The organism is Paraburkholderia graminis C4D1M (assembly GCF_000172415.1).
In the GTDB taxonomy this organism is placed as follows: Bacteria; Pseudomonadota; Gammaproteobacteria; order Burkholderiales; family Burkholderiaceae; genus Paraburkholderia; species Paraburkholderia graminis.
The window spans coordinates 511,238-566,028 of the sequence record NZ_ABLD01000002.1 but is presented as its reverse complement, the minus strand read 5'-3'; the positions used below and the strand labels follow the sequence as shown (position 1 = coordinate 566,028).

The following is a 54,791-nucleotide window of genomic DNA, read 5'->3' as shown; positions in this document are numbered from 1 at the left end:
CACGATCAGCAGTTCCCCTTCTTCGCCTGTCCCGGCGGGCAGAAACCATTGCCCGGACCGCCCTGAGGATGGCCTTGCGGCACGACGACCACGCCCGGCGAATCGGGCACATAAAGCGCACAGCCGCTCAACAGCGCGGCGCTTGCGGCAAGCAGGTAAATGATTTTTTTCATGAGGTTCCCCGACGAAGGGCTTGCGCGACAAGCGGAAATTCAAGCACGCACGTCGGCGTTTTAAACACGGTTTTCATTGGCGATTCCTCCATCATCGTTGTTGTGCCCTGAAGGATATGGAAACTCTACGTAAAAGAGATCGGCCAATTTGAAACGGACGGTAACTTCGGCCGATTTGACATTCTTTGTCATAACGGGCGAGACTGGGACTCGCGGCTCGCATATCATGCTTTCTGAGTGAGCTAAAACGTAGCATCCGCGCTTTAGCGGCGTGGTTAATAGCCGATCGAATTGGTTATTTGCCGCATTTGGACTAAGGTTTAGTAGCTCTTGGTTACACAACAAGAACGAACGTTGCGAGGTGAGGCATGCACACGCTAATCGACCTGGAGATCGCGCATCTTGCGCGAGTCATGAGTGCATCAATGGCCGGAGATCTCGCGGGGCCCATTCTTCCGGCCGCCTACTGGCGCGAGCGGCTTCATCAACTGCTCGATTCCCAGCACCTGACCAATGCGCAATTGCGTTCTATCGACGTCCTTCTGCTCCAACTGGACGAACTTGAAGCGCAAAGCTCGAATAGCCACGCTCACGGCGTTGCAATCAGCACGAGCTAATAATCCACAATACGCCACAATAAAGCGCGCAAGTTTTCCAAAGGAATTGTGGGCGCGCGGCATTGTCCGTATCGCGGATGCCAACGCGGTGGTTCCGGCGCTTCGTTAACCCGTCGTTAGCCTTTAGCAAACGTTTTCACAGGAACGAACTAATGAACAAATCCCGTCTATTGCTCGTGTCGATGATGGCCGCGGGTATGCTCGCATCGCCGCTCGCGCTTGCACAGCCGCCGCACGACAACCCCGGCCACGGCGGAGATCACGGGCAGGGACCGAAGCACGGCAAGGGACCGAAGGGTCACGATAGCTACGACAGCCACGGCCATAAGCCGATGCCGCCGGGACACCGCCCCGAGGGTCCTGGCAACTCGGCGAACGCGCCCGGACATTGGCGCAAGGGTGATCGGCTGCCTCCCGAATACCGCGACCGTCAGTATGTTATCGACGACTGGCGCGGGTATCGGCTCGCGCCGCCGCCGCGCGGTTATTCGTGGGTCGGCATCGGCGGCGACTATCTGATGGTGCAGTTGTCCACCGGCGTGGTTCTGCGAGTCGGACCGTAAGCGGCAACATCGCACGGCGGCCGCCGCATGCGACCGTTCAACATCCCCTTGAGCGTGGCGATGAAACATCGCCCGCTCGTCACATTTCGGCGGCAGGCCCGACGCGGTTTAACGCAAACCGAAGCGTCGCAGTGACTGCTCAAACGCTCTCGCCTCGTACCTCGGCCACGCAAGCGGCTATCTTTGCGCAATTCCGTCCAGCTCCTAAAGAATCCTCGCCGCGCCGCCGTTATATCCGTCATGCATACAAGCCACGTTGGCGCGCTTGCAGCGAGCCGCTGTAACTCGCCCGATATGCATAGTTTCAGCTCGCGATCGAACACGCGCGGCATCGCTGCAGTGTCTTCGCGCGGCGCTTTGCGTCAGCGCCGCAAGACGTTGGGACGACACGCGCAAGTCCACCGGCACAAGGATTAATTTCGAAAGACAACATCGACAGCAAGCCGTCATACTCTGTCTCTCCTTGGGGCGGAACATTCCGACAGCGGAATCGGAAGTTTCGCCAGACACCAGATCGATGCATGACCGCCGTCGCTTGACGGCACTCTCCGCGTAGCGCCGCACGCGGATCATGTGGAGCGTACTTGTTAAATGAGTTATAGCCCTGTCGTTCCGTTCGCTCACGACAAAGCCGCATCCGGCTCCTTCGTGGGCGGCGCGCCGGCGTTTCGCCAACTGGTTCGAATGATCGATCGCGTCGCGCCCACCGATCATCCGCTGCTGATTTTCGGGCCGACCGGTTCCGGCAAGGAACTCGTGGCACGCCGTGTTCACGCGCACAGCCAGCGCCAGGATCAACCCTTCGTCGACGTCAATTGCGGCGCGATTCCCGAGCATCTCGTCGAAGCCGAACTATTCGGGCACGTCAAAGGCGCGTTCACCGGCGCGGGCGAAAATCGCCAGGGGCTGTTGCAGCAGGTCGGCAAAGGCACGCTGCTGCTCGATGAAATCGGCGAGTTGCCGCTCGCGCTCCAACCGAAACTGCTGCGCGTGCTGGAGACGCGCACTTTCCGTCCGCTTGGATCGACCACCAACCTTCACTTCGGCGGACGCGTGGTGGCCGCAACGCATCGCGACCTGCGCGAGCTCGCACGCGAGGGACTCTTTCGCGAGGATCTGTTCTACCGGCTCGCGGTGTTCGTCCTCGCAGTGCCCGGACTGGAACAGCGCGTCGAAGACATTCCCGCGCTCGTCAACCACTTCGCTTCACAGCACACGCGCCGCCTCGAGTTTTCTCCGACCGCGCTGCGGCGTCTTTCGCAACATCCGTGGCCGGGCCATATCCGGCAATTGCGCAATCTGATCAGTCAGTTGAGCGTGCTTGCCGAGACCACGCAGATCGACGTGGATACGCTCGAGCCGTTTCTCGCCAACGAGGCGAGCGGGCCGGTGTCGCGCGCGAGTCTCGCGGACATGCTGTTGCAACTCGAAGGCCGCGACAAGCTCGGCGCCGCTGAAGATTTGCTGATCGACCGCGCGCTCGAACGCACGAGCGGCAACAAGAGCGCGGCGGCGACATTGCTCGGCGTGGGCCGCAAGACCATCGAACGGCGTCTGAAGTCGCGCGAAGAACATCACCGCGAAGCGCGCAAATGCCTCGAACATGCGAGAGCGCTGATCGAGGAATCGAAATTCGCCGAAGCGATTCCACCGCTGCGCCGCTGCCTCGATGTGCTGCAGACACCGAATGAACAGGGCGCCGTGCGCCGCTTGCAGTTCGACGCATATCGCCTGCTTGGGATGAGTTTGCGCAGCGTGCACGGCTGGCTGTATGCGGAAGCCACCGCCTGCTACGCCGCGGCGCTCGCGATCGGCGAAGGCGTTTGCACGCCCGCGGAAATCGCCGCGATCCAGTTCGGCATCTGGACCACGCAGTTGACCACGCTCGAACTGAAGCAGGCGCGCGCGACCGCGCAGAACATGCTGGAGCGCGCGCAAAACGGCGGCGACCGCGTCTCGCTCGACGAAGCGCACGTCGCGATGACCAACACGCTGTTCTGGCTCGGCGACAGCGAGGAAGCGCTTGCCTGTCTCGCGCGCGGCAATCTGCTCGGCGTGGGACGCAACGACGTGCGCACCGGCTCGCAAGGCATCGACCTCGCGAGTCTGGCGCTGACTTTCGAAGGACTCGCCGCGTATCAGATCGGCGCCTTCGCGCAGGCACGCCGCGCGATGGAGATGCTGATTCTGCGCGCGTCGGAGCCCGGCGTGCACGCGCTCGCTCACGTCGTCAATCTGCAGGGCGCCGCGTGGCTCGCCGCGCTGTTCGACGACGTCGAGCGGCTCGGCCGGCTTGCGAGCGAACTGGAATCGGTGTCGATCGCGTACGGCTTTGCGTTCTATCGCGGCGTCGGCCAGGTGCTGCGTGCCTGTCATCTGAGCGCGCTCGGTCAAACCGACGAAGCGGAAACGATCATGCTCGACGGCTACGATAATCACGTCGTCTGCAATGGCGGCGCGCTGTTCTATTCGTTCAAGGCGTGGCATCACGGGGAATTGCTGCTGCGCGCTGGACGTGCAAAGGAATCCGAAGCAATGCTCGCAGCCGCGATCGATGAAACGCTCGCCCGTCAGGAGCGCGTCTATCTCGGCAAGCTGCTGGTCACGCGCGCACGCGCGCAGTGGGCGCTCGGCGATGTGAACGCGGCGGAACTGGGCCTGCGCACCGCGCTATCGACCGCGCTCGCGTTCGGCTCGGTGCCCGCGCGCGTGGACGCGGCGCACTACCTCGCGGATCTGCTGCGCTCGACTGATCGCGTGCCGGAAGCGATCGAGACGCTTGAGCGCGGCTTGCGTTCGTTGCCCGCGGACGCCACGCCGCGCGTCACGGGCGCGGCCAAACTGCTTGCCGAACTTCAGCAACAGAGTTCTTTCGATAACTACACTAAAGGAATCGTCAATGGCATTTGACCTACGCCGGGAAGATCTGGAGCCGCTGCTATTGGGCGCGGCTTTTTTCGGGAGTGGCGGGGGCGGCACGATCGAATCCGCGCGGCATCTGGCCGCGCATTTCGTCGCCGGCGACTACTACCCGAGCGACACAGTGAAGGTCGTGTCCGTTGAAGAAGCCACCGAGGGCGCGGCCGTCATGGTCGCCTATCTCGGCGCGCCCGAAGCGATCAATTCGGCGACCTATCCGCTGGGTCCGGTGACGGCCGTGCAGAATGTGCAGGCACGGCTTGGGTCGCAATCGACGAAACTCGCCTACGTCATGCCGCCGGAAAGCGGCGCGCTCGGCTTCACGGTCGCCGCGCTGGTGGCGGCAAAGCTCGGCCTCGCGGTGATCGACGCCGACGGCGCCGGCCGCGCGGTGCCTTCTTTGCCGATGCTCACTTTCGCCGCCGCGGAGATCGACCCGCGCCCGGCGTTCCTCGTGAGCCAGGGCGGCCTGTGCGTCGAACTCGACGTGACGCCGCGCAGCGGCAATGCGGGTGCGCCGACTCATCAGCGCGACGTGTCGGCGATTGTCGAGCAGATGATGCGCCCTGTTGTCGCCGATCCGGAATTCGGGCAGTTCGGCGGACTCGCAATGTGGGTCATGCAGCCGGCCGACATCGGCCGCGCGACGCCGATCCGCGGCACGCTGACACGCGCGCTCACACTCGGGCGCGCGTTGCACGCGGGACGAATCGGCAGTGCGCGGCAAATGACCGACTATCTCGTCGAATATTGCGGCCTTGCGGCGCGCGCTGTGTCGGAGCCGGGTGAACTGGTTTCCGCGGAAGTGGACACGAGCGGCGGCTTCGACGTCGGCAAGATCCGCATTCAGGCCGGGCAGCGTACCTACACGGTGATGTATCAGAACGAGTCGCTGCTCGTATGGGACAGCGAACGTCCGCAGCCGATCGTGCTCGCGCCCGATAGCGTCGCGTATTACGTCGGCGGGGAAGGTCAATCTGTGTTCAGCAATGGCGATCTCGTGAACGCCGACGGCTCGCTGAATCCGGCGATCGGCAAGCGTCCCGTGACGTTGATCGCCTGGCGCGCCGAAGCCGAACTGCGCAAGCCGGGGCTGATTCTCGACAGCTTCATGCAGTTGCTGAACTCGCTCAACTACCTCGGCCCGTATGTGCCGCTTGAAGCACTGCAGTCGCTGCAATCCGCGCGCAAGGGGGAGGCATCTTGAACTCGCCCATTCGCATCTGCGTGCTCGTGCCGGTCGCCACGTCGCAATACAACGAGCGCATCATGAAGGCCATCGCGCCGGTCGTGCCGCCGGACGTGCATGTCGAGATTCGCAACATCGCCGAAGGGCATCCCGACATCGAGAACCGCACTAACTGGCTGCAAAACGGCATGCCCGTGGTCGAGCTCGCGCAAGCCATCGCCAACGACGGCTTCGACGGCATCTGGCTGACCGACTTCGACATGTGCGGCGTGGAAGCCGCGCGTGAGGTGATCGACATTCCGATCATCGGCGGCTTTCCGGCTTCGGCGTTCACGGCGCTCGCGCTCAGCCAGCGCTTCTCGATCGTCACGATCCTGCAAAGCACGCTGGCGATGCAGCGCGCTCATCCGCAGACCTATGGCATCGAGGATACGTTCGCGTCGATCCGCGCGATCAATTGCCCGGTCGCGCAACTGGAGGATATCGACGTCGTCATCATCCGCACCTTCGAAGCCGCGCTGAAGGCGATCAAGGAGGACGGCGCGCAATCCATTCTGCTCGGCTGCACCGGTTTCGTGGACGTCGCGAGCCGCGTCTCACGAATGTTGAGCGACGAAATGGGCGGCTTCGTGCCGGTCATCGATCCGAATCAGGCGGGCTTCAGCTTCCTCGTCTCGCTGGTGCGCATGCAGTTGCGCCCGAGCCGGCTGACTTACAGCAAGGTCAGCCTGCAGTCGTAGGTCTCGCGTCTGCTTATTCCAGTTCTTTCCAGTTCGTTTCAGTTGGTCCGGCGCGGCGCTTCGTCGCCCCGCCGGATGTCCCCGCCGTGGCCGCTTTGTGGCCGCGTTCTGGCCGTTTTCGGCTTCGCTTTGCGTCCATCGCGCCCTCGCCTTTCGATCCTAACGGACGAAATCGCCGCTCCACGCCCCTTGCATGGCCACCTGGACGAAAACGTCCACTTTTAGGGCTGTACCTGGACGGGTTTGACCAGAATCATCGAGCGAATTTCGCCGATGCCCTACGCACAGCGGTATCGGCGAATGGCACGGTCATTGCTTATACAAATGCTCGTGGCCTTGAGCCCAAAGAAATGCCAACGAATTCGTCCGAAATGCAGGGCGCCTGAGAGACCAGACAAGATTGCGTCGCGCCGCCGCTAACCGAGCGATCGCCGCACATGATCGCGATGATTCGGTTAGTTATACGAACGAGTGTGATGCGCCAATTCCGCCGATAGCAAAAGGTTGTCGGCATCAGATTGAGAGAGGGCTGTGCTGTAGCAGTGACAGTGTCGAAACATCGCGAGGGCATGCTTCCACAGAGAAGCAGCTCGAGTTGCAACGCACTGAATGGCGGAAAATCTTTTGGCTATGTACCAGACGATCCGCTGCGGGGTTGGTCTGGCCGCCGTTGCCTGCGCCTGCGGGAGCAGCAACGGCGGCTCGTCCTTTGCAGTAGTCGCAAAGAGCAAGCTGCACGAGCAGTCCACGCAGCGTCAGACCGTTAGCGACGCCGCGAATAGACCAAGGCTGGCCACCCACGGGGGTTCACAATGCATCACCACATTCTGGAAAACGAGCTCCTTCACCTGGAGCGCGTGATCGCATGGGCATCGCAAAAGCCTTTTCCGCCGACCTATTGGCGTGACCGCATCGAACATCTGAAGAGCTCTCCCCAGGCGCCGATGTACCACAAGCGCCTCGATCGTCTGTCGCGTCTCGTCGCTGAGCTGAGCGAATAACCCGGCCTTCAGGCAAGCGTTCTTATCAGCATGTTGCCGGCGACGAAATGCGGCGCACTCTCGCCACTCACTCCTGGCACTGCACGTCCTTGCTCGGCACGACGATCAGCACAGGATACGTGCCGTGATCCAGGTCGACGCGCGCAACCACGGAGGTCAACGAGCTGTCGATCTGGTCGTACACGCTCACCTGTTCGCGGCGAAGCGTCGTAATGCCGGTACACGCGGACGCGCGGCCTTCGTCGGAGATCCGGCATTGAATCGGATGATCGGCGAGGTAGCGATACTGATCGCGCCCGGGCGTCGCAAGGTATTCGCGCACGCTCTGCTCCGAGCCGCCGACGCCTGTCACTTTTCCGATCGCACATTGCAGCGCGCCCGTCTCGCCGCTCGCGGGCGTTTGCGCGTTAGCGGCCGCACTCGCTGCGACGGCCGTCGCAAAGGTGAATGCCAAGGTCAATGCAAAGTGGTATCTCATCGCGCATGTTCGTCTGTCGGATTGAAGTGCTGAATTGTAAAGGCGCCGCGCGCATTGCGTTGCCGGCGTGGAATTTACAAGCCGTTGTAATAACTGAGAAAGCGCGATGCGCGGACGATGTCCGCGCGCTCGGCGGGCCGGTTGGCCGAGCGTCGGCATAGCCGATGCTGCGCATACGACAGCCTCACTTCAATCGCAGCACTGCAAGGAGCCACCGATGAGCGAAACACCCGCGCCCAACAAGCCCGATCCCCAGCAGTCCGAAGTCAGTCGCGGTACGCCGCCTGCCCGCACGCCCGAGTCGCTCCCGGAAACGGATCTCGAGCCGGACCAGCAGCCCGTGCGCGATATACCCGGCGTGGGTACGCCCGGCAGCCAGTCGCCTGCTCCGTGAGGCCGGTCTACATGGTCTATTGGTCGGAGACCATAGACGACGGCATCGTGCCGCGCTGCGCGTCGTTTCCCGCCGATGCGATGGCGGACGCGTTGGCGTTCACCGAAACGTTGCGACGCCGTCAGTCGCGCGGCGAGTCCGTGTCTTTCGTCACGCTGTGCTCGGAGAATCCGAATTCGGTGGGACGGCCGGGCGTCGCCGATCCGCCACCGGACTACGCGTGGAAAAAGCGCCGCGTTTGATCGAATCGACGCGCGGCTCAGAACCTCGTGCGCAGTCCGACCATCACGCTTCGGCCGCCCTCGGGCGCAATGTCCCGGACCACCGAGCTTGCATAGCGGATGTCCTGGTTCGTCAGGTTATCGCCGCGAAGATAGGCGAGCCAGTCCGTCGCGCCGACGTGGAACTTGTAGGTGACGAGCAAGCCGAGCTTCGTATAGCTGGCTGTCGGCAGATCGTTTTCGGGCACGCGGTGCTGTCCCCATGCGTGCTGCAGTTCGGCACGCGCGCCGAACGGCCCATAGCCGTAGTCGACCGCGAGCGTCGCGCGCAACGGCGAAATGCGCGGCAGCGGCTGATCGTTGTCCATGTTGCGCGCATGCGTGTAGTCGCCGGTGAGTTCCACGTCCACCTGATGCGCGCCCTTCTGAAACACGCGCCACTTGCCGTCGAGTTCGATGCCGTAGAACTCCGCCCGAACGCCGCGATAGACGGCTTCGTTCAACGCATCGTCGGTGCCGGGTGCGACGACCTGGTCGGAGTCGTCCACGAGGCGCCCTGTGTTGAACTCGGTCAGATAGTTCTTGAAGCGGCTGTAAAACACGCCGACGCTGCCCTTGTTCGGACCGCTCGCAAAACGCAGCGACAGGTCGGTCGACACGGCCTTTTCTTTCTGCGCATCCGGGTTGCCGATCAGATACTGACCGGTCGCGTCGTGCGGACCGTTTGCATACAGCTCATAGAGCGCCGGCGCGCGCTCGGTATAGGCGACATTGCCCGCCACGGACCAGAGCGACGTCAGCTTGTAGAGCGCGCCGAGCGACGCACTGACCGCATTGAAATCCCGGTCGTGAGCGCTTGCGAACTTGTCGTTGCCGGCTGCCGTCGGCTGCTGTTTGACGTGCTCGTAACGCGCGCCCGCGCTCAGCTTGAACGCGTCGGTCACGTTCCACTCTTCGAGGCCAAAGAGCGCGACGTTGGTTGTTTGCGTCGTCGGAACGAGCGCCTCGTCGCCTAACGCGGAAAACGTGTTCTGGCTGAGCTGAACGCCGATCGCGCCTTCGAACGGACCGATCTTGCGATGACGCGCCTCGATCCGCGCCTCGTAGCCGTGATTGCGGAACGTGGTGCTGGTCTCGCCGTTGTCGATCTCCTTGTGCTCGTAGTCCGTGTAGCCGAAATCGAACTTGAGCTGCGAGAACGGCCCGCGCAGATTGCGCACTTCCGACGCAAACGCGACGTGGTCCTGGTGCATGCGCAAACGCACGTCGTCTTCGGCGACCGAGCCGTAGTTCGCCTCGAAGCCGTTGTACGACAGGCCCGCGTAACCGTCGGCCCACGTATAGGCGCCGCCGAGCGCGCCGCCGTGCCAGCGGCCGTCGCTGTTGGGCAGGCTGCCGTAGGCCTCGTTGGCATCGGGACCGTCGAGCGCGCGCTGGCGGTCCGAGTGCGCGAAGCCGGGAATGCGCTCCTTGCTGGTCTCGCGATCGAACGCGTCGACGTGAAACGCGAAGCGCCCGTTGCCGCCTTCGACCTGGGCCGCGCCGGCGCGCGCATCGTTTGCGCCGCCGTAGCTGGCATCGACGCCGCCCGTCAGTCCGTTGATCGGCTCGCGCGGAATGCGGTTGTCGATCGTGTTCACCACGCCGCCGATCGCATTGCCGCCATACAGCAGCGCTGCCGGTCCGCGGACGATCTCGACGCGCTCGATCGTCAACGGCTCCTGCGGCACCGCGTGATCGTAGGACAGCGACGACGCATCCCACGCGGCCACGCCGTTTTGCAGAATGCGGATGCGGTCGCCATCCATGCCGCGGATGATGGGGCGCCCCACCATCGGTCCATACGTCGTGGTCGAGACGCCTGGCAAGCCGTTGAGCGTCTCGCCGAGCGAGTTCGTCTGTCGACGCGTCAGCGCGTCGCCGTACAGCGCGGTGGCCGGAGCGATCAGGTCGGTTTCGCCCAACGGATTCGCGGTGACGAAGACAGGCGCCAGCGAGCCGCCAGGCGCTTGCGTCGAATTCTGCGTGGGATTGACGTTGCCGGACTGCGCATGAGCCAACGCGGCGAGGAGCCCAAAGGAAAGCGGCGACAGCCGAAGCGCGCGCACGGAAGCGCGTGGAGGTTTTTTGTTCACGGTCTTTTCGAGAATTGTCTTTTTATGTCGGCCGTGCGTTTCCGTGAAATGTTATAACGTTTCACTAGAAAGACGCATTTCCGCCGGGCTCACACTGGGCGACCCGAACTATCGCCGATGCCGACAGGCCATCGCCCGACCGCGCCCAATGTCGGCGGAATGATATAACGTAACATTTATTACGTAAAGTGACGGAAGCTGCATGCACGCCGAACGAGCGTCGCCGGGACCGCTCAGCGACGCCTCATCAAAACGCGGCAAACCTCACTTCACAGCACACTCAGCCCGCGACCTCGCCAGCGCAACGGCCCGCTCGCAGGCAGCCTGCCGCGCCGCATGATCGACCTCGGGCCCCAACAGCGTCTTCTCGACGACGATAGATTCGACGTCCGTCACGCCCACCGAGCGCAACCAGGCTTCCATGAACGGCCGTTGATAATCGAACGAATGCGCGGGCGTGATGGAGTCGATCGAATAGTCGAGGCCGCGCGCGTAAATCACCACCGCGTTCTTGTCTTTGAGCAGCCCGTTGAGCCCTCGCTCGTCGAAAGAAAACAGCACGTTTCGTTGCGACACGACGTCGATAAAGTGCTTCAGCTTGTAGGGAATCGAGAAATTCCAGAGCGGCACCGAGAACAGCAGCGTGTCCGCGTCGTGCAACCGCTGCGCGAGTTGGCGGATCTGCGACCACGCTTTCTGCTGGCCGTCGGTGAACGGCGTGCCGCTGAGATCGGCATATTTGGCGTCGAGGGCATCGCCGTCGAATTCCGGCAGTTCGGTCGACCACAAATCGAGCACGTCGATTCGCGCGTCCCGATGAACCTCCCAGTAAGTGTCCAGATAAACGCGCGCCACTTCGAGCGACGCGGATCGCTTTTTACGCGGCGACGCTTCGACATGCAGCAGAGTCGGCATGAGATTGCTCCACACGGGTTAAGGTGCAGCCATCTCAACATAGTTCGACGCGAAATTTAAACGAAGTATAGTGAGCCGATTCAGTCGCAATCGCACTGAATCCCTGAACCGAGGAGTACGCGCCGTGTTCGATACCGTTTTGTTGCGTTCATTCGTGGCCGTCGTCAAGGAAGGCGGCTTCACGCACGCCGCCGCCCGCCTGAATCTGACGCAGTCCGCGGTGAGCGCGCACGTGCGGCGCCTCGAGAATCAGATCGGCCGCGAACTGCTCGCGCGCACCACACGCTCGGTCGCGCTCACCGCCGACGGCGAATTGCTGCTCGGCTACGCGCGCGCCATCCTCGCGCTCAATCAGGACGCGCAGGCGCAACTGTCGCGTGCGCCGAGCGAAGGCGAAGTCCGCGTCGGCCTGTCGGAAGACCTGTCGAACGTGCGGCTGATGAACGTCATGCAGGCGTTCGCCGTGCGCTACCCGCGCATCGCGTTCAGTGTGCGCGTCGGCATTCCCGCCGATCTGCTGGTCGCGATGGATCACGGCGAACTCGACGTCGTAATCGGCGGACGCTGCGACGGCGGCCGCCCAGGGCAAGTGCTGTGGCGCGAGCCGCTCGTGTGGGCGGGAGCGGAATGGTCTTCGCTGACGCACGGCGCGCCGGTGCCGCTCGCGCTGTTCCCCGAACCGTGCCCTTATCGCGAGGCCGCGCTCGCTGCGCTTGCGCGCGGCGGCGTCGAGTATCGGATCGCGCTCGTGGGCTCGAGCGTCGCAGGTCTGCGTGCCGCGGCGCAGGCCGGCTTCGCGGTGACGCCGATAGTTCACACGCAACTGGTGAACGGCTTGCGCGTGATGCCGCCGGATGCCGGTTTGCCCGCGCTGCCGGATGTCGAGTTCACGATGTTCGCGTCGGGGGCTTCCTCGCCAAAGATCGCCGACGAACTCGCCGGCGCGATCGTGGAGGCGTTCGCGCACAAAGCGGAGGCGATAGAAGCGCGGCGCCCGCGGGCCGCGACGTCTGCGGCCACGATTAGCGAATAGCCAGAGCCCAAGCAAAGCGCCGAACCCTCACGTAATCGACGCCCCCAACGCAAACGCCTTCTGAAGAAAATTCGCCGTCTTTGCCGGCGCGGCCTCCATCCGCGAAGCCAGCGACAGCCGGATCGAAATGGCGTTGCCGAGCACGTCGGTATAAGCGACGCCTTCCACGCGTATCTGACAGACGGAAGCCGGCACCAGCGACACCCCGAACTCCGCCGCCACCAGATTCACCACGGACGAAAGCTGCGGCGCCTGTTGCCCGGCGATCGGCTCGAATCCCGCCTCCCGGCACGCTCCGACGATGACGTCGTGCAGCGTCGGACTCGCCTCCCGCGGCAGCATCACGAACGGGTCGTCGGCCAGGGCGGACAGCGGGATTCTGCGTTTCTTCGCGAGACGATGCGTTGCCGGCAAGACAACCTTCATCGGCTCGATGGCGATGTGATGGAACTGCACGCCCGCCGGCGACTGGCTGCCAAGGCGCACGAAGGCGACATCCACGCGGCCGTCGCCGAGATAGGCAAGCAGTTGCGCGGTGTTGCCCTCGGCAAGCGTGAGCGTGACGTTCGGATAATCCTGCCGATAAGCGCGAATCAGCTTCGAGACGACCGGGTTGAACGCGGCGGAGCCCGTAAAGCCGATGTTGAATTGCCCGATTTCTCCGCGCCCCGCGCTCTGCGCCTTTTCGACCGCAAGACGCGTGTCGTGCAGGATGCGCTGTGCGTCGGCGGCGAAGGCCTCGCCCGCCTCGGTCAACACGACGCCGTGGCCGGTGCGGCGAAACAGCCGCACGCCGATTTCGTCTTCGAGCGCATGAATCTGCTGGCTGAGCGGCGGCTGGCCGATGCCCAGTCTTTCGGCCGCGCGCGTGACGTTGCGCTCCTCGGCGACCGCGAGAAAGTAGCGGATGTGACGCAGCTCCATGCGATATCTGTAAAAGCTATTTCAGTAAGACGCGATAGATATTGGACAGTATATCAGCGGTGCGACAAAATATCGCCATCGCGCAGTCCGCGTCCTATAAGTCTGTCCCGCAATACATGGGCTTTTATCTTCGACGATGAAGGCAGGACGAGCCGCTCTTCAGGGAGCGCGCGGCGGTATGCGCCGTTGTGTTTATCTAATGAAGCGAAGGGGTCTACTGTGGCTGACACATTAAAAAAACCGAGGCCGGAGTTCCGGAACATCGGTATCGGGCAGATATTGACGGCGTATCGCCTGCCTCTCGCGGGGCGCGTGTCGATTCTGCATCGACTGAGCGGCGGCCTGCTGTTCGTCGCGTTGCCGTTCCTGCTGTACCTCTTCGACCAGAGCCTGACTTCCGAGCTGAGCTTCGAAGTCTTCAAGGGCTTTCTCTCCAATATCATCGTCAAGCTCATCACGCTGGTGCTCGCGTGGGCCTACCTGTTCCATTTCTGCGCCGGCGTTCGCCACCTGCTGATGGACACCAACCATGAAGCCGTCACCAAAGAGAAAGGCAAGCAGACCTCGATCGTGGTGTTCGTGGTGTCGTCGCTGCTGACCATCGTGTTCGCGCTCAAACTCTTCGGAGCATTCTAAACATGGCAGCCAATAACCGAATCGGCTCGAAGCGTCTGGTCGTCGGCGCCCACTACGGTCTGCGCGACTGGCTCGCGCAACGCATCACCGCCTGCGTGATGGCGCTTTACACGGTGATCCTGCTCGCGTGGTTCTTCGGCGCGCGCGACTTCTCCTACGAAGGCTGGGCGTCGATCTTCGCGACGCAATGGATGAAGCTCGCGACCTTCGTCACGCTGCTCTCGCTCTTCTATCACGCGTGGGTCGGCATCCGCGACATCTGGATGGACTATGTGAAGCCCGTGGGCGTGCGTCTGCTGCTGCAGGCGCTGACGATCGTCTGGCTGCTCGCGTGTGCGGGCTACGCCGCGCAGATTCTCTGGAGAGTGTAAAAGCATGGCTGCAATCAAGAATGCCCTGCCGCGTCGCAAGTTCGACGTGGTTATCGTCGGCGCGGGCGGCTCGGGAATGCGCGCGTCGCTGCAACTGGCGCGCGCGGGTCTGTCGGTGTGCGTGCTCTCGAAAGTGTTCCCCACGCGCTCGCATACGGTCGCCGCGCAAGGCGGCATCGGCGCGTCGCTCGGCAACATGAGCGAGGACAACTGGCACTACCACTTCTACGACACGATCAAGGGCTCCGACTGGCTCGGCGACCAGGACGCGATCGAGTTCATGTGCCGCGAAGCACCGAACGCCGTGTACGAACTCGAACACTTCGGCATGCCGTTCGACCGCAACGCCGACGGTACGATCTACCAGCGTCCATTCGGCGGCCACACCGCAAACTATGGCGAGAAGCCCGTGCAGCGCGCGTGCGCCGCGGCTGACCGCACCGGTCACGCGCTGCTGCATACGCTGTATCAGCAGAACGTTGCAGCGAAGACGCAGTTCTTCGTCGAATGGATGGCGCTCGATCTGATCCGCGACGCCGACGGCGACGTGCTCGGCGTGACCGCGCTCGAAATGGAAACGGGCGACGTCTACATCCTCGAAGGCAAGACCACGCTGTTCGCCACGGGCGGCGCGGGCCGCATCTTCGCGGCATCGACGAATGCGTTCATCAATACCGGCGACGGCCTCGGCATGGCCGCGCGCTCGGGCATCGCGCTGCAGGACATGGAGTTCTGGCAGTTCCACCCGACGGGTGTGGCGGGCGCGGGCGTGCTGATCACCGAAGGCGTGCGCGGCGAAGGCGGCATTCTGCGTAACTCGGACGGCGAGCGCTTCATGGAGCGTTACGCGCCGACGCTGAAGGATCTCGCGCCGCGCGACTTCGTTTCGCGCTCGATGGACCAGGAAATCAAGGAAGGCCGCGGCGTCGGTCCGAACAAGGACCACGTGCTGCTGGACCTGTCGCACATCGGCGCGGAGACGATCATGAAGCGTCTGCCGTCGATCCGCGAAATCGCGCTGAAGTTCGCCAACGTCGACTGCATCAAGGAACCGATCCCCGTTGTGCCGACCATTCACTACCAGATGGGCGGCATTCCGACGAACATCCACGGTCAGGTGGTCGGCACGGCGCGCGGTCACGAGGAGCCGGTGAACGGCTTCTACGCGGTCGGCGAATGCTCGTGCGTGTCGGTGCACGGCGCGAACCGCCTGGGCACGAACTCGCTGCTCGACCTGGTGGTGTTTGGCCGCGCGGCGGGCAATCACATCGTCAAGCATGTGAAGGAAATCAAGGACCACAAGCCGCTGCCGGCGGACGCTGCTGACTTCGCGCTGTCGCGTCTGGCGAAGCTGGAGAGCTCGTCGTCGGGCGAGTATGCGCAGTCGGTGGCGAACGACATCCGCGGCACGATGCAGAAACATGCGGGCGTGTTCCGCACGTCGGCGCTGCTGTCCGAAGGCGTCGAGGCGATCCGCGAAGTGGCGGCGCGTGTGGAGAATATCCACCTGAAGGACAAGTCGAAGGTGTTCAACACCGCGCGCGTCGAGGCGCTGGAAGTGGCGAACCTGATCGAAGTCGCGCGCGCGACGATGGTCTCGGCCGAGGCACGCAAGGAAAGCCGCGGCGCGCATGCGCAGAACGACTTCGAGCATCGCGACGACGAAAACTGGCTGCGCCATACGTTGTGGTTCAGCGAGGGCGACCGCCTCGACTACAAGCCGGTGCACATGCAGCCGCTGACGGTTGAATCGGTGCCGCCCAAGGCGCGGACCTTCTAAGGCACACGCACAAGTCAAAGGACCCACAATATGGCCAAGCGTACATTTGAAATCTACCGCTACGATCCGGACAGGGACGCGGCGCCGCGCATGCAGACGTACGAGATCGAGATCGACTCGCACGAGCGCATGCTGCTCGACGCGCTGGTGAAACTGAAGGCGCTCGACGAAACGCTGTCGTTCCGCCGTTCGTGCCGCGAAGGCGTGTGCGGCTCGGACGCGATGAACATCAACGGCAAGAACGGTCTGGCGTGTCTGACGAACCTGAACGATCTGCCGCAGAAGATCGTGCTGCGTCCGCTGCCGGGACTGCCGGTGGTGCGCGACCTGATCTGCGACTTCACGCAGTTCTTCAACCAGTATCACTCGATCAAGCCGTACCTGATCAACGACACGCCGCCGCCGGAGAAGGAGCGTCTGCAGTCGCCGGAAGAGCGCGACGAGCTGGATGGTCTGTATGAGTGCATTCTGTGCGCGAGCTGCTCGACGTCGTGCCCGAGCTTCTGGTGGAATCCGGACAAGTTCGTGGGTCCCGCGGGTCTGTTGCAGGCTTATCGGTTTATCGCGGATAGCCGTGATGAGGCGACGGGCGAGCGTTTGGATAACCTCGAAGATCCGTACCGTCTGTTCCGTTGCCACACGATCATGAACTGCGTCGACGTCTGCCCGAAGGGGCTCAACCCGACGAAGGCGATTGGCAAGATCAAGGAATTGATGGTTCGCCGCACTGTCTGACACGCACACATCGACGCACGCATCGCTGCGTTGGCTGGAGTCCTGTTCCGGGACTCCAGCATCTTCATTCTTCCCTATGACGTCGCTCGATTGCGCTTACAGATAGCTGCAAACGTAGTCGAGCGTCTCGACCACGTCGATGTCGAAACGGCTTTTGCCCGGCACCGAAAACGACTCCCCCGCGCTATAGGTTTTCCACTCGTCGCTGCCTTCGAGGCGGATGCGGCATTGGCCCGCCTGCACTTCCATCAGTTCCGGCGCGTCGGTGCCGAAGTTCAGCGTGCCGGGCAGGATCACGCCGAGCGTCTTGCGCGAGCCGTCGGCGAACAGAACGGTGTGCGACACGCATTTGCCGTCGAAGTAGACGTTGGCGCGTTTGATAACGGAAACCTGATCGAATTGAGTAGCGGCCGTCATGGCGGTGTTCCTGTGAGTCGTCGTGAAAGAATGCGCGTGCGCCGCGTGGCGGCAGCGCTGCTGTATGCATTTTGCGCCGACCATCGACGCAAGCGTGCGGTCGAATGCAAGCCCGCCATGATACAGGCGAGCGCGGCCGTGCAACGACATGCGCATCGCGCTGCGGATCAGTCGGCCCGGCGCCAGCGGCCAGACTCCGCGCATACCACTACCGGTTCGCCGTCCAGCAACACTTGCTCTGTGTCTGGATGCGAGGCGGGCAATGCGGCAACGTCGAAGTCGATGTGGAGCGCGCGTGCCACATGCGCGTCTTCGATGGGAAGCTCCCACGTCAGGAACATCTGCACGCAATGCTGATCCAGCGTGAAGTCGCTCGCACTAAAACCGCTGCTGTCGCGACGGATCACGCCATGAGGCTGGCCGGTGTCGAATATCAGCGCCGTGCCGCGCGTCAACGGAATACGCTGACCTGTGGCCGCGAAATGCACGTCGAAGCCCTGGTCTTCGGTGAGGAAGAGATTGCAGAACGCCGCGCCGCCATACTGCTCGGCGTCGTGGTGATACCTCGCGCCGCGGCACGCCATCAACGCGACGTCGCTCGAGGCCAGCACGCCGGGTAATCCGAGTGAGTGCGTCCAGTCCGACATCGCCTGCACGCAACGCGGGTAGTCCGGCCAACGCACGCGCGTTCGCGCGAAAGGCATCGCCTCGACGTCGCCGGGTTCCAGGTTCATGCGCGACGACGTTTCTCTTTCCCAATCCATTAGCACACGCTGCGGGGGCACGGGTATATCGACGACGCTTGACAGCACGACGTCGCTCACGCGCCGACTGCGGATAGCATCGCCGCTGGAGAAATAGGAGATCAGCATATCTCGCGCGTTAAACTGTTCGGATGACGAATCATCTATGTATCGTAACCATTAGAATCGATGTTTGCGTCCGACTCAAAGCCAGCGCCAGATGCCTGCCGCGAAGCCCGAAAGCGGAATATGCGCCCACGTAGCGGCAAGCCACACAACCAGGCCGCCGAGCAACGTGTGCGCGCGAAGCGACTACCCACGAAGGCAAGCGCGGCTGCGATGACTGTGATGCTGGTTTCCATTGAATAGCTCCTGAAGGAGATTCGAAACGCGGCCGCATTGCCGCTACCCGGAAACCAGATGAAGAACAACGCAATTCGCCGCGTGCTTCGTATTGTGCCTGAGTGCCTGTGCACACCATGCAAGGGATCAAATGGCAAGCCTCGCATTGGCTCTCGGCAGATTACTCGTGATCCTTTAAAGTAAGCGCTGAAGTTCACGGCGAAGACGAGTTCAACGAGGATTTTTCTTCCGCTCAACAGTCGCGCTTTGCTACACCTTCTTCGCCCGTCACGGAGATCGCCAAATTGCTCATTCGCCAACTTGTTCCATCCGACGCGCTGTCCTTTCAAGCCCTGCGTCTTTCAGGACTGAAGGAGACGCCCACATCGTTCGCGTCGAGCTATGAAGAAGAAGTGCATCGTTCATCCGATGACATCGAAAGGCAGTTAACGAAGCAGGACGACCGCGGAGTTTTTGGCGCGTTCCACGACACGCAGCTAATAGGCATTGCAGGACTCGGACGCGAGAACCACACCAAGTTGCGCCACAAGGCGTTCGTGTGGGGCGTCTACGTCGCACCGGAACAAAGAGGCCGCGGTGTGAGCAGAGTCCTCGTCAGCGAGGCGATCCGTTTTGCGCAGTCCGTGCCTGGCATTACGCAAGTCAACATCACGGCCAACGCATGCAACGATGTCGCTATCCGGCTTTATTCATCGCTCGGATTTAAACAGTTCGGACTCGAGTCCGGCTCGATGATTGTCGAAGGAAAGCGGTACGACGAAGTGCATATGTCGTTGCACTTCGAACCACGCTGAGATCTACAACCGCCCATAGGGTTGCGACAAGGCCTTCGCCGATCTGATCAGATCTTCAAGCATCGTCGCGCGCTTCTCGGGATCGGTATCGCGGCTCGTCATGAAGCACAGCGCCGCGACGGGAAGACCCGTGCGGTCGCGTATCGGCGCGGCCATGCAGAGCCGGAAAGTGTGAGACAAGCCTTCCGTGCAGCAATATCCCTGTTCGGCGGCGCGCTGCACGTCATGAACGAAATCGTCGAAGTCAATGCGTCTGCCGTTGTCGAGCACGAAGTCATCGTCTGGAATCAGGCTGCGAATTTCGTCGGCACGCAAATGAGCGAGCAACAGGCGTCCGGACGCCGTCCACGGAATCGGCACCTTCACGCCAATGTCGGAACTGATATTGAACGGCCGCGAGCTGTTCTCCGACAGCACTACCGTGTACTTGTTGCCTTCGAGCATGCACAACTGCGCGGTCTCGTCGTGGGTTCGCACGAGTCCGAGAATCGCCTGGTGCGCGCGGCTGATCAGGTCATTGTGAACCGCATAGTCGGCGCCGTAGTAATGCATCTCGCGGCCGAAGAACACGCTTCCGTCGGGCGTTGTCTCGAGCCAGCCCGCTTCCGTGAGCATGGTCACCAGTTCGTAGATGCTCGAGCGCGGCGCGCCCGTCGCTTCGATCAGCTCGCGCATCGTCATCGGGCGTCGCGCAATATGCAACTGCTTCAGAATGCCGATCACGCGATCGACTCCCCTGGCCCTGGTTGATTCCGGTGCAGACATTCATTCAACTCCGTCAGCGATAGGGTTCGCACTGTATCTGTTATGTGACGCGAGTCTGGCATGCGGCGGGCGATGCGCCGTGCGGCGCCTCAATGGTCGAGCACGCGATGCAGGAACTGCCGCGTGCGTTCGTTCTGCGGATTGACGAAGATCTGCTCAGGCGCACCTTGCTCCGCGATCACGCCTTTATCCATGAACACGACACGGTCGGCCGTTTTGCGCGCGAAACCCATTTCATGTGTGACGACGACCATCGTCATCCCGTCGCGCGCGAGTCCGCGCATGACTTCCGTTACTTCGCCGACGAGTTCCGGGTCGAGCGCGGACGTGGCTTCGTCGAAGAACATGATGCCCGGTTCGACGGCCAGCGCTCTTGCAATGGCCACACGTTGTTGCTGGCCGCCGGAGAGCTGGCTCGGATAGTGTTCGGCGCGGTCCGCGAGACCTACTCTGTCGAGCGCCTCCATGCCGCGCTTGCGCGCGTCGGCCGCATTCATCTTGCGCGCCTTGATGAGCGCCAGCGTCACGTTGCCGAGCGCGGTCTTATGCGGAAACAGATTGAACTGCTGGAACACCATGCCGACGTGCCCGCGAATTTCCTTCGCGCGACGTGCATCGTGAAGCGGCACGTCGTTCACCCAGACTTCGCCCGCATCGGCTGTTTCAAGGCCGCTCATGATGCGCAGCACCGTGCTCTTGCCGGAACCCGATGCGCCGATCAGCACGAGTACTTCGCCCGGCCGCACGTCGAGATCGATTTCCTTCAGGACCTGCGTGGCGCCGAACGATTTGCCGACGCCCGTGAGTTTGATAATCGGCTTCGACGTAGTGACTGTGGTCATGACAGCAGGCTCCTTCTTCGGTCATGGTGGCGCACCCACTGCGATAGTGGAAAGCACACGATGAAATAAAGCACGGCAACGAGTCCATAAATCTCAACCGGCTTGCCGATCCGGTCGACGATGGCCTGCCCGCCATGCATCAATTCCGACATGCCGATCATGCTCACAATCGACGTGTCCTTGATGAGCGATAAGTACTGGCCGATGAGCGGCGGCATCACGATCTTTCCCGTCTGCGGCAAGATCACCGAGAAGAACGCCTGCGTCTTGCTGAGCCCGAGAATCTGCGCGACTTCCCATTGGCCTTTCGGCACAGCTTCGATGCCCGAGCGGAACACCTCGGCAATGTAGGCGCCCTGATAAACGCTCAAGCCGACGACGCCCGCGGCAAAGACATCGATCGCGTAGCCGAAGTAGGACACGCCGAAGTAGATGAACATCAGCGTGATGAGCACCGGCGTGCCGCGAAACAGTTCGGTATAGAGCCGTGCGACGGTCGGCGTGCCCCACGGCCCGAACGAACGCAGCACGGCTGCGAGCAGGCCGATCAACGTTCCGCCGACAATCGCCGCCGCGGACAACAGCAGTGTCGCGAGCAATCCCTGAAAAAGGATGGCGAGGCTCGTCATTAACAATTCGCTCGACATGTTCGGTCTCCGGTTTCAGCGATCAGGTGCGATCGGCCTGTCGTGCGACAAGAAAGAGTCGCCGCGTGCGTTTCTTCACTTCGAGCGGCGGATGAAAAACGCGCACGCCGATTTGGCCCGCGACCCACGACAGCACATTGCTAAGGAACAGATACGCAATCAGCGTGATCGTGAACGTCTGGATATAGAGCAGCGTGCGAGCATTGATGACAGTCGCCGTGCCGCTCAATTCAGGCAGCGCAATTGCCGACAGAAGCGACGTGCCCAGCAGCAACTGAATCAGGTTGTTGACGATCGCCGGATAAACCGCGCGCGCCGCCTGCGGCAACACAACCTCCATGAAAATTTGCGAGCGTTCGAGCCCGAGAATCGACGCGGCCTCGAGTTGTCCGCGCGGCACCGACTGGATGCCCGCGCGAAACACCTCGGCGAGATAGGCGCCGACGTTCACACCCAATGCGATTACGCCGGCCGTATAAGCGTTGAGCGTGATGCCGAGCGACGGCAACCCGAAGAACACGATGAAGATCTGTAATAGCACGGGCGTATTGCGGATCGCCTCGATATAAACGCTCGCAATACCTCTCAGCAGCCGCACGCGCGACGCGCTCGCCAGCGCGGTCAGCAAGCCGAGCACCATCGACAGAACGAAGGCCAGCAGCGTGACCTGGAGCGTCAGCCACGACGCGCGAACGAAATCGTTCAAATAACCCGCGAGGGTTATCCATTCATAGCTCATGGTTCCTCCGTCCGTCGAACAACAACTTGCATGCGCGCATTCAGTACTGCGGATTCAGCGGAAAACGCGGCTCTGTTCCGAACCACTTCTTGTAGAGCTGCGCATTCTGCTTGGACGCATTGATGTTGAAGAGGAACAGGTTCAGGTAATTGAGCCACACCTGATCGCCCGCCTTCACGCCGAACGCGTTGTACTCCAGCGGCACAAGCGCTTCGTTCGTGACCGTCAGATTCGAATCGAGCGATGCCTGATAGGCCAGAAAGTTGTTGTCCTCGATCATGGCGTCTGCCTGCCCCTGCTTCACCGCGAGAATCGCGGCCTGCGAGCTGTCGAATTCCTGGATCTTGACCTGCATGTTCAGCGAGCGCACTTCGTCGCCGTTCGTCGAACCCTTGACTGTCGCAATCGTGCGATTGGCCATATCGTTGATCGACTTGATGCCGCTGCTTTTCTTGACCAGCAGCGCCTCGCTCGCCACCACATACGGATTCGTGAAGGCGATTTCCTTCGCACGTTCCAGGTTGCGCGTGAAGTTGCAGAACACCACGTCGACCTTGCTCGTTTGCAGGTTCGGAATGCGGTTCGCGCTCGTCGTGTTGACGACCTCGAGCTTGACGCCCATCTGCTTCGCCAGTTCTTTCGCGAGGTCGACGTCGTAGCCGTCGGGTTGGCCGTCCTTGTTGTAGAAGCCGAACGGCGCGAAGGTCAGGCAATCGCCGACTCGCAGCGTGCCGCGCTGCAAGACCTGCTTGAGCGTCGAATCGGCTCCGGCGCTTTGTTCCGGCGGCGCGACCTTGGTACAGCCCACGAGCGTGAGCAACGCGGCCACGGCAAACAAAGAGGCAAGTCGTGCGCTTTCCCTGACAAATCTCATTTTCGATCCCGGTCTGGTGTTGAAGCTTCGTGCGTGGAAGAAACGGCGATCAGCATGGTCTTCGCGGCATGTCCGCTATCGGCGGAACAGAAGTGATCGCGCGGTTAAAGTTGATCGTCTGGTATATCGGAATTGTGTCCGGTACAGCAGATAGACGCAGTGTTTCATGCGAAAAAAATGCTGGCAATGGGGTATACACCGTCGAGCGCGGTGGCTTTTCGGCGATGGCGTGGGAAGGTGACGATGGCCGACGGGGCGCGAAAGCGCCCGTCCGTTTGCTGCTAGGCGAGGCGGCGATTTATGCGCGCGCGTCCCTGACGGCCGCGCGGAGGGCATCGACGAACATATCGAGGTCCGCTTCGTTCATGTAGATATGCGGCGACACGCGCAGGCCTTGCAGCTCGCCGACGCAACGGTACTTGACGTGAATCGCGAACGATTCCCGCAATGTACGCTCGACGCGCAGGGCGTCGACGCCTTCGATAGAAAAGAGGCTCACGGCGCCGAGCGTTTCCGTGTCGAGCGGCGTGTGAAAGCGTAAGCCGGCGATGTCCGCGGCGCGTGCTGCCCAGTAACGGGTCAGCGCGCTGAGCCGTGCATGAATGTTGGCGGCGCCGATCGCCTGATGGAAGCGAATCGCCGGTTCGATGCCCGCTTGCAGCGCCGAGTTATAGGTGCCGAGATTCCAGTGATCGAATTTGTCGATGGCATCCGGCGCGGCATCGAACGGAGCGAGCAGCGGCCAGGTCTCGCGTATGCGCTGTCGATTGACGATCAGCATGCCATTGCCGACGGGCGCGCCGAGCCACTTATGCAAACTCGTGACGAAGAAATCGCAGCCGAGTTCGCGGAAGCTCACCGGCATCTGCGCGAACGACTGCGCTGCATCGACAACGGTGATGATGCCGCGCTCTCGCGCGAGCGCGCACAAGCGGCCGACAGGCAGCACTCTGCCGGTCCAGTGAAGCATATGCGTCAGGTGAAGCACGCGCGTGCCGGGACGCATCGCGGATAAGTACGCGGCGACGATTTCGTCGTCGCTTGCAAGCGGATCGAACGCGGCCGTGTCGACAACAATGCCCTCGCGCGTCTGCCGCTGCTGCCAGCCGCCAAGTGCGCTCGGGTAGTCCCACGGAGACACGAGCACCCGCTCGCCGGCCGACAACGGAATGCCGAAAATCGCCACGCTCAGGCCTTCGCTTGCGTTCCGGTTGAGCGCGATTTCGTCGGCGGCGCAATCGGCTAGTGCAGCCAACTGCCGCTTGATGTCCGGCAGCTTCGCATCCAGACCGGTCCACATATTGACGTCCGGATTTTTGCTGACGAAGCGATAGGCGTCGATGACCGCCTGCTCGACAACCAGCGGCGGCGGACTCACGGCGGCGTTGTTCAGATTAAGCAGCGGATGCTGCTTCGGGTATGACTCGCGCACGCGTGCCCAGTCCACTCCGGCGTTGGTTTTTGTGAAGCTCAAAGTGTCCGTATGCATTCGCTCGTCCTCTGCGTGGCGCGACGCGGGGCGCGTCTTTCGGTGCCGACGTTAACTTAGCCGGTAACCGGGTGCGTGTCTCGTCGTTGAGGCGGCGAAAACCGCACGCAGAAAATGTTTTTACGGCCGGGGGAAAGAGGTTGTGCCGTGGGGACCGCTGCCGACGATGCCGCGGCAGATGCGGTCCGCCGACAACGGTGTATTAGGAGAGGCGCGCATGTAGCGCATAGATTGACGTTGTTCTTTTTGACGAGGGCGCGCACCAAAAGATGCACGCCCTCGCAGACACGCCCGACCGATTGCATCCGGTCAGGCGTAGTTCCTTCGCTCGCTTAACGATCCAGTTGCTGAATGCCCGCGAGTCGCCACGTATCTCCGGTATGCGCGCTTCGGACGATATTCCAGACCTCCTGGAACGGCTGCGCGGTCGGTGCATCGTCCTCACGCATCTGGCCGTAGAAGCGCACGCTGACGAACGTTTCGTTTGCCGTACTTTCGACACCGAGCACTTCCGCATCGAGTTGCGGCACCTCCGTACGGCTCGGCTGGCTGCCGCGGCCCTCCAGATCGCGCTTGAGCTGCGCGAACATCTCAGGCGTGGTCAGCTCGAACAGGTCGCCCTGCTCGTTGGCGTCCCATGCACGTTGAAGACGCATGAACATGGTTTTCGCCGACGTCACCAGTTCAGCCTGATCGAGCCCGAGCGGCTGCGACGGCGCGCTGAATGCGCCCGTTGCAGCAACCGGATTCGTCGCGGCGCGCTGCGTGCCGAAAAAATTCGTATCGGGCCGCGCCTGGCCGTTCTGGTTCGGGTGCTGGAACGGCGAACCGTTGCCCTGCGACCGGCTCGCGGCGCCCTGTCCATAAGCCAGATCCGGACGACGACGATTAGCGATAAAGCGGAACAGCATCACGCCGGCCATCACGACGAGGCCGATCAGCAGCATGTTCGACAGCATTTGCGCGAGCCCCGCGCCCAGTCCGAGCGACGACAGCAACGCGGCGATGCCGAAGCCGGCGGCGAGACCGGCCAGCGGACCGAGCCAACGGTTGCGCGCGGGCGCCGCGGCCGGCGCCTGCGCGGCCTGCTGCGCCGGCTGAGCCTGCTGGCCTCGTTGCGCCGGAGCGGACGGCGACGCCATCTGCGACTGGCGTCCGATGCTTTGACTGCCGCCGACGCGCTTCGCTTCGGCGTCGTTGGCCGCCAGCGCGCCGAGCGCCAGCACGGCCGCGAGACCGAGCGTCGCGGTGCCGCGCGTCACCTTACTGGCGACACGGCGGAACTGATTGATGGCTTGCGTATGCATATAAACCTCTCTTGATGAACCGGGGCGCCCGCCTCGCGCGTCGTCTTCACACGCGACTAGCTTACGGACGGTAATTTTCTTCGGTCGCCATGTTTGCCGCTGGTCTGCCGGCAATTTGCAATGTACGACCTGCGAGCCTTCAATCTAGCCGAAGTCCAGACGACGGAAAATTCGTATTTTTATTGCTGATCGTTCGTAAAAACCGTAACGTTGCTGAATCGACGGAGGAACGCGTGAACTTCAAGCATCTGTATTACTTCTGGGTCGCGGCGCACGCGGGTGGGATCGTGCGCGCGGGCGAGCAACTGCATGTCACGCCGCAAACGCTGAGCGGTCAGATCAAGCTCCTCGAAGAAGCGCTGGATAAGAAGCTGTTCAGAAAGAGCGGACGCACGCTCGAACTCACCGACGCGGGACGGCTCGCGCTCGACTATGCGGACGAGATCTTTTCGCTGGGTTCGGAACTGGAAAGCGCGGTGCGCCGCGAGAAAGAGGTCGGCACGCAATCGCGGTTTCGCGTCGGCATCGCGGACTCAGTGCCGAAGGCAATCGCCTACCGGCTGCTGGAACCCGCGCTGAGCGCGCCGGTGTCGCTGCGCGTGATCTGTCACGAGGGCAAGCTGCATGCATTGCTCGCGCAACTGGCCGTGCACCGGCTCGATCTGATCATCGCCGATGCGCCCATTCCCGCCGACGTCAACATCAAGGCGTTCAATCACCGGCTCGGCCGTTCGACGTTAAGCTGCTTTGGCGCCGAGTCGCTGCTGCAGGGCGTTCGCAAACGCTTCCCGCTGTCGCTCGGTCAGTTGCCGCTGCTGCTGCCCGGCACGGAGTCGGCGGTGCGCCGCAAGCTGGATCATTGGCTCGCGTCGCGCGCGATTTCACCGCGGATCGTCGGCGAATTCGATGATGGCGCGATGGCCCTCGCGTTCGGCCGCGAAGGACGCGGTCTGCTGTTCGCGCCGACCGTGCTCGAGGCGCAGTTGCAGGCGGAACACAAACTGACGACGGTCGGCCAGATCAACACGATCGTCGAGGAATTCTTCGCGATCTCGATCGAGCGCCGCATCAGTCATCCGGCTGTCGCGATGATCATCGACGCCGCGCGCAGCGAACTGTTCAATGCGTAGACGGCAACGCGCAGGCACGCACCAAGAAAAAAGCCACTCGCGATGAGTGGCTTTCGAAATGTTTGGTGGGCCTCCCGTGAGTCGAACACGGCACCAACGGATTATGCTAACCAGCTACGGCTTTCGCCGCCCCTTTCGGGTTTGTGGTCTGGACTGTCTCTTGTCTTTACGACCTGCCCGTTCAGTCTCTACACGTTCTCTCAAAGAGAGCTTCGCTCGGGATTGCCACGCTGCGAGCAGCAGAGGTTTCCCCGAATTTGAGCAGTTCTACCAGGGGGCAGAGCTAACTTACCCCAAGGCAACCCATTCACGACTCACCATGCCAAGCTGCATGGTTTAGGTGAGCCTTTGCTAAGTCCGCTGCTCTAACCAAGCATGAGCTAGAGGCCCTGAGAACTCGGGATTTTACCGTATCGGATGCAAACAACGAAGGGCTTCGCGTGCGGCCCGCCTTCTGACTGGCCGACTACATGAAAAAGGGCTTCCGCAACCGCTTCGCTTTTGCGAAACGACCGGGAAGCCCCTTCAACATCATGTGCCGCTAACAACGCTTCAGACAATCGCGCCGATCAGTTGCCTTCAAGGAACGACTTCAGTTTGTCGGACCGGCTCGGGTGACGCAGCTTGCGCAGCGCCTTCGCCTCGATCTGACGAATCCGCTCACGCGTGACGTCGAACTGCTTGCCGACTTCCTCGAGCGTGTGATCGGTGCTCATCTCGATACCGAAGCGCATGCGCAACACCTTGGCTTCGCGCGGCGTCAACGAGTCGAGCACGTCTTTCACGACATCGCGCATGCTCGCGTGCAACGCGGCGTCTGCGGGCGCGACCGTGTTCGTGTCTTCGATGAAGTCGCCAAGATGCGAATCGTCGTCGTCACCAATCGGCGTTTCCATGGAGATCGGCTCTTTCGCGATCTTCATGATCTTGCGGATCTTGTCTTCCGGCATTTCCATCTTCTCGGCCAGCGTTGCCGGGTCCGGCTCGAGACCGGTTTCCTGCAAGATCTGACGCGAGATGCGGTTCATCTTGTTGATCGTCTCGATCATGTGAACCGGAATGCGGATGGTGCGCGCCTGGTCCGCGATCGAACGCGTAATGGCCTGGCGAATCCACCACGTTGCATACGTGGAGAACTTGTAGCCACGACGATATTCGAACTTGTCCACCGCCTTCATCAGGCCGATGTTGCCTTCCTGAATCAGTCGAGGAACTGCAGACCGCGGTTCGTGTACTTCTTCGCAATCGAAATCACGAGACGCAAATTCGCCTCGGTCATTTCGCGCTTGGCCTGACGCGCCTTCAGTTCGCCCGCCGCCATTTGCCGGTTGGTTTCCTTCAGGTCCTTCAGCGGCAACACGACACGCGCCTGCAAATCCAGCAGACGTTGTTGCTGCTCGCGAATGGCCGGAATGTTCCGCGTGAGGATCGCGCTATACGGATGCCCTTCGCTGACGATCTTGTCGGCCCATTCGAGATCCGTTTCGCTACCCGGGAAACGCGCGATAAATTCGGCGCGCGGCATGCCGCACTTGTCGACGACGGTGTGCAGAATCTGACGCTCGACCTGACGCACTTCATCCACTTGCGCGCGCAACGTGTCGCACAGACGCTCGACGGTACGCGCGGTGAAGCGGATCGTCATTAGCTCGTTCTGGATGGTTTCCTGCGCCTTCAGATAGGACTTGGACTTGTAGCCTTCCTTCTCGAACGCGCGACGCATCTTGTCGAACCATTCGCTGATGAGGGCAAACTTTTCGAGCGACGCACGCTTGAGCGCTTCCATTTGCGCTGCGTTGGCCGTGGCCTGCGCGGTGCCGTCGTCTTCTTCCTCGTCCTCTTCGTCCTCTTCCTCTTCTTCCTCGTCTTCGCTCTCGATGGCTTCCGCTTCCTGCACCGAGAAGCCGTCCGCGTCTTCCGCGTCGGCGTCGATCAGGCCGTCGACCAGTTCGTCGATACGGATTTCCTCGTTCGCGACGCGCTCGGCCATGGCCAGAATGTCGGCGATCGTGGTCGGGCACGCGGAGATGGCCATCACCATGTGCTTCAGGCCGTCTTCGATCCGCTTCGCAATCTCGATTTCGCCTTCACGCGTGAGCAGCTCGACCGTGCCCATTTCGCGCATGTACATGCGCACGGGGTCCGTCGTGCGGCCGAATTCGGAGTCGACGGTGGAGAGCGCGACTTCGGCTTCCTCTTCCACTTCGTCGTCCGACGAAGCGGCCGGAGCGTTGTCGTTCAGCAGCAGCGTTTCGGCATCGGGCGCCTGCTCATAGACAGCCACGCCCATGTCGTTAAACGTGCTGATGATGCCTTCGATCGCCTCGGTCTCGGTGAAGTTGTCCGGCAGGTGATCGTTGATTTCAGCGTACGTGAGGAAGCCGCGCTCCTTGCCGAGCTTGATCAGCGCGCGCAGTTTCGAACGACGCTCTTCCAGTTCCTCGACCGTGCCGGGCTGCGACGACGAAAACGCGTCTTTCAGCAGCGCCTTTTCTTTCGCACGGCGGTCGCGAGCCTTGGCCTTTTCCACTTTGCCGGGAGCGGCCACAGGGGTTTCTTCGCTTTGGGTTGCGTCGTCATCGACGGGTACTTCATTCAGCTTTTTCGTCATGGAGTTCGCCGTACCGGCTGTAGTCTCGACTCGCGGCTGGTGGACAACAGCCGGTTGAACCGTGGATACTGGAGTCTCGCGCACTGCCGCATCGTCCTGCGCGACAGCCGCTTCCCTTGCGCTTCTGACACCCGGCCGCCTCGCAGCCGGAGGCGGTACGGCTTGCGCCGTCTTCGTGACCGCCGTTGCCACTCCTTTTGCCTTGCCTGCCGGCTCCGCTTGCGCGGGCGAAGTGGTCGATGATTTTCTCCTGGCAGCCGGTGTCACGCTGGCAGCAGACACCTTCCGGGTAGAAGAAACCAACTTGGCCGAGGCGACCTTTGCGGTCTGCTCCGTGGAGCGTGGGCCTGTTTTGCTCTTTCCACCTGTAGTCTTTGCCATCGCATCGCCTTTTCGCCTTTGCTAGGAAAACCCTTGAAAAACAAACCGCTGGAAACCTTTTATTATACCACTCAGGCTTCTGCGGCTCCGCCTACAAGCCGAGCTGGCGCTTCATGTCAGCTCGCTTACGATTAAGCTCCGCGAGTTCCGCGAACTCCTCCGGCGTGTGCCGGGATTGCCGCGAAAGCTGCTCGAGACGATCGCAATAAGCGTCGTAACGCATCTTCAGAATCGCCGCTTTCAGTTCCTCCCCGACGATCCGTTCCTGCTCGCGCCGCTCCTCGATGACGGTCGCATCTTCCGGGTCCTTCAGCAACAAATCCCGGACATTTTCATCATAGTCCAGAATTTTGCGAAAGATTTCCTCGAAAGTTGGGGCGTTTGCACCGTTTCGCAATAGGTCGGAGAGCAACTGGAACTCCGCCGAATCGCCGAGTGCGCGCGCGTGCGTCGTCACTTCCTCGAATAGCTCGCCGTGCCGCGTGACGGTCAGCAGCGCCTGTTCGGCCTCCTCGTCGAGCACCGCGACCGTGCGCGGATACATCACAAGATTGCGCAGTGTCTTTTCCTCGATGCCCGTGACGCTGCGCCGGTCCTTGCGAGCCGGCGCGAGGCGCGCGGCCGCCGCGATGCGCGAATCGACCTCGCAGAGCGCGGCCACCTCGTCGAACGGCACGTCGAGCCGGTCGGCGAACATATGCATGATCTGCGCGCGCAACGCATTGGCCGGCAGCGCCTGCAACAGCGGCTTCGCGTCGAACAGCGCGCGCGCCCGGCCTTCGGGCTGATCCAGTTCCTTGCCGGCGAGTACCTCGTTCAGCATGAACTGCGACAGCGGCATCGCACGCTCGACCTGCTCGCCGAACCCCTCGGTGCCGAATTCGCGCACGTAGCTGTCCGGATCGTGCTCCGTGGGCAGAAACAGGAAGCGGATGGTCCGGTTGTCCGCCGCATGCGGCAAGCAGGCGTCCAAAGCCCGACGCGCGGCGCGCCGCCCAGCCGAGTCGCCGTCGAAACTGAAAATGACCGTGTCGGTCTGGCGCATCAGCTTCTGCACATGGACCGGCGTGCAAGCCGTGCCGAGCGTGGCGACCGCGTTCTGGAACCCCAATTGAGCCAGCGCGACCACGTCCATATAGCCTTCGACGACCAGCACGTAGCCCTGTTCCCGAATCGCGAGACGCGCCTCGAAGAGGCCGTATAACTCGCTGCCTTTGTTAAATAGCGGCGTTTCCGGAGAATTCAAATATTTCGGCTCACCGCCGTCCAGCACGCGGCCGCCGAAGCCGATCACCTGTCCCTTCACATTGCGTATCGGGAACATGATCCGCTCGCGAAAGCGGTCGTAGCGCCGGTTCTGACCCTGCGCGTCCGATTTTTCGCTGACGATCACGAGACCCGATTCGACCAGCGAGTCATCGCGATAGTTCGGAAACGCGGCTTCGAGGTTCTGCCAGCCGTCCGGCGCGTAGCCGAGGCCAAAGCGCGCGGCGATCTCGCCGGTCAAACCGCGCTTCTTCAGGTATTGGATGGCGACCGGCGCGCCGCGCAGTTGCTTGCGGTAGTAATCGCAGGCGGTCTGCATGACGTCGGAAAGCGCGGTGGTGACTGCTTTGGAAGCGGCCGGCGAATAGCCGCCGCCCGAGCCGCCTGCGCCTCCGTAGCCGGGCGAAGGCTCGTTCGGCACTGTCAGGCCGACGGATTGCGCAAGTTCGTTGACGGCTTCGGGAAACGAGGCGCCGACGTGTTCCATCAGGAAACCGATCGCGGTGCCGTGGGCGCCGCAGCCGAAGCAGTGATAGAACTGCTTCGTCGGACTAACGGTGAACGACGGGCTTTTCTCGTTGTGAAACGGGCAAAGCCCCATGAAGTTCGCGCCGCCCTTCTTCAACTGCACGTACCGGCCCACCACGTCGACGATATCGACGCGGTTGAGCAGATCCTGCAGGAATGACGGAGGAATCAAGGTAGATGACGCTGCCTGAATGACTGCCTGAAACACCCGATGCGGCGCGCGCCACGCTCAACCGCGGGCACGCGAACCACACACAGCCCGCGCTTTCGCCTTACTTCGCGAGCGCGGCTTTGACCTGCGCCGACACCGCCGTCATGTCGGCACGGCCCGCGAGCTTCGGCTTGAGCACGCCCATTACCTTGCCCATGTCCTGCGGACCGGCGGCACCGGTTTGCGCGACGGCGGCCTGCACCTCGGCGACGATTTCCGCCTCGGACATCTGCTCGGGCATGTATGCCGAAAGAATGGCCAACTCCGCCTTTTCCTTGTCGGCGAGATCCGTGCGGCCCGCGCCTTCGAACTGGCTGATCGAGTCCTTGCGCTGCTTGATCATCTTGTCGATGACAGCGGTCACCGCGGCGTCGTCCAGCGTCACGCGCTCGTCGACTTCGCGTTGCTTGATCGCGGCGAGCAGCAGCCGGATCGTGCCAAGACGCTCGGTCTCACGTGCCCGCATGGCGGTTTTCATATCGTCGTTGATCCGGTCTTTGAGGCTCATCACTCACCTGAATGCGTTGAAAATTGAGAACCGGCCGCGTCGGACATACGCACAAGCACGCACAAGCAGCGCATGAACACAAACGCCCGCTTGGGACTGCTTCCTCAAGCGGGTTGACGCAATTGTGCGTAGTGGATGCGACCCTGCTGGCTGGTCCGAAGAGACCGTGTTTTCCGTGACGGCACTGGTTGCGCCGTCACCGGTTCGTTGTCGTTGTTCCGTTGGACTGCAACAGCGGCAACACCAGAATCAGTAGAACTTCTTTGGCAGCATCTGGCTGCGCAGACGCTTGAAATGACGCTTCACCGCGGCGGCCTTCTTGCGTTTGCGCTCAGCCGTAGGCTTTTCGTAAAACTCGCGCGCCCGCAGTTCCGTCAGCAACCCGCTTTTCTCCATGGTGCGCTTGAAACGGCGCATGGCGACTTCAAACGGCTCGTTGTCTTTTACGCGGATGGTCGTCATTTTTCAATAACGGAACTTTGTAAAGGTTCAGGAGTATAGCAGAGCTTTTACACAAAGCCACTGCGCCGTCAAGCCCCCCGGGCGTACTCGGCGGCAGCCTGGCCGGCCGCCACGCCCGACGCCCAGGCCCACTGAAAATTGTAGCCGCCGAGCCAGCCCGTGACGTCCACCGCCTCGCCGATGAAGTACAGGCCCGGCGCGCGGGCGCTCATCATCGTTGTCGACGAAAGGTCGCGGGTGTCGACGCCGCCGCGCGTCACTTCGGCCTTGCGGTAGCCTTCGGTGCCGTTGGGCGTGAGCGTCCAGCGCGACAGCGCCTCGCCGATGCGCCGTAGCGCCTTGTCCGGCAGATCGGCCACACGCGCCTCGGCGGGAATCTGATGGGTGTCGAGCCACACGTGGGCGAGCCGCTGCGGCACCCATTCCGACAACAGATTCGCGATCTGGCGACGGGTCCCGGTCTTCGCTTCGAGCAACGCGGCAGCCGCATCCTGATTCGGCAGCAGATCGATGTGGATCGGCTCGCCCGGCTGCCAGTAGCTCGAAATCTGCAGCACGCCAGGGCCGGAAAGCCCGCGGTGCGTGAGCAGCAAATCCTCTTCGAATTCGGCGCCCGTCTTCTTGTTCCCCGTGGCGATCCGCACTTCCAGCGACACGCCCGACAGCGCCGAAAACGGCTCCCAGTCGGCGGCGGCAAAAGTCAGCGGGACGAGCGCGGGACGCGTGTCGATCAGCTTGTGGCCGAATTGCTTCGCCAGACGATAAGCGAAATCCGTCGCGCCGATCTTCGGAATCGACAGCCCGCCCGTTGCGACGACGAGCGCGCGCGCCGCAATCGGACCCGCGTTCGTGTCGAGCGTGAAGCGGCCCTCGGCGTCCTGCCTCACATGTTCGACGGACAGCGGCGTGCGCCAGGCGACGTGCCCCGCGTCGCACTCGCTTTTGAGCACGTTGATGACCGCGTCGCTCGACTCGTTGCAGAACAACTGGCCCTTGTGCTTCTCATGCCACGTCACGTGATGGCGCTTGAGCAACGCCATGAAATCGCGCGGCGTGTAGCGTGCGAGCGCGGAGCGGCAAAAATGCGGATTCGCCGACAAATAATTGGCCGGGCCCGCGTACAGATTCGTGAAGTTGCAGCGGCCGCCACCCGAGATGCGGATTTTTTCCGCGAGACGCTGCGAGTGATCGATCAGCACGACACGCCGGCCCAGTTGCCCGGCCACGGCCGCGCACATCATGCCGGCCGCGCCCGCGCCGATCACTGCGATATCGAAGGATTCCATGGGGCCGCATTGTACCTGCGGGCCGGCGGCGGCTTGCCCGCGCTGCTATACTTTCAGGCTTACTTCTCTGCGTTGCGGACGCTCTCAAGCGTCCGTTTCAGCCCCACCAGACATGCTCGTTCTCGGCATCGAAAGCTCCTGCGACGAAACCGGCCTCGCGCTCTACGACACCGAGCGCGGCCTGCTCGCGCATGCGCTGCATTCGCAGATCGCGATGCATCGCGAGTATGGCGGCGTGGTGCCCGAACTCGCGTCGCGCGACCATATACGGCGTGCGCTGCCCTTGCTCGAAGAGGTGATGGAGCGCGCGGGCGCGGCACGCGGCGACATCGACGCGATCGCCTATACGCAAGGGCCGGGGCTCGCGGGCGCGCTGCTGGTGGGCGCGAGCGTCGCCAATTCGCTGGCGATGGCGTGGGACAAGCCGACCATCGGCATTCATCATCTGGAAGGGCATTTGCTGTCGCCGCTGCTCGTCGACGAACCGCCGCCGTTTCCGTTTGTCGCATTGCTGGTGTCGGGCGGCCATACACAGTTGATGCGCGTGACCGACGTGGGCGTGTACGAAACCCTTGGCGAGACGCTCGACGACGCCGCCGGCGAAGCCTTCGACAAAACCGCCAAGTTGCTTGGCCTAGGCTATCCGGGCGGCCCGGAAGTCTCGCGCATGGCCGAATTCGGCACGCCGGGCGCGGTCGTGCTGCCTCGTCCGATGCTGCATTCCGGTGACCTCGACTTCAGTTTCAGCGGTCTGAAAACGGCTGTGCTCACGCACGCGAAAAAGCTCGGCGGCGCGAACATCTGCGAGCAGGCGAAAGCGGACCTGGCGCGCGGTTTCGTCGACGCAGCCGTCGATGTGCTGGCAACGAAGTCGATTGCCGCGCTCAAGCGCGCGAAGCTGAACCGCCTCGTCGTGGCGGGCGGCGTGGGCGCGAACCGGCAGTTGCGCGAAGCGCTCTCGGCGGCGGCGCAAAAGCGCAACTTCTATGTGCATTACCCGGACTTGTCGCTGTGCACGGACAACGGTGCAATGATCGCGCTCGCCGGTGCATTGCGGCTTCAGCGCTGGCCGGATCAGTCGGGCAAGGACTACGCATTTACCGTGAAGCCGCGCTGGGATCTGAGCTCGCTCGCGCGCTGAACGTGAGTCAGATTTTCACGTAGCGCCCGACGCATCCCGTGTAAATGCCGACAAAAAAGCCGCTTCAGCAAGCGGCTTTTCATTCAGTCATTGCCGGCTATCAGTCGGCGTTAAACCACTCGCTTAGCGCGTTCGATCACCGCATACGCGCTGTGATTGTGGATCGACTCGAAGTTCTCGGCCTCGAGCACATAAGCGACGATCCGCTCGTCCGCGTTCAGACGTTGCGCGACGTCGCGCACGAGGTCTTCGACGAACTTCGGGTTCTCGTACGCGCGCTCAGTGACGAACTTCTCGTCCGGGCGCTTGAGCAAGCCCCACAGTTCGCACGACGCTTCTTCTTCGGCGATACGGATCAGGTCTTCCACCGCGACCTCGCCTGCCAGTTCTGCGTTGATCGTGACGTGCGAGCGCTGGTTGTGCGCGCCGTACTGCGAGATCTTCTTCGAGCACGGGCAGAGGCTTGTGACGGGCACGAGCACCTTCAGGAACAGGCGGGTTTCGCCGTTGCGCGTGTCGCCGGTCAGCGTCACTTCGTAATCGAGCAGGCTTTGCACACCCGACACCGGCGCGGTCTTGTTCACGAAGTAAGGAAACGACACCTCGATGCGGCCCGCCTCGGCCTCGAGCTTTTGGAGCATCGCGGCGAGCATCGTGCGGAACGTCGCCGGTTCGAGTGGCGCCTTGTTCTCCTCGAGCAACGCGACGAAGCGCGACATGTGCGTGCCCTTCTGATCGGCGGGCAAATGGACGTCGAGGTTCCACGTGCCGACCGTCGGCTGCGCGTCACCGCTTTGTGTGCGCACGGTCAACGGATGGCGCACCGCCTTGACGCCAACCCGCTGAATCGGAATCTGGCGGGTATCCGGCGTGCTTTGCACGTCGGGCATCACAAAGGCGGGATTCATCTGATTCATGTTCTTGTCCTTTCAGGAAGACGCTGACCCGCCACCCTGTGTTCAACTTCGCAGAAAATCTCCGCTCCTTGAAGCAAGTCTTCGTGGATGAAGAATCGCCCCTTTGAGGCGTTCGCGAAGCGACAGGTCTGGGAGTCGTCAGCGGCCGCGCGAAGCAAAAACCGCAACGGCAAACGCCGGCCCCTGCCGGCGTTCGATGATGGGCACACGCCCATCGACTCAAGTTAGAGATGGCGCATCGTGGCGGCCGGCGCGTTGAGCGAGCGGCTAGCCTGACTGGTCAACAGATGCGATCGACCAGCCTAAGCCCCCGCTCAAGCAACCCGCTTAACCGACGATTGCGCGCCGACCGCACCGCTCGACAGGAAGCGTTCGCGAATCGACTTCGCGATGCCCGCGGCGTCCAGTCCGCATGCGGCGAGCAGCTTGGCCGGATCGCCATGATCGATGAAGCGGTCGGGAAGGCCCAATTGTAGTACCGGACGCATAACCCCACTCTCGAGCAGGGCTTCGACGCACGCCGAGCCCGCGCCGCCCATTACACAGCCCTCTTCGACAGTGACGATGGCGTCGTGCGTTTCCGCCAGTTGACGCACGAGGTCTGCGTCGAGCGGCTTCACGAAACGCATGTTCGCCACCGTGGCGTCGAGTTGTTCGGCAGCCGCGAGCGACGGCGCGACCATCGTGCCGAACGCGAGGATCGCAATGCGCTTGCCCGCCGGTTGCGAGGTTTCGCGACGCACTTCGCCCTTGCCGACCGGCAGCGCGGCCATCTGCTTGACCGTCGCCACGCCGGTGCCGGCGCCGCGCGGATAGCGAACCGCCGTCGGGCACGACTGCTGCAGCGCCGTGTACAGCATCTGGCGGCTTTCGTTTTCGTCCGACGGAACCATCACCATCATGTTCGGAATGCAGCGCATGAACGCGAGGTCGTAGGCGCCCGCGTGCGTCGCACCGTCCGCGCCGACCAGACCCGCACGGTCGATGGCGAACACCACCGGCAGATTCTGCAGCGCGACGTCGTGGATCAACTGGTCGTAAGCGCGCTGCAGGAACGTCGAGTAGATCGCGACGACCGGCTTCATGCCGTCGGCGGCGAGGCCACCGGCGAACGTGACCGCATGCTGCTCGGCGATGCCGACGTCGAAATAGCGATCCGGGAAGCGCTTCTCGAACTCCACCATGCCCGAGCCTTCGCGCATGGCCGGTGTGATGCCGACGACGCGCGCGTCCAGTTCAGCGGCATCGCACAGCCATTCGCCGAACACCTGCGTGTAGGTTTTCTTCGACGGCGCGGAGGCCGGCTTGATGCCCTCGGCCGGATTGAACTTGCCGGGGCCGTGGTACAGGACCGGATCGGCCTCGGCCAGCTTGTAGCCCTGGCCCTTCTTCGTCACCACGTGCAGGAATTGCGGACCGCGCAGTTCCTTGATGTTTTGCAGCGTGGGGATCAGCGAATCGAGATCATGGCCGTCGATCGGGCCGATGTAGTTAAAGCCGAATTCCTCGAACAGCGTAGCCGGCACGATCATGCCCTTCGCGTGCTCTTCGAGCTTGCGCGCCAGATCGAGCATGGGCGGAGCGACGCGCAGTACGCGCTCGACGCCCGCGCGCGCGGCAGCGTAGAAACGTCCGGACATAAGCCGCGCGAGATGGCGATTGAGCGCGCCGACCGGCGGCGAAATCGACATGTCGTTGTCGTTCAGGATCACGAGCAGCGGCACGTCGTCTTCCACGCCCGCGTTGTTCATGGCTTCGAAGGCCATGCCCGCCGTCATGGCGCCGTCGCCGATCACGGCGATGCCCATGCGGTTGTCGCCCTGCAGCTTGCTCGCGATGGCCATGCCGAGCGCCGCGGAAATCGACGTGCTCGAATGCGCGGTGCCGAACGTGTCGTACTCGGACTCGTCGCGCTTCGGGAAGCCGGAGATGCCGCCCAACTGGCGCAGCGTGTGCATCCGTTCGCGGCGGCCCGTCAGGATCTTGTGCGGATACGTCTGATGGCCGACGTCCCACACGATGCGGTCGTGCGGTGTGTCGAACACATAGTGCAGAGCAATGGTCAACTCGACCGTGCCGAGGTTGGACGAGAGATGGCCGCCCGTCTGCGACACGCTGTCGAGCACAAAAGCGCGCAACTCGTCGGCAAGCGGTTGCAATTGGCGGCGATCGAGGCGGCGCAGGGCGGCCGGGTCGTCGATGGTTTTCAGCAAGTCGTACATCGTCGTTCCATTGTAGGAAAACTTACGCGCCCGCACTTCATACACGCACCTTGTGGGACGGTGCGCGGCGGCGGGCTTTCGCGTTCAGCTAACCCGGTTCACCACCAGGTCGGCCAATTCGGCAAGACGCTGCGCGCGTGCGCCGAACGGCGCCAGCGCGGCGTGCGCGTCGCTGCGCAACTGCGCGGCGAGCGAACGCGATGCGTCGAGCCCAATAATCGACACGTAGGTCGGCTTGCCGTCCTTCGCGTCCTTGCCTGCTGTCTTGCCGAGCGTCGCGGAATCGGTCGTGACGTCGAGAATATCGTCGACGACCTGAAACGCGAGACCGACCGCGGCCGAATAAGCGTCGAGCGAACGCATCGCGTTTGCGTCGGGTGCCTCGCCGGCCAGCGCGCCCATGCGCACCGCGGCGCGCAGCAACGCGCCGGTCTTCATGCGGTGCATGGTTTCGAGCTGCGCGCGCGTCAGCGTATGACCGACGCTCGCGAGGTCGATGGCTTGACCGCCGCACATGCCGATCGAACCGCTCGCGAGAGCCAGTTCGCGCACGAGCGCCGCCTGTTGCGCCGGCGCCAGCACATCGGACGTCAACGAAACGAACGCCTGCGATTGCAGCGCGTCCCCAACCAGCAGTGCCGTGGCTTCGTCATATTTGACGTGTACCGTGGGCTTGCCGCGACGCAGTGCGTCGTCGTCCATGCAGGGCATGTCATCGTGCACGAGCGAATACACGTGGATCATTTCGAGCGCCGCTGCCGCCGCATCGAGACACTCGGCGCGCGCGCCGGTGAGTTCGCCCGCTGCATGGCACAGCAACGGGCGGACCCGCTTGCCGCCGCCGAGCACCGCGTAGCGCATCGCTTCGTGAAGCTTTGCAGGCTCCGTTGTTTCAGCCGGCAAGTAGTGTTCGAGTGCCGCTTCGACGCGCTCGAGCACCGAGCGAGTCCATTGTTCGAATGTCATAGGTCGTCCCCGCTTTCAGTAGCGGCTGTTCCTGCTGTATTCACGGGCAGTGGCTTGAGCGTCTCACCGTCGAGCACCCGTACCTGCTGCTCGACCTTCTCGAGCTGCTGCTGGCAAAACGCCACCAGAGCCGCGCCGCGCCGATACGCGGACAGCGACTCTTCGAGGCTCAGATTGCCGCTTTCCATGCGTGCAACGAGGCCCTCCAGCTCCGCCTGCGCCGCCTCGTAATTCTCGGGCAGCGGCGTGTTGTCGACGCCCTCGGCTGGCGCGGCAGCGGTATCGTTCGACGCGGTCTTCGCCATGAATAGTCGCAAAAATTAAAACAAGTCGGACATTCTACGGCAAAAGCGATAAATCCGATCTCCCAGCCCACCTTCGGGCTGCGTGTTCTCCGGTGGCCGCCCTGTCAGTCTCGCAGAAAAAAATCGATCGGTCTGTGCCGAAAAGGCCGAACTTTCCCGACATTTTTGACCCAAATCAGTGACTTAACTGTCCCAAGGAGGGGGAAACAGGTATAATCTCGGGCTCCCTAAATCGAATCTTCGATGGTTGGGTTGTTCACTGCTTTCACGTCTTCATCGGGAGTGGGAATGTCCAATCTGAGCAATGCATTGCAGTTGCGGTCTGTTCACAGCCAACTGCCAGTCACGGCTTACTTTGACGAAGCGCTTCTAACGCGCGAAATCGAAACCCTTTTCAGGAAAGGTCCCCGTTACGTCGGGCACGAACTCATGGTGCCGGAAGTGGGGAATTATTTTGCCTTGCCCAGCGAAAGCGAGGGGCGCGTGCTCGTTCGTAACCAGCAGTCGCAAGTCGAACTTCTGTCGAACGTGTGCCGCCACCGGCAGGCCATCATGCTCAACGGCCGCGGCCACGCGGAGAATATCGTCTGTCCCCTGCATCGCTGGACATACGACCTCAACGGCCAGCTTCTCGGCGCTCCGCATTTCGCGGACAACCCCTGTCTGAATCTCGGCGCCACGCCGCTGCAGAACTGGCAAGGGCTGCTGTTCGAAGCACAAGGCCGCGACGTCGCGCGCGATCTGTCCAACCTCGGCACCAGACAACACTTCGACTTCTCGGGCTTCATGTTCGATCACGTCGAAGTGCACGAGTGCAACTACAACTGGAAGACCTTTATCGAGGTCTATCTGGAGGACTATCACGTTGCGCCGTTCCATCCGGGCCTTGGCAGCTTCGTCAATTGCGACGACCTCGCGTGGGAATTCGGCGAGTGGTACAGCGTGCAAACGGTGGGCGTGCACAAAGGCCTCGAGCAGCCGGGCAGTCCGACGTACCGCAAATGGCACGACGAAGTCCTGCGTTTTCGCGGCGGCATCCGCCCGAGTTCGGCGCGATCTGGATGGTGTACTACCCCGGCATCATGATCGAGTGGTATCCGCACGTGCTGGTCGTGTCATGGCTGATTCCGCGCGGTCCGCAGAAAACCACCAACGTGGTCGAGTTCTATTACCCTGAGGAAATCGCGTTGTTCGAGCGTGAGTTCGTCGAAGCGGAGCGCGCCGCGTATATGGAAACGGCGCGTGAAGACGACGAGATCGCCGAACGCATGGACGCGGGCCGCCGGGCACTCATGGAACGCGGCGAGTCGCAGGTTGGTCCATACCAGAGCCCGATGGAAGACGGCATGCAGCACTTCCACGAGTTCCTGCGGCGCGAACTGGGCACGATCTAGAATCGGCGCTCACGCATCGCCTCATTCGCGTTTGCACGAACGCATGGAAAGACGGGCTTCGGCCCGTCTTTTTTTGTTTAGACTAACGATGTAGCCCAGCCATCCGGTCGCGTCATGAGGCCGCCGGCAAGGGAGCCGCCATCGCCCGCATCGAGGAGACGTCATGCCCCACACTCACTACACCACTTTGATCTCCGCGACCAATCTCGCGGAACGGCTCGCCGAGGCACCGGGCAGCGTGTTCGTCATCGACTGCCGGTTCGATCTGGCCGATCCCGAAGCCGGCGAAAAGGCGTATCTCGCCGGACATCTGCCGGGCGCGCATTATCTGCATCTCGACCGCGACCTGTCGGGGCCGAAAACCGGCACCAATGGACGCCATCCGTTGCCGGATCGCGAGCGGCTCGTCGAAACGCTGGAATCGCGCGGCCTGAAGCAAGGCCAGCAAGTTGTCGCGTATGACGCGCAAGGCGGCATGTACGCCGCGCGCGCGTGGTGGCTGCTGCGCTGGCTCGGCCACGACGCGGTCGCGCTGCTCGACGGCGGATTGCAGGCGTGGGAAGCCGCGGGCCAGCCGCTCACGCAAGACGTGCCGCCGCAAAACACCGGCGACTTCAAGGCCGGCGCGCCGCTGTCCGTTACCGTCGACGCGCACATGATCGAGCGCAATCTCGGCTCGAAGGAACGCGTGGTGGTCGACGCGCGCGCGGCCGACCGCTATCGCGGCGAGAACGAGACGCTGGATCGCGTAGGCGGCCATATTCCCGGCGCGCTCAATCGCTTCTTCAAGGACAACCTCACCGCCGACGGCCGCTTCAAGCCGGCTCACACGCTCCGCGACGAGTTCCACGTGCTGCTCGGCGACACGCCGCCGGAACACGTCGTCCTGCAATGCGGCTCGGGCGTGACAGCGTGCGTCAATGCGCTTGCAATGGAAGTGGCCGGCCTGCATGGCGCCGCGCTCTACGCGGGTTCCTGGAGCGAATGGAGTTCGGACGCGAAGCGGCCCGTCGCGACCGGGCCGAAGCCTTGAGGCCGCGCGAAGATTAAGTCTGAAAGACGAAAGGCCGTTGCCGCTTATAAGCGGCAACGGCCTTTTTTCATTCAGCAAACGCACCCGCCTCCAAACACTCCGAATCGCCCGTCAAGCCACGCCGTGCTGCTTGAACCAGGTGAGCGCGCGGCGCCAGCCGTCTTCGGCATCGGCCTTCTTGTAGCTCGGCCGATAATCCGCAAAGAACGCATGGCCCGCATCGTCGTAGACAACGAACTGCGAACCGCGCGCGACGTTCGGCCCTTGCGCGATCGCCTGCTTCATCTGCTCGAGCGATTCCTGCGGAATGCTCTGATCCTGCAAGCCGTAAAGACCGAGCACCGGCGCGTGAAGATCGGCCACGCGGTCGAGCGGATTCGCCGGGTTGGTGGCCGTGTGATCGCCGGCTACGCGCCCATACCACGCGACCGCCGCCTTCAGCCGCGGCTCGTGCTCGGCATACAGCCAGGCCATGCGGCCGCCCCAGCAAAAGCCCGTCACACCGAGGCGCTTCAGATCGCCGCCGTGCTCGCCGGCCCATGCAACGGTCGCGTCGAGATCGGCCAGCGCCTGGTCGTCCGGCACTTTGCTGAGGATCTGCTGACTGATCTGCGCAATGGTCGGCAGCGCCATCGGATCGCCTTCGCGGACAAACAGATCCGGCGCAATGGCCAGATAGCCGAGTTTGGCGAAGCGCCGGCAAACGTCGGCGATATGCTCATGCACGCCGAACGCCTCGTGAATCACGATGATCACCGGCAGATGCGTCTTGCCCTTCGGCTGCGCGCGATAGGCGGGCACCAGCGTGCCGCCCGAGCGCACGGCAATTTCGCCGGCCTCGAGACCTTCGCTATCGGTATGGATGGTTTGCGCCGACACCGGCAACACCGCAGCCGCGAAGCCGGTGCCGAGTGCGGCCTTGATGAAGGTGCGTCGATTGAAGGGAACGTGCGGGGCGAGGCTGTCGACATCGGGGTTCAGCATGCGGGCGCTCCTCGTTGAACGGTGGAGGCAACAGGATACGCCTCACGCGTGTCCCGTTGCAGATCCGAACATGCGAACATGCAACCACGCGCGAACGTGCGAACGTCCAACATGCCGCGCAGTCAGTGCAGCTTGACCCGCGGCAACGTGGTGCGCCGCAGCCAGTGCGCGAACGTGTCGAGCACCATGCGCGCATAGCCGTGCAGCGCGGCGATATGCAGCCGGTACAGCGACATGTACATGAAGCGCGCGAACAGCCCTTCAATCAGCATATTGCCGCCGATCACCCCGCCCATCAGATTGCCGACCGCGCTGAAGTGCCCGAGCGACACGAGCGAGCCGAAGTCGCGATACGTGAACTCGGGCAGCGGCCGGTTCTCGAGCCGCGCCGCCAGCGCCTTCAACAGAAAGCTCGCCTGCTGATGCGCGGCCTGCGCGCGCGGCGGCACATTCTTCTCGTTGCCCGGCCACGGACACGCCGCGCAATCGCCGAGCGCGAACACGTTGTCGTCGATTTCGGTTTGCAGCGTGCGGCGCACGTTGAGTTGACCAAGACGGTTGACGGGCAGGCCGTCGAGCTGGCTCAGAATAGCCGGCGCCCTGATGCCCGCCGCCCACACCGTCAGATCGGCGCGCACGGTTTTGCCGCTTGCCGTGCGGATGATGCCGGGCGCGACCTCGGCCACGGTTTCGCTCGTCATCAGCCTGACGCCGAGCTTGGTCAGCAATTCGGCCGTTGCCGTCGACACGCGTTCCTGCAAGGCCGGCAAAATGCGCGGCCCCGCTTCGATCAATACGATGCCCACGTCATGCCGCGGATCGAGCTTATGCAGACCATACGCGGACAACACCTGCGCCGTATTGCGCAATTCCGCCGACAGTTCGACGCCGGTCGCGCCGCCGCCGACAATCGCCACCTGAATGCGCGGCTCGGTTGAAGGCGACGTGCCCGGTCCCGACTCGACCGGTTCATGCGCCTGATGCTCGGCCCGCATGCAAGCCGCGATCAGGCGCTTGCGAAAGCGCTCGGCCTGGCTGACGGTATCGAGTGCAAGGGAGAATTCCGGCGCGCCTTTCACGCCGAAGAATGCGGTCGTGCTGCCGATCGCGATGATCAGCGTGTCGTACTCGAGCTGGCGTACGGGCAGCAGTTCGGCGCCGTCGTCGTCGAGTACGGTGCCGAGCGTGAGGCGCTTGTTCGCGCGATCGAGTCCCGTCAGCTCGCCCTGCTGAAACTCGAAGCCATGCCAGCGCGCTTGCGCCGCATATTCGAGTTCCTGCGTGAACGGGTCCATGCTGCCGGCCGCCACTTCATGCAACAGCGGCTTCCAGATATGCGTCGGGTTACGGTCGACGAGCGTGACCTGCGCACGCGTGCCCGCCTTGTTGTTGTGACCATAGCGATCGCCCAGGCGAGTTGCCAGCTCGAGTCCTCCTGCGCCTCCGCCAACGACGATAAAACGATGCATTGAACTCTCCGTATTTGCCGATGGGTTGTGCGTCGTAATCGCGCGCCGCGGGCACGCGTTCTTACCGATTGTCCGTGAGCCGCACGGGTTGTCACAAGCTGCCAATTTGCATGTGTGACATGCAAACGACGCTATTGCGCGCCGTCACACCTGCGTCAATGCGCTTCCTCCCAGTTGAGCCCCGCGCCGACTTCCGCGACCAGCGGCACTTTCAGCGCGGCGACGCCGCACATCAACTCCGGCAGACGCTTGCGCACGTCGGACAGTTCTTCGTCGGGTACTTCGAGGATCAGTTCGTCGTGCACCTGCATGATCATGCGCGTGCCGATGTTCGATTCTTCGATCCACTTCTGCACCGCGATCATCGAGAGCTTGATGAGGTCGGCGGCCGTGCCTTGCATCGGCGCGTTAATAGCCGCGCGTTCGGCGGCCTGACGGCGCGGACCGTTGCCGCCGTTGATTTCCGGCAGCCACAGCCGTCGGCCGAAAACGGTCTCGACATAACCCTTGGCTTTCGCGCTCAAGCGCGTCTCGTCCATATAACGCGCGACGCCCGGATAACGTGCGAAATAGCGGTCGATATAAAGCTTGGCGGCATCGCGCGTAATGCCGAGATTCGACGCGAGTCCGAACGAACTCATGCCGTAGATCAGTCCGAAGTTGATGACCTTCGCCACGCGCCGCTGATCGTTCGACACTTCGAGCGGCGTCACGCTGAAAATTTCCGCTGCGGTCGCGCGGTGAATGTCTTCACCTTCCGAGAAGGCGCGTAGCAACGATTCGTCGCCGGAAATGTGCGCCATGATGCGCAGTTCGATTTGCGAGTAATCCGCGGAAACGAGCTTGTGTCCCGGCGGCGCAATGAAGGCTTCGCGAATGCGGCGGCCTTCGCCGGTGCGCACAGGAATGTTCTGCAGGTTCGGATCGTTCGACGCAAGACGCCCCGTGACCGCGACGGCCTGCGCATAGTTCGTGTGCACGCGGCCAGTGTTTGCGTTGACCATGCGCGGCAGCTTGTCGGTGTACGTGGACTTCAGCTTCGACAAGCCGCGATGTTCGAGCAGAATCTTGGGCAGCGGATAATCTTCGGCGAGCTTTTGCAGCACTTCTTCGTCCGTCGAAGGCGCGCCGCTCGGCGTTTTCTTCACGACCGGCAACTCGAGTCGTTCGAAGAAGATCTGGCCAATCTGCTTCGGCGAACCGAGGTTGAATTCGCCGCCGGCCAGCACATATGCCTCGCTCTCCAACTGGATAAGCCGCGTTGCAATTTCGCTGCTTTGCTGACGCAACTTTTCCGCGTCGATCAAAACGCCGCTGCGCTCCATCTTGCGCAAAACGCGCGACGTGGGCACTTCGATGTCGCGATACACATGCTCGAGCGTCTCTTCCGCCGCGAGCTGCGGATACAGCGTTTGATGCAGACGCAACGTGATGTCGGCGTCTTCGGCTGCGTATTCGGCGGCCTTGTCGAGCGCGACTTCGTCGAAACCGATTTGCTGCGCGCCCTTGCCCGCGACGTCTTCGTACTTGATCGTCTTGATGCCGAGATGGCGCAGCGCGAGGTTGTCCATGTCGTGCGGACGATGCGATTCCAGCACGTACGATTGCAGCAGCGTGTCGTGTTCGACGCCGCGCATTTCAATGCCGTAATTGGCGAGCACCTGTTCGTCGTACTTCAGATGCTGACCGACTTTCTTGTGCTCCGCGCTTTCGAGCCACGGCTTGAGCTTCGCGAGCACTTCGTCGCGCGGCAGTTGCACGGGCGCATCCGGGCCGCGATGCGCGACCGGCACATAAGCGGCATGACCGGCTTCAACCGAGAACGACAGGCCCACGATTTGCGCGACCATCGGATCGAGCGACGTGGTTTCCGTATCGAACGAAGTGATCTCGGCCGCGTTGATCTTTTGCAGCCACACGTCGAATTGCTCCCACGTCTGCACGGTTTCGTAGTGCCGTTCGTGATCGACGGTGAGCGCCGGCGGCACGTCGGTTTCCGGACCTTCCACCGCGTCGGCAATTTCCACCTCGCGCAGCCAGGTCTTGAAGCCGTGGCGCGTGAACACGTCGCGCAATTCCTCCCGCGATTCCGGGCGGCTCTGCAAATTTTCCTCGATCGACGCGATATGTTCGGTCAGATCGCAATTGCGTTCGACGGTGACGAGCTTGCGCGCCATCGGCAGAAAGTCGAGCGCGCGTCGCAGATTGTCTCCTACCGCACCTTTGATCTCGTCCGCATGTGCGACGATGCCATCCAGCGACTCATATTGCGTCAGCCATTTGAGCGCGGTTTTCGGCCCGCATTTCTCGACGCCCGGCACGTTGTCGACGGTATCGCCGATCAACGACAGGTAGTCGACAATGCGCTCCGGCGGCACGCCGAATTTGGCGAGCACGCCGGCACGGTCGAGCTTTTCGTTGGTCATCGTATTGATGAGGGTGACATGATCCGACACGAGCTGCGCCAGATCCTTGTCACCAGTCGACACGATCACGTTCATGCCGCGCTTTTCCGCCTCGGTGGAAAGCGTGCCGATCACGTCGTCGGCTTCCACGCCGTCGATCATCAGAAGCGGCCAGCCGAGCGCGCGCACGGCCACGTGAATCGGCTCGATTTGCCGCGACAGATCGTCGGGCATGGAGGGACGATTCGCCTTATAGTCGGGATACCAGTCGTCGCGAAACGTTTTGCCCTTGGCGTCGAACACGCACGCGCTATACTCTGCTGTGACTTCCTTGCGCATGCGCCGCAGCATGTTGATCATCCCGTAGAGCGCACCCGTGGGACCACCGTCGGGCCCGCGCAGATCAGGCATCGCATGGTAGGCCCGGTACAGATAACTCGAACCGTCGACCAATAGCAGGGTCTTACCTTCAAGGCTTCGTTCTTCAGGCATTATGACTAAGAGAAAAGTGATTCCGAGTCTGCGATCACTCGCAGATCAAGAGCGCGCAACGGCAAAAAAGGCCCGCGCATCGTGGCAGATGTTCACGATTATGGCAGAGTTTATTGAGGCGACCGAGTACCTCTCGGAGATTCGCCCGGCTGTCAGCATCTATGGTTCAGCGCGCCTGAAACCGAACTCGCCGTATTACAAACTCGCCACGCAAATCGCGCGCAAGCTGTCGGATGCAGGCTTCGCCGTGATCTCCGGCGGCGGCCCCGGCATCATGGAAGCCGCGAATAAAGGCGCGCATGCAGGCAAGGCGCCGTCGGTTGGCCTCAACATCGAGTTGCCGCACGAGCAATCGGGCAATCAGTGGCAAGACATCTCGCTGCGCTTTCGTCACTTCTTCACGCGCAAGGTCACGTTCGTCAAGAACTCCGACGCAGTGATCGTCATGCCCGGCGGTTTCGGCACGTTGGACGAACTCGCCGAAGTGCTCACGCTCATTCAAACCAAGAAGTCGCGCCACGTGCCGATCATTCTGGTCGGCGCTGAGTTCTGGGAAGGTCTGCTTGCGTGGTTCAAGAATTCGCTCACGCCAATGGGTCTCATCAATCCGACCGACATCGACCTGATGCAGGTGATCGACGATCCGGACCAGGTGCTCGAAGCGGTGTTGAAGTTCTACGAAGATCGCGAAGGCGCCGAGCCGCAGCCGACCAAGTCGGAAGAAGACCGGATGTTCTATCTGTAACGTACGCACGCGCGAGCTTTAAACAAAACGGGCAGCCTTTGTGCTGCCCGTTTTGCGTTTGTGCTTCATGTTTAATGTTTAACGGCCTACGTCTGCGCCTGCACCTGCATTTGCATCTCGTCCGTCTGATCGCCTTGCGCCTGCAACCATTCGCAGAATTGCGCGACGAGCGGCGCATTTGCAACTTCCCTGCGTGCGACCCACCAATAGCCGCGCGCGTCGATCCGCGGTCCGGCGAGCGGCACGACGAGCCGGCCCGACGCGAGTTCGTCGGCGAGCAGCGGCAATGGGCCGAGCGCCACGCCGAGTCCATCCACCGCGGCCTGCAACGCCAGATAGAAGTGATCGAACGATTGCTTTTTGCGACACTTCGCCGTCACCCCCGCCGCCGATAACCAGTTGCTCCACGCATCGGGCCGCGTGTCCGAATGCAGCAGCACATGCCGCGCGAGATCGTCCGCGATTCGGATCGGCGAGCGCTGCAGCAACGCGGGACTGCATACGGGCAGCTCGCTCTCGCCGAGAAAATGGCCGCTCACGCAGTTCGCCCAATGCGCGGGACCGCGCCGCACCGCGACGTCGAAACTGTCCAATGTCTCGACGGGCGCATTCGACGTTGCGAGCCGCAGTTCGGCGTTCGGCACCTTGCGCTGGAACTGGTGCAGACGCGGCAGCAGCCACTTCATCGCGAACGTGGGCAGCGCATTCACGCGCAGCACGTGCACGACACCGGTGTCACGCAACTGGTCGGTGGCGTGCGCGATGCTGTCGAACGCGGCTTGCACCGTCGACAGATAGCGGCGGCCGTCGGCCGTCAGCCGCACACGCTTGCCGTGACGCTGGAACACCTGCACGCCGAGCCAGGACTCGAACGCGGCGACCTGCCGGCTGATTGCACCGTGAGTCACATGCAGCTCGTTCGCGGCGGCGCTGAAGCTTTCGTGACGCGCCGCGGCTTCAAAGGCGCGCAGCGCGGGGAAGGGAGGGAGATTACGAGCCATGCTTGTGATTGTAGATCACAAGGCGCGGCGCAAAAATCGTTTTGTGGCGCGGCGGTTCGGCGCTAACCTTCTGAGCTTGAACTGGAAGCGAAGCGCCATGGACCACAACCTCACCTCACTCGATTCCGCCACGGGCCCGAAGCCCACCGTGCGGGAAATTTTTAGCGGCTTTCTCGGCCTCGGCCTGATCTCGTTCGGCGGCGCGTTGCCGCTCGCGCGCCGCGCGCTCGTCGAGCAGCGCCGCTGGCTGAGCGCCGAAGACTTCACCGATCTGCTCGGCCTCTGCCAGTTCCTGCCCGGCGGCAATGTGATCAATCTTTCGGTCGCCGTTGGCATGCGCTTTCGCGGAATTGCGGGCGCGCTTGCCGGATTGCTTGGGTTGATCGCGGGGCCGTCGCTGGTCGTGATCGGTCTGGGCGTGCTGTACGAACGCACGCAAGACGACCCGCATGTGCGCCATCTGTTCGCGGGGCTTGCGGCTGCCGCGGCGGGCCTCCTGATTTCGATGGCGATAAAAATCGTGCTGCCGTTGCGCAATAAACCGATGGCCGCGCTGATCGCCGCGCTCGGCTTCATCGCGATTGCGATCATGCGGCTGCCGCTCTTGCCCACCATGCTGGTGCTGACGCCGCTCAGCATCTACGTCGCATCGAGGAACGCGCAATGAACGACACGCTGATTTCCCTCGCGATCATTTTCAGCCAGCTTTCGCTGCTCGCATTCGGCGGCGGGAACACCATTCTTCCGGAGATGCAGCGTCAGGTGGTCGAGGTGCATCACTGGATGCCGGCCAGCGAATTCAGCGCGCTGTTCGCGCTCGCGCAAGCCGCGCCGGGGCCGAACCTGATGATCGTCACATTGATCGGATGGCACGTGGCCGGTTGGCCGGGCATGCTGGTCACGTCGATTGCGAAGTTCGGGCCGTCGTCGATCGTGACGATATTCGCGCTGCACGCGTGGGACCGTTTCAAGGACCGCCCGTGGCGGCGTTACGCGCAAGTCGGACTCGTGCCGGTGACGGCCGGCATCGTCGCGGCGAGCGCGGCGCTGATTGCGCAAGCGTCGGATTCGACGGCGATCGCATGGGCAATTACCGCGTTGACCGCGGCGGTCGCGTTGAAGACGCGCATTCATCCGCTGTGGCTGCTGGCCGCCGGGAGCTTGATCGGGCTTACGGGCTTCGGGCAGTAAGGCGGGTTGCGGTCGCGGTTGCAAACGCAGAAGCGCGCAGCGAAAACCACTGCGCGCTCCCGAAAACGCCGCGTTACTGAAACGCCACTTCCGCGAAACTGCGCAGCTTGCGGCTATGCAAACGATGCAGCCCGTTCTCGCGCAAAAGCTCCATCGCCTTCACGCCGATTTGCAGATGCTGATCGACCTGCGCGCGATAAAACTGGTCCGCCATGCCGGGCAGTTTGAGTTCACCGTGCAGCGGTTTATCGGACACGCATAGCAAGGTCCCGTAAGGCACACGGAAACGGAACCCGTTCGCGGCGATCGTCGCGCTCTCCATATCCAATGCGATCGCGCGGCTTTGCGACAGCCGTTGCACCGGCTCACGATGATCGCGCAACTCCCAATTACGGTTGTCCACACTCGCGACCGTGCCCGTGCGCATCACGCGCTTGAGTTCCACACCGTCGAGTTGCGTGACCTGCGCGACCGCGCGCTCGAGCGCGACCTGCACTTCGGCGAGCGCCGGAATCGGCACCCACAGCGGCAAATCGGCGTCGAGTACATGGTCTTCGCGCACATAACCGTGCGCAAGCACATAGTCGCCCAGACGCTGCGTATTGCGCAGACCCGCGCAGTGACCAAGCATGATCCACGCGTGCGGACGCAACACGGCAATGTGATCGGTGATGGTCTTCGCGTTCGACGGCCCCACGCCGATGTTGATCATCGTGATGCCGCTGCCGTCCGCGCGCTTCAGGTGATACGCGGGCATCTGCGGCAGACGCGGCGGCGCCGTGCCTTCCTGCGCCTGCTCGCCGAGATTCTCGTTGTACATGACGACATCGCCCGGTTCGACGAACGACGTGTATTCGCTGCGATAGGCGCGCAGTTCCTCGTCGTCGGTATGGGCCATCATCGTGCGGCCCAGCTTGACGAACTCGTCGATATAAAACTGATAGTTCGTGTACAGCACGTAGTTCTGGCAATGCGTCGGCGAAGTCGCCGTGTAATGCTTCAGCCGATGCAGCGAGAAATCGACGCGCGCCGCCGTGAAGAGCGCGAGCGGATGCGGATCGCCAGCCAACGGCTCATACGTACCGTTGACGATGCGGTCGTCGAGCAGCGCGAGGTCCGGCGTGTCGAACACGTCGCGCATCAGGAACAGACGCTCGCGATCGAGATCGCCCTCGAGGTGAATGCCTTCGGCGAACGCGAAGTGAATCGGAATCGGCTGATCGGATACGCCGACTTCGATCTTCACATGATGGTTCTTCGCCAGCAGCCGCAATTGCTCGCGATAGTAGTTGCCGAACAGATCCGGCCGCGTCACCGTGGTCTCGAACACGCCAGGCCCCGCGACGAACCCATACGAGCGGCGCGAATCGATATGCGTGTTCACTTCGGTGCAGACGCGCACGAACGGATAGCATGCGCGCACCCGCCGCTCGAACAGTTCGTTGCGGCGATAGCGCGCGAAGGCGTCGCGCAAAAAGGAGGTGTTCGCTTCGTAGATCGCCGACAGGCGGGTGACAGCTTCGGCAGCGTCGTCGAAGGATTCGGTCGGGAAGCTGTTCGCGGGAGTTTGCACCGCGCGTTGATTGGTATCGTTGTTCATCTTCGTTCGCCTCGATTGATGAGACGACATTACCACGGAACCCGTGATCGCCAAATGACCGCGCCGCTCGTCGACACACGCCGTCGCGGCGTTCGCGCAATCGCGGACGCGTCGCGCGAAAGCGGCGCAAAATAAGGGATCGCGCCCGTGGCAGAGGTCTGGATTTGCTAGAATCGGGGCACCCTTCCGGAGAATCACCATGAAGCCGCTCCTTCCCGTCGCCGTTGCACTGGCCCTTGCCTTTGGCAACGCCGCGATGGCTGCTCAGCCTGTCGACGCCACGCCGCCTCCGGGCGCGCCGCAGTCCGCCAACGAACGCGCCGGTCTGCCCGACCTTGACAAGATCAACCGGCCGGCCGCCGAGGTCAGCTCGAAGGTCGAGATCAACGTCCCGCGCACGCCGAGCTTTTACGAGCGCAGCGCGAACGGCACCGAAATCACCGAATACCGCGACAAGGGCAAGCCGGTCGAAATCAATGTGCATTCGAACCTCGGCACGCGCTATCAGATGAGCGCGCCGCTCGACACGTCGCCATCCGTGCGCGACAACGGTCGCGCGAGCACGCGCTTGCCGTCGGTGAATCTGAGGTACTGATGAATCGCGGGGCAGTGGCCTCGCCCCGCCTTGGCCAACGCGCGCGCGGTTATGGCGCCGCGAAGTTGGCCGCCTGACCGCTTGTGCGGCTTCCGCTGCTTTAGCCGCTGTAACCGTTTCGATGCCGCTGTTGCCGTGAATCCCGCTGCCGTTTGCGGACCCGCTGTTCGCGCGTTCGCCACTGCCTTGACCACCGCACGTATGTTGCTGGCCGCACCGCGCCAGCCCGACCAACCTGATCCGACGTTCCCCGCATGGCTGTCTTCACCGCTGTCACCGAATCCCAACTTGCAGAATGGATGCGCCATTACGATCTCGGCGACGTCGTCGAATTTCGCGGCATCACATCCGGCATCGAAAACAGCAATTTTTTTCTGACGACGACGCGCGGCGAATACGTCCTCACCATTTTTGAAAAGCTCACGGCCGGGCAGTTGCCGTTCTATCTGAACCTGATGCGCCATCTGGCGGCGCACCGCGTACCCGTGCCGGACCCGATGCCGCGCGAGGACGGCTCGCTGTTCGGCATGTTGCACGGCAAGCCCGCGGCGATCGTGACGAAGCTCGAAGGTGCGCCCGAGCTCGCGCCGGGCGTCGAACACTGCATCGAAGTCGGCCAGATGCTGGCGCGCATGCATCTCGCCGGGCGCGATTACAGCGGCTATCAGCCGAATCTGCGCAGCCTGCCGTGGTGGAAGGAAACCGTGCCGACCATCGTGCCGTTTCTCGAAGGCGAGCAGCGTGAACTGCTGTCGTCGGAACTCGCGTATCAGGAAGCGTTCTTCGCATCCGCCGATTACGCCGCGTTGCCCGAAGGCCCGTGCCACGCCGATCTGTTCCGCGACAACGCGATGTTCGCGCACGCCGCGCCCGACACCGGCCACGAAGTGCGGCTCGGCGGCTTCTTCGATTTTTACTTCGCCGGCTGCGACAAGTGGCTGTTCGACGTGGCGGTGACCGTCAACGACTGGTGCGTGGACCTCGCCACCGGCAAGCTCGATCACGCGCGTACCGAGGCGATGCTGCGCGCGTATCAGACCGTGCGTCCTTTCACCGTCGAAGAAAACCATCATTGGGGCGACATGCTGCGGGCAGGCGCGTACCGTTTCTGGGTGTCGCGCCTGTATGATTTTTATTTGCCGCGCGCGGCCGAGTTGCTCAAGCCGCACGACCCCGGCCATTTCGAGCGCATTCTGCGCGAGCGCCTGTCCGGCGTCGCACTTCCTGGCATCCATACCTCATGCAACTGATCGAAGTCCCCGCGAAAACCGGCTATGTGTGGTTCCGGCAAGGCATCTGGCTGTTCCGCAAGAATCCGCTCGCGTTCCTGACGCTCTTCTTCACCTATCTGCTGGTGATGACGCTCGTCGCGCAAATTCCGCTGATCGGCAGCGTTTTGCCGCTCGCGTTCATTCCCGGCGTCGCGGTCGGCTTCATGGCCGCGTGCCGCAACACGATCGCCGGCAAGCCGGTGTTCCCGACGATTCTCGCTGACGGTTTCCGTTCCTACGGCTCGGTAGTCGCACGCCGGCTGATCGTGCTCGGCGTGTTCTATGTGATCGCGATGGCGCTGGTGCTGGCGGGCTCGGCGCTCGCCGACGGCGGCATGCTGCTCAAGGTGATGCTCGGCGCGGCCGGCGCAATGGACCCCGAGGCGATGGCCAACAGCAATATGCCGCTGGCCGTGGTCACGGCCTTCGCGTTCTACATTCCGGTGGCCATGCTTTTCTGGTTCTCGCCGATTCTTGCTGCCTGGCATGACGTGCCGCCCATCAAGGCGATGTTCTTCAGCCTCGTTAGTTGCTGGCGCAACCGCGGCGCGTTTGTCGTGTTCGGCGCGCTGTGGTTCGCGGTGGCGACAACCGTATCGCTCGGCTTGTCAGTGCTGATGCAGGCGCTCGGCGCCGGCGACTTCGCGTTCGCCGTGCTCATGCCGGCCACGATGATCGTCACGACCATGCTGTATTGCTCGTTCTACGCGACCTATCGCGGCTGCTACGGCGTACAGGCGCCGCAGACGCCCGATCTGCCGAGCACACCGGCGACCTGAGGGCGCCGCGCGTCCGTCGTGAACGACACTTTCGATACCGCGCTGGTCTGGTTCCGCCGCGACCTGCGCACCACCGACCACGCCGCGCTGTACC

General features: G+C 62.6%; 51 protein-coding genes and 3 pseudogenes (1 of these 54 cut by a window edge). 25 read left to right on the top strand and 29 right to left on the bottom strand.

Features of this window, described 5'->3' with window-relative positions; genetic code table 11:
* Window positions 1-5: 5 nt before the first annotated feature.
* Entirely contained in the window at window positions 6-173 is a 168-nt protein-coding gene (locus BGRAMDRAFT_RS34410; RefSeq protein WP_006047688.1) for a hypothetical protein, read from the bottom strand.
* Between the two features lie 368 nt (window positions 174-541).
* Here BGRAMDRAFT_RS34410 and BGRAMDRAFT_RS05530 point away from each other — a divergent pair, with 368 nt between their 5' ends.
* The 6 genes from BGRAMDRAFT_RS05530 (at window position 542) to BGRAMDRAFT_RS05505 (ending at window position 7,202) form a co-directional block, all read left to right on the top strand.
* The gene (locus tag BGRAMDRAFT_RS05530) at window positions 542-790 is read left to right on the top strand and encodes a hypothetical protein (RefSeq protein ID WP_006047687.1); all 249 of its coding nucleotides are present in this window, start codon (window positions 542-544) and stop codon (window positions 788-790) included.
* Between the two features lie 152 nt (window positions 791-942).
* Window positions 943-1,353, top strand: coding sequence for an RcnB family protein (locus BGRAMDRAFT_RS05525; protein ID WP_006047686.1), 411 nt, complete (start codon window positions 943-945; stop codon window positions 1,351-1,353).
* Window positions 1,354-1,944: 591 nt separating this feature from the next.
* On the top strand, window positions 1,945-4,263 hold the full coding sequence (locus tag BGRAMDRAFT_RS05520) for a sigma-54-dependent transcriptional regulator (RefSeq protein ID WP_006047685.1): 2,319 nt from the start codon (window positions 1,945-1,947) through the stop codon (window positions 4,261-4,263).
* Window positions 4,253-5,479, top strand: a complete 1,227-nt coding sequence (locus tag BGRAMDRAFT_RS05515) for a DUF917 domain-containing protein (RefSeq protein WP_006047684.1) — start codon at window positions 4,253-4,255, stop codon at window positions 5,477-5,479. The genes BGRAMDRAFT_RS05520 and BGRAMDRAFT_RS05515 overlap by 11 nt, the downstream gene beginning before the upstream one ends.
* Window positions 5,476-6,201: an aspartate/glutamate racemase family protein gene (locus BGRAMDRAFT_RS05510; protein WP_006047683.1), complete on the top strand. Its 726-nt coding sequence runs from the start codon at window positions 5,476-5,478 to the stop codon at window positions 6,199-6,201. Before BGRAMDRAFT_RS05515 ends, BGRAMDRAFT_RS05510 begins: the two co-directional genes overlap by 4 nt.
* 812 nt (window positions 6,202-7,013) lie before the next feature.
* Entirely contained in the window at window positions 7,014-7,202 is a 189-nt protein-coding gene (locus BGRAMDRAFT_RS05505) for a hypothetical protein (RefSeq protein ID WP_006047682.1), read from the top strand.
* Between the two features lie 67 nt (window positions 7,203-7,269).
* Here BGRAMDRAFT_RS05505 and BGRAMDRAFT_RS05500 read toward each other — a convergent pair whose 3' ends face one another.
* Complete coding sequence (locus BGRAMDRAFT_RS05500) at window positions 7,270-7,680, bottom strand: hypothetical protein (protein ID WP_006047681.1); 411 nt, start codon at window positions 7,678-7,680, stop codon at window positions 7,270-7,272.
* A gap of 217 nt (window positions 7,681-7,897) precedes the next feature.
* Here BGRAMDRAFT_RS05500 and BGRAMDRAFT_RS34895 point away from each other — a divergent pair, with 217 nt between their 5' ends.
* Together BGRAMDRAFT_RS34895 and BGRAMDRAFT_RS05495 are read left to right on the top strand one after the other, a co-directional pair.
* Window positions 7,898-8,074, top strand: a complete 177-nt coding sequence (locus BGRAMDRAFT_RS34895) for a hypothetical protein (protein ID WP_006047680.1) — start codon at window positions 7,898-7,900, stop codon at window positions 8,072-8,074.
* 11 nt (window positions 8,075-8,085) lie between these two features.
* Window positions 8,086-8,316 carry a hypothetical protein gene (locus BGRAMDRAFT_RS05495; RefSeq protein ID WP_006047679.1) on the top strand — a complete coding sequence of 77 codons (231 nt, stop codon included), beginning with the start codon at window positions 8,086-8,088 and terminating at the stop codon, window positions 8,314-8,316.
* Window positions 8,317-8,333: 17 nt separating this feature from the next.
* Here BGRAMDRAFT_RS05495 and BGRAMDRAFT_RS05490 read toward each other — a convergent pair whose 3' ends face one another.
* Window positions 8,334-10,403 carry a TonB-dependent receptor gene (locus BGRAMDRAFT_RS05490; RefSeq protein WP_006047678.1) on the bottom strand — a complete coding sequence of 690 codons (2,070 nt, stop codon included), beginning with the start codon at window positions 10,401-10,403 and terminating at the stop codon, window positions 8,334-8,336.
* A gap of 291 nt (window positions 10,404-10,694) precedes the next feature.
* Complete coding sequence (locus tag BGRAMDRAFT_RS05485; RefSeq protein ID WP_006047677.1) at window positions 10,695-11,345, bottom strand: FMN-dependent NADH-azoreductase; 651 nt, start codon at window positions 11,343-11,345, stop codon at window positions 10,695-10,697.
* Between the two features lie 124 nt (window positions 11,346-11,469).
* Here BGRAMDRAFT_RS05485 and BGRAMDRAFT_RS05480 point away from each other — a divergent pair, with 124 nt between their 5' ends.
* Entirely contained in the window at window positions 11,470-12,378 is a 909-nt protein-coding gene (locus tag BGRAMDRAFT_RS05480; protein WP_006047676.1) for a LysR substrate-binding domain-containing protein, read from the top strand.
* Between the two features lie 27 nt (window positions 12,379-12,405).
* On the opposite strand, the gene BGRAMDRAFT_RS05475 is transcribed toward BGRAMDRAFT_RS05480, so the two are convergent.
* Window positions 12,406-13,302 (bottom strand): LysR family transcriptional regulator, encoded by an 897-nt coding sequence (locus BGRAMDRAFT_RS05475; RefSeq protein WP_006047675.1) that lies wholly within the window; start codon window positions 13,300-13,302, stop codon window positions 12,406-12,408.
* Between the two features lie 219 nt (window positions 13,303-13,521).
* Here BGRAMDRAFT_RS05475 and sdhC point away from each other — a divergent pair, with 219 nt between their 5' ends.
* The 4 genes from sdhC to BGRAMDRAFT_RS05455 are packed head-to-tail and all read left to right on the top strand — an operon-like array spanning window position 13,522 to window position 16,824.
* Window positions 13,522-13,938 carry a succinate dehydrogenase, cytochrome b556 subunit gene (gene sdhC / locus BGRAMDRAFT_RS05470; protein ID WP_006047674.1) on the top strand — a complete coding sequence of 139 codons (417 nt, stop codon included), beginning with the start codon at window positions 13,522-13,524 and terminating at the stop codon, window positions 13,936-13,938.
* A gap of 2 nt (window positions 13,939-13,940) precedes the next feature.
* The gene (gene sdhD / locus BGRAMDRAFT_RS05465; RefSeq protein WP_006047558.1) at window positions 13,941-14,309 is read left to right on the top strand and encodes a succinate dehydrogenase, hydrophobic membrane anchor protein; all 369 of its coding nucleotides are present in this window, start codon (window positions 13,941-13,943) and stop codon (window positions 14,307-14,309) included.
* A gap of 4 nt (window positions 14,310-14,313) precedes the next feature.
* Window positions 14,314-16,089, top strand: coding sequence for a succinate dehydrogenase flavoprotein subunit (gene sdhA, locus BGRAMDRAFT_RS05460; RefSeq protein ID WP_006047559.1), 1,776 nt, complete (start codon window positions 14,314-14,316; stop codon window positions 16,087-16,089).
* A 30-nt stretch (window positions 16,090-16,119) separates the two neighbouring features.
* Complete coding sequence (locus BGRAMDRAFT_RS05455; RefSeq protein WP_006047560.1) at window positions 16,120-16,824, top strand: succinate dehydrogenase iron-sulfur subunit; 705 nt, start codon at window positions 16,120-16,122, stop codon at window positions 16,822-16,824.
* A gap of 96 nt (window positions 16,825-16,920) precedes the next feature.
* Here the strand turns inward: BGRAMDRAFT_RS05455 and ppnP are convergent, their stop codons facing one another.
* From ppnP to BGRAMDRAFT_RS35915, 3 genes and pseudogenes are all read right to left on the bottom strand, one after another.
* Window positions 16,921-17,241: a pyrimidine/purine nucleoside phosphorylase gene (ppnP, locus tag BGRAMDRAFT_RS05450; protein ID WP_006047673.1), complete on the bottom strand. Its 321-nt coding sequence runs from the start codon at window positions 17,239-17,241 to the stop codon at window positions 16,921-16,923.
* A gap of 167 nt (window positions 17,242-17,408) precedes the next feature.
* Window positions 17,409-18,113 (bottom strand): hypothetical protein, encoded by a 705-nt coding sequence (locus tag BGRAMDRAFT_RS05445; protein ID WP_006047672.1) that lies wholly within the window; start codon window positions 18,111-18,113, stop codon window positions 17,409-17,411.
* 75 nt (window positions 18,114-18,188) lie between these two features.
* Window positions 18,189-18,284: pseudogene (locus BGRAMDRAFT_RS35915) on the bottom strand (NnrU family protein); the annotation flags it as partial.
* A gap of 347 nt (window positions 18,285-18,631) precedes the next feature.
* On the opposite strand from BGRAMDRAFT_RS35915, the gene BGRAMDRAFT_RS05440 reads away from it, so the two are divergent.
* Window positions 18,632-19,141 (top strand): GNAT family N-acetyltransferase, encoded by a 510-nt coding sequence (locus BGRAMDRAFT_RS05440; RefSeq protein ID WP_006047671.1) that lies wholly within the window; start codon window positions 18,632-18,634, stop codon window positions 19,139-19,141.
* Between the two features lie 3 nt (window positions 19,142-19,144).
* On the opposite strand, the gene BGRAMDRAFT_RS05435 is transcribed toward BGRAMDRAFT_RS05440, so the two are convergent.
* From BGRAMDRAFT_RS05435 to BGRAMDRAFT_RS05405, 7 genes are all read right to left on the bottom strand, one after another.
* The gene (locus BGRAMDRAFT_RS05435; RefSeq protein WP_006047670.1) at window positions 19,145-19,906 is read right to left on the bottom strand and encodes an IclR family transcriptional regulator; all 762 of its coding nucleotides are present in this window, start codon (window positions 19,904-19,906) and stop codon (window positions 19,145-19,147) included.
* Between the two features lie 89 nt (window positions 19,907-19,995).
* Entirely contained in the window at window positions 19,996-20,748 is a 753-nt protein-coding gene (locus tag BGRAMDRAFT_RS05430; protein WP_006047669.1) for an amino acid ABC transporter ATP-binding protein, read from the bottom strand.
* Complete coding sequence (locus BGRAMDRAFT_RS05425) at window positions 20,745-21,395, bottom strand: amino acid ABC transporter permease (protein WP_006047668.1); 651 nt, start codon at window positions 21,393-21,395, stop codon at window positions 20,745-20,747. The genes BGRAMDRAFT_RS05430 and BGRAMDRAFT_RS05425 overlap by 4 nt, the downstream gene beginning before the upstream one ends.
* 22 nt (window positions 21,396-21,417) lie before the next feature.
* The gene (locus BGRAMDRAFT_RS05420) at window positions 21,418-22,134 is read right to left on the bottom strand and encodes an amino acid ABC transporter permease (protein ID WP_006047667.1); all 717 of its coding nucleotides are present in this window, start codon (window positions 22,132-22,134) and stop codon (window positions 21,418-21,420) included.
* Between the two features lie 40 nt (window positions 22,135-22,174).
* Window positions 22,175-23,008: an ABC transporter substrate-binding protein gene (locus BGRAMDRAFT_RS05415; protein ID WP_006047666.1), complete on the bottom strand. Its 834-nt coding sequence runs from the start codon at window positions 23,006-23,008 to the stop codon at window positions 22,175-22,177.
* A 298-nt stretch (window positions 23,009-23,306) separates the two neighbouring features.
* Complete coding sequence (locus BGRAMDRAFT_RS05410) at window positions 23,307-24,497, bottom strand: aminotransferase class V-fold PLP-dependent enzyme (protein ID WP_006047665.1); 1,191 nt, start codon at window positions 24,495-24,497, stop codon at window positions 23,307-23,309.
* A gap of 332 nt (window positions 24,498-24,829) precedes the next feature.
* On the bottom strand, window positions 24,830-25,804 hold the full coding sequence (locus BGRAMDRAFT_RS05405) for a Tim44 domain-containing protein (protein WP_006047664.1): 975 nt from the start codon (window positions 25,802-25,804) through the stop codon (window positions 24,830-24,832).
* 233 nt (window positions 25,805-26,037) lie between these two features.
* On the opposite strand from BGRAMDRAFT_RS05405, the gene nhaR reads away from it, so the two are divergent.
* Window positions 26,038-26,934: a transcriptional activator NhaR gene (nhaR, locus tag BGRAMDRAFT_RS05400; protein WP_006047663.1), complete on the top strand. Its 897-nt coding sequence runs from the start codon at window positions 26,038-26,040 to the stop codon at window positions 26,932-26,934.
* A gap of 569 nt (window positions 26,935-27,503) precedes the next feature.
* Here the strand turns inward: nhaR and rpoD are convergent.
* From rpoD to BGRAMDRAFT_RS05375, 5 genes and pseudogenes are all read right to left on the bottom strand, one after another.
* Window positions 27,504-29,926, bottom strand: a pseudogene (rpoD, locus tag BGRAMDRAFT_RS05395) (RNA polymerase sigma factor RpoD).
* A gap of 91 nt (window positions 29,927-30,017) precedes the next feature.
* Complete coding sequence (dnaG, locus tag BGRAMDRAFT_RS05390) at window positions 30,018-31,892, bottom strand: DNA primase (protein ID WP_044020345.1); 1,875 nt, start codon at window positions 31,890-31,892, stop codon at window positions 30,018-30,020.
* A gap of 100 nt (window positions 31,893-31,992) precedes the next feature.
* Window positions 31,993-32,439, bottom strand: coding sequence for a GatB/YqeY domain-containing protein (locus BGRAMDRAFT_RS05385; protein ID WP_006047659.1), 447 nt, complete (start codon window positions 32,437-32,439; stop codon window positions 31,993-31,995).
* Between the two features lie 249 nt (window positions 32,440-32,688).
* On the bottom strand, window positions 32,689-32,901 hold the full coding sequence (rpsU, locus tag BGRAMDRAFT_RS05380) for a 30S ribosomal protein S21 (RefSeq protein ID WP_006047658.1): 213 nt from the start codon (window positions 32,899-32,901) through the stop codon (window positions 32,689-32,691).
* Window positions 32,902-32,969: 68 nt separating this feature from the next.
* Entirely contained in the window at window positions 32,970-34,187 is a 1,218-nt protein-coding gene (locus tag BGRAMDRAFT_RS05375; protein WP_006047657.1) for a BaiN/RdsA family NAD(P)/FAD-dependent oxidoreductase, read from the bottom strand.
* 112 nt (window positions 34,188-34,299) lie between these two features.
* Between BGRAMDRAFT_RS05375 and tsaD the strand changes: the two genes are divergently transcribed.
* The gene (gene tsaD / locus BGRAMDRAFT_RS05370) at window positions 34,300-35,328 is read left to right on the top strand and encodes a tRNA (adenosine(37)-N6)-threonylcarbamoyltransferase complex transferase subunit TsaD (protein ID WP_006047656.1); all 1,029 of its coding nucleotides are present in this window, start codon (window positions 34,300-34,302) and stop codon (window positions 35,326-35,328) included.
* A gap of 110 nt (window positions 35,329-35,438) precedes the next feature.
* Here the strand turns inward: tsaD and folE2 are convergent, their stop codons facing one another.
* The 4 genes from folE2 to BGRAMDRAFT_RS05350 all read right to left on the bottom strand — a co-directional run bounded on the left by folE2 (window position 35,439) and on the right by BGRAMDRAFT_RS05350 (window position 39,738).
* On the bottom strand, window positions 35,439-36,245 hold the full coding sequence (folE2, locus tag BGRAMDRAFT_RS05365) for a GTP cyclohydrolase FolE2 (protein ID WP_006047655.1): 807 nt from the start codon (window positions 36,243-36,245) through the stop codon (window positions 35,439-35,441).
* A gap of 314 nt (window positions 36,246-36,559) precedes the next feature.
* Window positions 36,560-38,467 (bottom strand): 1-deoxy-D-xylulose-5-phosphate synthase, encoded by a 1,908-nt coding sequence (gene dxs / locus BGRAMDRAFT_RS05360; protein WP_006047654.1) that lies wholly within the window; start codon window positions 38,465-38,467, stop codon window positions 36,560-36,562.
* Window positions 38,468-38,551: 84 nt separating this feature from the next.
* Window positions 38,552-39,433, bottom strand: coding sequence for a polyprenyl synthetase family protein (locus BGRAMDRAFT_RS05355; protein ID WP_006047653.1), 882 nt, complete (start codon window positions 39,431-39,433; stop codon window positions 38,552-38,554).
* Complete coding sequence (locus BGRAMDRAFT_RS05350; protein WP_006047652.1) at window positions 39,430-39,738, bottom strand: exodeoxyribonuclease VII small subunit; 309 nt, start codon at window positions 39,736-39,738, stop codon at window positions 39,430-39,432. Before BGRAMDRAFT_RS05350 ends, BGRAMDRAFT_RS05355 begins: the two co-directional genes overlap by 4 nt.
* Window positions 39,739-40,026: 288 nt before the next feature.
* On the opposite strand from BGRAMDRAFT_RS05350, the pseudogene BGRAMDRAFT_RS05345 reads away from it, so the two are divergent.
* Window positions 40,027-41,132: pseudogene (locus BGRAMDRAFT_RS05345) on the top strand (aromatic ring-hydroxylating oxygenase subunit alpha).
* A 163-nt stretch (window positions 41,133-41,295) separates the two neighbouring features.
* Complete coding sequence (locus BGRAMDRAFT_RS05340) at window positions 41,296-42,165, top strand: sulfurtransferase (protein WP_006047649.1); 870 nt, start codon at window positions 41,296-41,298, stop codon at window positions 42,163-42,165.
* 111 nt (window positions 42,166-42,276) lie between these two features.
* Here BGRAMDRAFT_RS05340 and BGRAMDRAFT_RS05335 read toward each other — a convergent pair whose 3' ends face one another.
* The 3 genes from BGRAMDRAFT_RS05335 to polA all read right to left on the bottom strand — a co-directional run bounded on the left by BGRAMDRAFT_RS05335 (window position 42,277) and on the right by polA (window position 47,515).
* Complete coding sequence (locus BGRAMDRAFT_RS05335) at window positions 42,277-43,149, bottom strand: dienelactone hydrolase family protein (RefSeq protein WP_006047648.1); 873 nt, start codon at window positions 43,147-43,149, stop codon at window positions 42,277-42,279.
* 122 nt (window positions 43,150-43,271) lie between these two features.
* Window positions 43,272-44,618, bottom strand: a complete 1,347-nt coding sequence (locus tag BGRAMDRAFT_RS05330) for an NAD(P)/FAD-dependent oxidoreductase (RefSeq protein ID WP_006047647.1) — start codon at window positions 44,616-44,618, stop codon at window positions 43,272-43,274.
* Between the two features lie 155 nt (window positions 44,619-44,773).
* Window positions 44,774-47,515 (bottom strand): DNA polymerase I, encoded by a 2,742-nt coding sequence (gene polA, locus BGRAMDRAFT_RS05325; protein WP_006047646.1) that lies wholly within the window; start codon window positions 47,513-47,515, stop codon window positions 44,774-44,776.
* 1 nt (window position 47,516) lies between these two features.
* Here polA and BGRAMDRAFT_RS05320 point away from each other — a divergent pair, with 1 nt between their 5' ends.
* The gene (locus tag BGRAMDRAFT_RS05320; RefSeq protein ID WP_013342013.1) at window positions 47,517-48,260 is read left to right on the top strand and encodes an LOG family protein; all 744 of its coding nucleotides are present in this window, start codon (window positions 47,517-47,519) and stop codon (window positions 48,258-48,260) included.
* Window positions 48,261-48,346: 86 nt separating this feature from the next.
* On the opposite strand, the gene BGRAMDRAFT_RS05315 is transcribed toward BGRAMDRAFT_RS05320, so the two are convergent.
* On the bottom strand, window positions 48,347-49,261 hold the full coding sequence (locus tag BGRAMDRAFT_RS05315) for a transcriptional regulator GcvA (RefSeq protein WP_006047644.1): 915 nt from the start codon (window positions 49,259-49,261) through the stop codon (window positions 48,347-48,349).
* Window positions 49,262-49,358: 97 nt separating this feature from the next.
* On the opposite strand from BGRAMDRAFT_RS05315, the gene BGRAMDRAFT_RS05310 reads away from it, so the two are divergent.
* Window positions 49,359-49,928, top strand: a complete 570-nt coding sequence (locus tag BGRAMDRAFT_RS05310) for a chromate transporter (RefSeq protein WP_006047643.1) — start codon at window positions 49,359-49,361, stop codon at window positions 49,926-49,928.
* Window positions 49,925-50,452, top strand: a complete 528-nt coding sequence (locus tag BGRAMDRAFT_RS05305) for a chromate transporter (RefSeq protein ID WP_006047642.1) — start codon at window positions 49,925-49,927, stop codon at window positions 50,450-50,452. The genes BGRAMDRAFT_RS05310 and BGRAMDRAFT_RS05305 overlap by 4 nt, the downstream gene beginning before the upstream one ends.
* A 73-nt stretch (window positions 50,453-50,525) precedes the next feature.
* On the opposite strand, the gene BGRAMDRAFT_RS05300 is transcribed toward BGRAMDRAFT_RS05305, so the two are convergent.
* Window positions 50,526-52,052, bottom strand: a complete 1,527-nt coding sequence (locus tag BGRAMDRAFT_RS05300; RefSeq protein WP_006047641.1) for an AMP nucleosidase — start codon at window positions 52,050-52,052, stop codon at window positions 50,526-50,528.
* Between the two features lie 199 nt (window positions 52,053-52,251).
* Between BGRAMDRAFT_RS05300 and BGRAMDRAFT_RS05295 the strand changes: the two genes are divergently transcribed.
* From BGRAMDRAFT_RS05295 to BGRAMDRAFT_RS05280, 4 genes are all read left to right on the top strand, one after another.
* Complete coding sequence (locus BGRAMDRAFT_RS05295) at window positions 52,252-52,647, top strand: hypothetical protein (protein WP_006047640.1); 396 nt, start codon at window positions 52,252-52,254, stop codon at window positions 52,645-52,647.
* Between the two features lie 254 nt (window positions 52,648-52,901).
* Window positions 52,902-53,897 (top strand): homoserine kinase, encoded by a 996-nt coding sequence (locus BGRAMDRAFT_RS05290; protein ID WP_006047639.1) that lies wholly within the window; start codon window positions 52,902-52,904, stop codon window positions 53,895-53,897.
* Window positions 53,888-54,697, top strand: coding sequence for a BPSS1780 family membrane protein (locus BGRAMDRAFT_RS05285; RefSeq protein WP_006047638.1), 810 nt, complete (start codon window positions 53,888-53,890; stop codon window positions 54,695-54,697). The genes BGRAMDRAFT_RS05290 and BGRAMDRAFT_RS05285 overlap by 10 nt, the downstream gene beginning before the upstream one ends.
* Window positions 54,698-54,715: 18 nt before the next feature.
* On the top strand, window positions 54,716-54,791 hold the start of the coding sequence (locus BGRAMDRAFT_RS05280) for a cryptochrome/photolyase family protein (RefSeq protein ID WP_006047637.1). It continues 1,406 nt past the right edge of the window; the window shows 76 of its 1,482 coding nt (coding positions 1-76); its start codon is at window positions 54,716-54,718; its stop codon lies beyond the right edge, outside the window.

What these genes read in the sequence shown, in the direction of transcription:
- BGRAMDRAFT_RS05530 (WP_006047687.1), top strand. Translation starts at nt 542, where the DNA reads ATGCACACGCTAATCGACCTGGAGATCGCGCATCTTGCGCGAGTCATG.
- BGRAMDRAFT_RS05420 (WP_006047667.1), bottom strand. Translation starts at nt 22,134, where the DNA reads ATGAGCTATGAATGGATAACCCTCGCGGGTTATTTGAACGATTTCGTT.
- BGRAMDRAFT_RS05320 (WP_013342013.1), top strand. Translation starts at nt 47,517, where the DNA reads ATGACTAAGAGAAAAGTGATTCCGAGTCTGCGATCACTCGCAGATCAA.
- BGRAMDRAFT_RS05290 (WP_006047639.1), top strand. Translation starts at nt 52,902, where the DNA reads ATGGCTGTCTTCACCGCTGTCACCGAATCCCAACTTGCAGAATGGATG.
- BGRAMDRAFT_RS34895 (WP_006047680.1), top strand. Translation starts at nt 7,898, where the DNA reads ATGAGCGAAACACCCGCGCCCAACAAGCCCGATCCCCAGCAGTCCGAA.
- BGRAMDRAFT_RS05375 (WP_006047657.1), bottom strand. Translation starts at nt 34,187, where the DNA reads ATGGAATCCTTCGATATCGCAGTGATCGGCGCGGGCGCGGCCGGCATG.
- BGRAMDRAFT_RS05495 (WP_006047679.1), top strand. Translation starts at nt 8,086, where the DNA reads ATGGTCTATTGGTCGGAGACCATAGACGACGGCATCGTGCCGCGCTGC.
- BGRAMDRAFT_RS05445 (WP_006047672.1), bottom strand. Translation starts at nt 18,113, where the DNA reads ATGCTGATCTCCTATTTCTCCAGCGGCGATGCTATCCGCAGTCGGCGC.
- BGRAMDRAFT_RS05505 (WP_006047682.1), top strand. Translation starts at nt 7,014, where the DNA reads ATGCATCACCACATTCTGGAAAACGAGCTCCTTCACCTGGAGCGCGTG.
- sdhD (WP_006047558.1), top strand. Translation starts at nt 13,941, where the DNA reads ATGGCAGCCAATAACCGAATCGGCTCGAAGCGTCTGGTCGTCGGCGCC.
- BGRAMDRAFT_RS34410 (WP_006047688.1), bottom strand. Translation starts at nt 173, where the DNA reads ATGAAAAAAATCATTTACCTGCTTGCCGCAAGCGCCGCGCTGTTGAGC.
- folE2 (WP_006047655.1), bottom strand. Translation starts at nt 36,245, where the DNA reads ATGAATCAGATGAATCCCGCCTTTGTGATGCCCGACGTGCAAAGCACG.
- BGRAMDRAFT_RS05520 (WP_006047685.1), top strand. Translation starts at nt 1,945, where the DNA reads ATGAGTTATAGCCCTGTCGTTCCGTTCGCTCACGACAAAGCCGCATCC.
- BGRAMDRAFT_RS05525 (WP_006047686.1), top strand. Translation starts at nt 943, where the DNA reads ATGAACAAATCCCGTCTATTGCTCGTGTCGATGATGGCCGCGGGTATG.
- tsaD (WP_006047656.1), top strand. Translation starts at nt 34,300, where the DNA reads ATGCTCGTTCTCGGCATCGAAAGCTCCTGCGACGAAACCGGCCTCGCG.
- BGRAMDRAFT_RS05350 (WP_006047652.1), bottom strand. Translation starts at nt 39,738, where the DNA reads ATGGCGAAGACCGCGTCGAACGATACCGCTGCCGCGCCAGCCGAGGGC.
- polA (WP_006047646.1), bottom strand. Translation starts at nt 47,515, where the DNA reads ATGCCTGAAGAACGAAGCCTTGAAGGTAAGACCCTGCTATTGGTCGAC.
- BGRAMDRAFT_RS05415 (WP_006047666.1), bottom strand. Translation starts at nt 23,008, where the DNA reads ATGAGATTTGTCAGGGAAAGCGCACGACTTGCCTCTTTGTTTGCCGTG.
- BGRAMDRAFT_RS05300 (WP_006047641.1), bottom strand. Translation starts at nt 52,052, where the DNA reads ATGAACAACGATACCAATCAACGCGCGGTGCAAACTCCCGCGAACAGC.
- BGRAMDRAFT_RS05435 (WP_006047670.1), bottom strand. Translation starts at nt 19,906, where the DNA reads ATGTCTGCACCGGAATCAACCAGGGCCAGGGGAGTCGATCGCGTGATC.
- BGRAMDRAFT_RS05385 (WP_006047659.1), bottom strand. Translation starts at nt 32,439, where the DNA reads ATGAGCCTCAAAGACCGGATCAACGACGATATGAAAACCGCCATGCGG.
- BGRAMDRAFT_RS05500 (WP_006047681.1), bottom strand. Translation starts at nt 7,680, where the DNA reads ATGAGATACCACTTTGCATTGACCTTGGCATTCACCTTTGCGACGGCC.
- BGRAMDRAFT_RS05295 (WP_006047640.1), top strand. Translation starts at nt 52,252, where the DNA reads ATGAAGCCGCTCCTTCCCGTCGCCGTTGCACTGGCCCTTGCCTTTGGC.
- dxs (WP_006047654.1), bottom strand. Translation starts at nt 38,467, where the DNA reads ATGTACGACTTGCTGAAAACCATCGACGACCCGGCCGCCCTGCGCCGC.
- BGRAMDRAFT_RS05455 (WP_006047560.1), top strand. Translation starts at nt 16,120, where the DNA reads ATGGCCAAGCGTACATTTGAAATCTACCGCTACGATCCGGACAGGGAC.
- BGRAMDRAFT_RS05405 (WP_006047664.1), bottom strand. Translation starts at nt 25,804, where the DNA reads ATGCATACGCAAGCCATCAATCAGTTCCGCCGTGTCGCCAGTAAGGTG.
- BGRAMDRAFT_RS05330 (WP_006047647.1), bottom strand. Translation starts at nt 44,618, where the DNA reads ATGCATCGTTTTATCGTCGTTGGCGGAGGCGCAGGAGGACTCGAGCTG.
- rpsU (WP_006047658.1), bottom strand. Translation starts at nt 32,901, where the DNA reads ATGACGACCATCCGCGTAAAAGACAACGAGCCGTTTGAAGTCGCCATG.
- BGRAMDRAFT_RS05475 (WP_006047675.1), bottom strand. Translation starts at nt 13,302, where the DNA reads ATGGAGCTGCGTCACATCCGCTACTTTCTCGCGGTCGCCGAGGAGCGC.
- ppnP (WP_006047673.1), bottom strand. Translation starts at nt 17,241, where the DNA reads ATGACGGCCGCTACTCAATTCGATCAGGTTTCCGTTATCAAACGCGCC.
- BGRAMDRAFT_RS05310 (WP_006047643.1), top strand. Translation starts at nt 49,359, where the DNA reads ATGGACCACAACCTCACCTCACTCGATTCCGCCACGGGCCCGAAGCCC.
- BGRAMDRAFT_RS05355 (WP_006047653.1), bottom strand. Translation starts at nt 39,433, where the DNA reads ATGACATTCGAACAATGGACTCGCTCGGTGCTCGAGCGCGTCGAAGCG.
- BGRAMDRAFT_RS05410 (WP_006047665.1), bottom strand. Translation starts at nt 24,497, where the DNA reads ATGCATACGGACACTTTGAGCTTCACAAAAACCAACGCCGGAGTGGAC.
- sdhA (WP_006047559.1), top strand. Translation starts at nt 14,314, where the DNA reads ATGGCTGCAATCAAGAATGCCCTGCCGCGTCGCAAGTTCGACGTGGTT.
- BGRAMDRAFT_RS05430 (WP_006047669.1), bottom strand. Translation starts at nt 20,748, where the DNA reads ATGACCACAGTCACTACGTCGAAGCCGATTATCAAACTCACGGGCGTC.
- BGRAMDRAFT_RS05340 (WP_006047649.1), top strand. Translation starts at nt 41,296, where the DNA reads ATGCCCCACACTCACTACACCACTTTGATCTCCGCGACCAATCTCGCG.
- BGRAMDRAFT_RS05305 (WP_006047642.1), top strand. Translation starts at nt 49,925, where the DNA reads ATGAACGACACGCTGATTTCCCTCGCGATCATTTTCAGCCAGCTTTCG.
- BGRAMDRAFT_RS05485 (WP_006047677.1), bottom strand. Translation starts at nt 11,345, where the DNA reads ATGCCGACTCTGCTGCATGTCGAAGCGTCGCCGCGTAAAAAGCGATCC.
- BGRAMDRAFT_RS05315 (WP_006047644.1), bottom strand. Translation starts at nt 49,261, where the DNA reads ATGGCTCGTAATCTCCCTCCCTTCCCCGCGCTGCGCGCCTTTGAAGCC.
- BGRAMDRAFT_RS05515 (WP_006047684.1), top strand. Translation starts at nt 4,253, where the DNA reads ATGGCATTTGACCTACGCCGGGAAGATCTGGAGCCGCTGCTATTGGGC.
- BGRAMDRAFT_RS05335 (WP_006047648.1), bottom strand. Translation starts at nt 43,149, where the DNA reads ATGCTGAACCCCGATGTCGACAGCCTCGCCCCGCACGTTCCCTTCAAT.
- BGRAMDRAFT_RS05285 (WP_006047638.1), top strand. Translation starts at nt 53,888, where the DNA reads ATGCAACTGATCGAAGTCCCCGCGAAAACCGGCTATGTGTGGTTCCGG.
- BGRAMDRAFT_RS05425 (WP_006047668.1), bottom strand. Translation starts at nt 21,395, where the DNA reads ATGTCGAGCGAATTGTTAATGACGAGCCTCGCCATCCTTTTTCAGGGA.